At 61.5% G+C, this 55,437-nt stretch carries 55 protein-coding genes (2 of these 55 running past the window's edge); 22 read left to right on the forward strand and 33 right to left on the reverse strand.

Going from position 1 to position 55,437, the window contains the following annotated elements; all coding sequences use genetic code 11:
* The 3 genes in view from yidD to rpmH are tightly spaced (at most 16 nt apart) and all read right to left on the reverse strand, a layout consistent with a single transcriptional unit that may run on beyond the window.
* A protein-coding gene (gene yidD / locus F3J45_RS14685) for a membrane protein insertion efficiency factor YidD (RefSeq protein ID WP_079230263.1) crosses the window boundary here: on the reverse strand, positions 1-200 show its 5' portion. It extends 46 nt beyond the left edge of the window; only the first 200 of its 246 coding nucleotides appear in the window; its start codon is at positions 198-200; its stop codon lies off the left edge, out of view.
* Positions 193-594, reverse strand: coding sequence for a ribonuclease P protein component (gene rnpA, locus F3J45_RS14690; protein WP_370526378.1), 402 nt, complete (start codon positions 592-594; stop codon positions 193-195). Before rnpA ends, yidD begins: the two co-directional genes overlap by 8 nt.
* A gap of 16 nt (positions 595-610) precedes the next feature.
* The gene (gene rpmH, locus F3J45_RS14695; protein WP_003253163.1) at positions 611-745 is read right to left on the reverse strand and encodes a 50S ribosomal protein L34; all 135 of its coding nucleotides are present in this window, start codon (positions 743-745) and stop codon (positions 611-613) included.
* A 584-nt stretch (positions 746-1,329) separates the two neighbouring features.
* On the opposite strand from rpmH, the gene dnaA reads away from it, so the two are divergent.
* Genes dnaA through gyrB form a run of 4 tightly spaced genes read left to right on the forward strand, consistent with a single transcriptional unit; the run spans position 1,330 to position 7,556 of the window.
* The gene (gene dnaA / locus F3J45_RS14700) at positions 1,330-2,868 is read left to right on the forward strand and encodes a chromosomal replication initiator protein DnaA (protein WP_167063677.1); all 1,539 of its coding nucleotides are present in this window, start codon (positions 1,330-1,332) and stop codon (positions 2,866-2,868) included.
* Positions 2,869-2,908: 40 nt separating this feature from the next.
* Positions 2,909-4,012, forward strand: a complete 1,104-nt coding sequence (gene dnaN / locus F3J45_RS14705) for a DNA polymerase III subunit beta (protein ID WP_167063680.1) — start codon at positions 2,909-2,911, stop codon at positions 4,010-4,012.
* A gap of 15 nt (positions 4,013-4,027) precedes the next feature.
* Entirely contained in the window at positions 4,028-5,131 is a 1,104-nt protein-coding gene (gene recF, locus F3J45_RS14710) for a DNA replication/repair protein RecF (protein ID WP_167063683.1), read from the forward strand.
* A 4-nt stretch (positions 5,132-5,135) separates the two neighbouring features.
* Positions 5,136-7,556 (forward strand): DNA topoisomerase (ATP-hydrolyzing) subunit B, encoded by a 2,421-nt coding sequence (gyrB, locus tag F3J45_RS14715; protein WP_167063686.1) that lies wholly within the window; start codon positions 5,136-5,138, stop codon positions 7,554-7,556.
* Positions 7,557-7,680: 124 nt separating this feature from the next.
* Here the strand turns inward: gyrB and F3J45_RS14720 are convergent, their stop codons facing one another.
* From F3J45_RS14720 to F3J45_RS14770, 11 genes are all read right to left on the reverse strand, one after another.
* On the reverse strand, positions 7,681-8,109 hold the full coding sequence (locus F3J45_RS14720) for a hypothetical protein (protein WP_167063689.1): 429 nt from the start codon (positions 8,107-8,109) through the stop codon (positions 7,681-7,683).
* An 81-nt stretch (positions 8,110-8,190) separates the two neighbouring features.
* Positions 8,191-9,831 carry an NAD(P)/FAD-dependent oxidoreductase gene (locus F3J45_RS14725; protein WP_167063692.1) on the reverse strand — a complete coding sequence of 547 codons (1,641 nt, stop codon included), beginning with the start codon at positions 9,829-9,831 and terminating at the stop codon, positions 8,191-8,193.
* Positions 9,832-9,852: 21 nt separating this feature from the next.
* Positions 9,853-10,224 (reverse strand): ferredoxin FdxA, encoded by a 372-nt coding sequence (fdxA, locus tag F3J45_RS14730; RefSeq protein WP_167063695.1) that lies wholly within the window; start codon positions 10,222-10,224, stop codon positions 9,853-9,855.
* Positions 10,225-10,265: 41 nt separating this feature from the next.
* Complete coding sequence (locus tag F3J45_RS14735) at positions 10,266-11,771, reverse strand: NAD(P)/FAD-dependent oxidoreductase (RefSeq protein ID WP_167063697.1); 1,506 nt, start codon at positions 11,769-11,771, stop codon at positions 10,266-10,268.
* 43 nt (positions 11,772-11,814) lie between these two features.
* Positions 11,815-12,570 carry an SDR family NAD(P)-dependent oxidoreductase gene (locus F3J45_RS14740; protein WP_167063700.1) on the reverse strand — a complete coding sequence of 252 codons (756 nt, stop codon included), beginning with the start codon at positions 12,568-12,570 and terminating at the stop codon, positions 11,815-11,817.
* 31 nt (positions 12,571-12,601) lie between these two features.
* On the reverse strand, positions 12,602-13,441 hold the full coding sequence (locus F3J45_RS14745) for an alpha/beta hydrolase (RefSeq protein ID WP_167063703.1): 840 nt from the start codon (positions 13,439-13,441) through the stop codon (positions 12,602-12,604).
* On the reverse strand, positions 13,438-14,961 hold the full coding sequence (locus tag F3J45_RS14750) for an NAD(P)/FAD-dependent oxidoreductase (protein WP_167063707.1): 1,524 nt from the start codon (positions 14,959-14,961) through the stop codon (positions 13,438-13,440). The genes F3J45_RS14745 and F3J45_RS14750 overlap by 4 nt, the downstream gene beginning before the upstream one ends.
* Positions 14,958-15,857, reverse strand: coding sequence for a diiron oxygenase (locus F3J45_RS14755; RefSeq protein WP_167063710.1), 900 nt, complete (start codon positions 15,855-15,857; stop codon positions 14,958-14,960). The genes F3J45_RS14750 and F3J45_RS14755 overlap by 4 nt, the downstream gene beginning before the upstream one ends.
* Before the next feature lie 34 nt (positions 15,858-15,891).
* Positions 15,892-16,158 carry an acyl carrier protein gene (locus F3J45_RS14760; RefSeq protein WP_167063713.1) on the reverse strand — a complete coding sequence of 89 codons (267 nt, stop codon included), beginning with the start codon at positions 16,156-16,158 and terminating at the stop codon, positions 15,892-15,894.
* Complete coding sequence (locus F3J45_RS14765) at positions 16,145-16,960, reverse strand: MaoC family dehydratase (protein WP_167063716.1); 816 nt, start codon at positions 16,958-16,960, stop codon at positions 16,145-16,147. The genes F3J45_RS14760 and F3J45_RS14765 overlap by 14 nt, the downstream gene beginning before the upstream one ends.
* A 2-nt stretch (positions 16,961-16,962) precedes the next feature.
* Positions 16,963-18,231, reverse strand: a complete 1,269-nt coding sequence (locus F3J45_RS14770; protein ID WP_167063720.1) for a beta-ketoacyl-[acyl-carrier-protein] synthase family protein — start codon at positions 18,229-18,231, stop codon at positions 16,963-16,965.
* Positions 18,232-18,542: 311 nt separating this feature from the next.
* Between F3J45_RS14770 and F3J45_RS14775 the strand changes: the two genes are divergently transcribed.
* The gene (locus F3J45_RS14775) at positions 18,543-19,292 is read left to right on the forward strand and encodes an acyl-homoserine-lactone synthase (RefSeq protein ID WP_205300525.1); all 750 of its coding nucleotides are present in this window, start codon (positions 18,543-18,545) and stop codon (positions 19,290-19,292) included.
* Here F3J45_RS14775 and F3J45_RS14780 read toward each other — a convergent pair whose 3' ends face one another.
* The 3 genes from F3J45_RS14780 to F3J45_RS14790 form a co-directional block, all read right to left on the reverse strand.
* Positions 19,293-20,009, reverse strand: coding sequence for a LuxR family transcriptional regulator (locus F3J45_RS14780; protein WP_167063723.1), 717 nt, complete (start codon positions 20,007-20,009; stop codon positions 19,293-19,295). It abuts the gene before it with no gap.
* A 348-nt stretch (positions 20,010-20,357) separates the two neighbouring features.
* Complete coding sequence (locus F3J45_RS14785) at positions 20,358-20,756, reverse strand: RcnB family protein (protein WP_167063726.1); 399 nt, start codon at positions 20,754-20,756, stop codon at positions 20,358-20,360.
* A 173-nt stretch (positions 20,757-20,929) separates the two neighbouring features.
* Entirely contained in the window at positions 20,930-22,225 is a 1,296-nt protein-coding gene (locus F3J45_RS14790) for a sigma-54-dependent Fis family transcriptional regulator (RefSeq protein ID WP_167063729.1), read from the reverse strand.
* A 202-nt stretch (positions 22,226-22,427) separates the two neighbouring features.
* On the opposite strand from F3J45_RS14790, the gene F3J45_RS14795 reads away from it, so the two are divergent.
* From F3J45_RS14795 to F3J45_RS14805, 3 genes are read left to right on the forward strand one after another with little or no spacing between them, the layout of a single operon-like run.
* Positions 22,428-23,306 (forward strand): MBL fold metallo-hydrolase, encoded by an 879-nt coding sequence (locus F3J45_RS14795; RefSeq protein ID WP_370526382.1) that lies wholly within the window; start codon positions 22,428-22,430, stop codon positions 23,304-23,306.
* A gap of 40 nt (positions 23,307-23,346) precedes the next feature.
* A complete protein-coding gene (locus F3J45_RS14800; protein WP_167063732.1) occupies positions 23,347-24,603 on the forward strand; it encodes an FAD/NAD(P)-binding oxidoreductase in 1,257 nt (418 codons plus the stop codon).
* The gene (locus F3J45_RS14805; protein ID WP_167063735.1) at positions 24,600-25,418 is read left to right on the forward strand and encodes a sulfite exporter TauE/SafE family protein; all 819 of its coding nucleotides are present in this window, start codon (positions 24,600-24,602) and stop codon (positions 25,416-25,418) included. The genes F3J45_RS14800 and F3J45_RS14805 overlap by 4 nt, the downstream gene beginning before the upstream one ends.
* Here the strand turns inward: F3J45_RS14805 and F3J45_RS14810 are convergent.
* Positions 25,407-26,294: a LysR family transcriptional regulator gene (locus F3J45_RS14810; protein WP_167063738.1), complete on the reverse strand. Its 888-nt coding sequence runs from the start codon at positions 26,292-26,294 to the stop codon at positions 25,407-25,409. The two genes, F3J45_RS14805 and F3J45_RS14810, sit on opposite strands and share 12 nt — an antisense overlap.
* Positions 26,295-26,489: 195 nt before the next feature.
* Between F3J45_RS14810 and F3J45_RS14815 the strand changes: the two genes are divergently transcribed.
* Both F3J45_RS14815 and F3J45_RS14820 read left to right on the forward strand, forming a co-directional pair.
* A complete protein-coding gene (locus tag F3J45_RS14815; protein WP_167063741.1) occupies positions 26,490-28,136 on the forward strand; it encodes a GMC family oxidoreductase in 1,647 nt (548 codons plus the stop codon).
* A 97-nt stretch (positions 28,137-28,233) separates the two neighbouring features.
* Positions 28,234-29,853: an MFS transporter gene (locus F3J45_RS14820; RefSeq protein ID WP_167063744.1), complete on the forward strand. Its 1,620-nt coding sequence runs from the start codon at positions 28,234-28,236 to the stop codon at positions 29,851-29,853.
* A gap of 213 nt (positions 29,854-30,066) precedes the next feature.
* Here F3J45_RS14820 and F3J45_RS14825 read toward each other — a convergent pair whose 3' ends face one another.
* From F3J45_RS14825 to glyQ, 4 genes are all read right to left on the reverse strand, one after another.
* On the reverse strand, positions 30,067-30,837 hold the full coding sequence (locus tag F3J45_RS14825) for a 1-acyl-sn-glycerol-3-phosphate acyltransferase (RefSeq protein WP_167063746.1): 771 nt from the start codon (positions 30,835-30,837) through the stop codon (positions 30,067-30,069).
* Positions 30,838-30,901: 64 nt separating this feature from the next.
* Positions 30,902-31,429, reverse strand: coding sequence for a D-glycero-beta-D-manno-heptose 1,7-bisphosphate 7-phosphatase (gene gmhB, locus F3J45_RS14830; RefSeq protein ID WP_167063748.1), 528 nt, complete (start codon positions 31,427-31,429; stop codon positions 30,902-30,904).
* Between the two features lie 3 nt (positions 31,430-31,432).
* Positions 31,433-33,484, reverse strand: a complete 2,052-nt coding sequence (gene glyS, locus F3J45_RS14835) for a glycine--tRNA ligase subunit beta (protein WP_167063750.1) — start codon at positions 33,482-33,484, stop codon at positions 31,433-31,435.
* Positions 33,481-34,407 (reverse strand): glycine--tRNA ligase subunit alpha, encoded by a 927-nt coding sequence (gene glyQ / locus F3J45_RS14840; RefSeq protein WP_370526384.1) that lies wholly within the window; start codon positions 34,405-34,407, stop codon positions 33,481-33,483. Before glyQ ends, glyS begins: the two co-directional genes overlap by 4 nt.
* A gap of 104 nt (positions 34,408-34,511) precedes the next feature.
* On the opposite strand from glyQ, the gene F3J45_RS14845 reads away from it, so the two are divergent.
* Complete coding sequence (locus F3J45_RS14845) at positions 34,512-35,063, forward strand: DNA-3-methyladenine glycosylase I (protein WP_167063752.1); 552 nt, start codon at positions 34,512-34,514, stop codon at positions 35,061-35,063.
* A 41-nt stretch (positions 35,064-35,104) separates the two neighbouring features.
* A complete protein-coding gene (locus F3J45_RS14850; protein ID WP_027917130.1) occupies positions 35,105-35,992 on the forward strand; it encodes a lysophospholipid acyltransferase in 888 nt (295 codons plus the stop codon).
* 173 nt (positions 35,993-36,165) lie between these two features.
* Here F3J45_RS14850 and F3J45_RS14855 read toward each other — a convergent pair whose 3' ends face one another.
* Genes F3J45_RS14855 through def form a run of 5 tightly spaced genes read right to left on the reverse strand, consistent with a single transcriptional unit; the run spans position 36,166 to position 40,696 of the window.
* Positions 36,166-36,480 carry a tetratricopeptide repeat protein gene (locus tag F3J45_RS14855; protein ID WP_110638922.1) on the reverse strand — a complete coding sequence of 105 codons (315 nt, stop codon included), beginning with the start codon at positions 36,478-36,480 and terminating at the stop codon, positions 36,166-36,168.
* Positions 36,481-36,492: 12 nt separating this feature from the next.
* Positions 36,493-37,866 (reverse strand): Trk system potassium transporter TrkA, encoded by a 1,374-nt coding sequence (gene trkA, locus F3J45_RS14860; protein ID WP_167063753.1) that lies wholly within the window; start codon positions 37,864-37,866, stop codon positions 36,493-36,495.
* Positions 37,867-37,889: 23 nt separating this feature from the next.
* Complete coding sequence (rsmB, locus tag F3J45_RS14865) at positions 37,890-39,200, reverse strand: 16S rRNA (cytosine(967)-C(5))-methyltransferase RsmB (protein WP_167063755.1); 1,311 nt, start codon at positions 39,198-39,200, stop codon at positions 37,890-37,892.
* The gene (gene fmt / locus F3J45_RS14870; RefSeq protein WP_167063757.1) at positions 39,197-40,129 is read right to left on the reverse strand and encodes a methionyl-tRNA formyltransferase; all 933 of its coding nucleotides are present in this window, start codon (positions 40,127-40,129) and stop codon (positions 39,197-39,199) included. The genes rsmB and fmt overlap by 4 nt, the downstream gene beginning before the upstream one ends.
* A 60-nt stretch (positions 40,130-40,189) precedes the next feature.
* Positions 40,190-40,696: a peptide deformylase gene (def, locus tag F3J45_RS14875; RefSeq protein ID WP_003260000.1), complete on the reverse strand. Its 507-nt coding sequence runs from the start codon at positions 40,694-40,696 to the stop codon at positions 40,190-40,192.
* Between the two features lie 207 nt (positions 40,697-40,903).
* On the opposite strand from def, the gene dprA reads away from it, so the two are divergent.
* The 4 genes from dprA to F3J45_RS14895 all read left to right on the forward strand — a co-directional run bounded on the left by dprA (position 40,904) and on the right by F3J45_RS14895 (position 44,688).
* On the forward strand, positions 40,904-42,001 hold the full coding sequence (gene dprA, locus F3J45_RS14880) for a DNA-processing protein DprA (protein ID WP_167063759.1): 1,098 nt from the start codon (positions 40,904-40,906) through the stop codon (positions 41,999-42,001).
* Between the two features lie 43 nt (positions 42,002-42,044).
* Entirely contained in the window at positions 42,045-42,602 is a 558-nt protein-coding gene (locus F3J45_RS14885) for an L-threonylcarbamoyladenylate synthase (RefSeq protein WP_167063762.1), read from the forward strand.
* Between the two features lie 875 nt (positions 42,603-43,477).
* Positions 43,478-43,774, forward strand: coding sequence for a hypothetical protein (locus F3J45_RS14890; protein WP_167063765.1), 297 nt, complete (start codon positions 43,478-43,480; stop codon positions 43,772-43,774).
* 614 nt (positions 43,775-44,388) lie between these two features.
* Positions 44,389-44,688 carry a hypothetical protein gene (locus F3J45_RS14895; protein ID WP_167063768.1) on the forward strand — a complete coding sequence of 100 codons (300 nt, stop codon included), beginning with the start codon at positions 44,389-44,391 and terminating at the stop codon, positions 44,686-44,688.
* 114 nt (positions 44,689-44,802) lie between these two features.
* Here the strand turns inward: F3J45_RS14895 and F3J45_RS14900 are convergent, their stop codons facing one another.
* Positions 44,803-45,780, reverse strand: a complete 978-nt coding sequence (locus tag F3J45_RS14900; RefSeq protein WP_167063771.1) for an NADPH:quinone reductase — start codon at positions 45,778-45,780, stop codon at positions 44,803-44,805.
* A gap of 135 nt (positions 45,781-45,915) precedes the next feature.
* Between F3J45_RS14900 and hemF the strand changes: the two genes are divergently transcribed.
* Together hemF and aroE are read left to right on the forward strand one after the other, a co-directional pair.
* Positions 45,916-46,827 (forward strand): oxygen-dependent coproporphyrinogen oxidase, encoded by a 912-nt coding sequence (gene hemF, locus F3J45_RS14905; protein ID WP_167063775.1) that lies wholly within the window; start codon positions 45,916-45,918, stop codon positions 46,825-46,827.
* Between the two features lie 25 nt (positions 46,828-46,852).
* Positions 46,853-47,677 (forward strand): shikimate dehydrogenase, encoded by an 825-nt coding sequence (aroE, locus tag F3J45_RS14910; protein ID WP_167063778.1) that lies wholly within the window; start codon positions 46,853-46,855, stop codon positions 47,675-47,677.
* A gap of 170 nt (positions 47,678-47,847) precedes the next feature.
* Here the strand turns inward: aroE and choX are convergent, their stop codons facing one another.
* Both choX and betC read right to left on the reverse strand, forming a co-directional pair.
* On the reverse strand, positions 47,848-48,777 hold the full coding sequence (choX, locus tag F3J45_RS14915) for a choline ABC transporter substrate-binding protein (protein WP_167063781.1): 930 nt from the start codon (positions 48,775-48,777) through the stop codon (positions 47,848-47,850).
* Between the two features lie 14 nt (positions 48,778-48,791).
* Complete coding sequence (betC, locus tag F3J45_RS14920; protein WP_167063784.1) at positions 48,792-50,309, reverse strand: choline-sulfatase; 1,518 nt, start codon at positions 50,307-50,309, stop codon at positions 48,792-48,794.
* Between the two features lie 108 nt (positions 50,310-50,417).
* Here betC and F3J45_RS14925 point away from each other — a divergent pair, with 108 nt between their 5' ends.
* Both F3J45_RS14925 and F3J45_RS14930 read left to right on the forward strand, forming a co-directional pair.
* Positions 50,418-51,317, forward strand: coding sequence for a LysR family transcriptional regulator (locus F3J45_RS14925; protein WP_167063787.1), 900 nt, complete (start codon positions 50,418-50,420; stop codon positions 51,315-51,317).
* A gap of 50 nt (positions 51,318-51,367) precedes the next feature.
* Positions 51,368-51,700 (forward strand): DOPA 4,5-dioxygenase family protein, encoded by a 333-nt coding sequence (locus F3J45_RS14930; protein WP_167063790.1) that lies wholly within the window; start codon positions 51,368-51,370, stop codon positions 51,698-51,700.
* Between the two features lie 123 nt (positions 51,701-51,823).
* Here the strand turns inward: F3J45_RS14930 and trpA are convergent, their stop codons facing one another.
* Positions 51,824-52,633 carry a tryptophan synthase subunit alpha gene (trpA, locus tag F3J45_RS14935; protein ID WP_167063793.1) on the reverse strand — a complete coding sequence of 270 codons (810 nt, stop codon included), beginning with the start codon at positions 52,631-52,633 and terminating at the stop codon, positions 51,824-51,826.
* Positions 52,630-53,853 carry a tryptophan synthase subunit beta gene (gene trpB, locus F3J45_RS14940; RefSeq protein WP_167063796.1) on the reverse strand — a complete coding sequence of 408 codons (1,224 nt, stop codon included), beginning with the start codon at positions 53,851-53,853 and terminating at the stop codon, positions 52,630-52,632. Before trpB ends, trpA begins: the two co-directional genes overlap by 4 nt.
* Before the next feature lie 110 nt (positions 53,854-53,963).
* Here trpB and F3J45_RS14945 point away from each other — a divergent pair, with 110 nt between their 5' ends.
* Positions 53,964-54,860: a LysR family transcriptional regulator gene (locus F3J45_RS14945; protein WP_167063799.1), complete on the forward strand. Its 897-nt coding sequence runs from the start codon at positions 53,964-53,966 to the stop codon at positions 54,858-54,860.
* Here the strand turns inward: F3J45_RS14945 and F3J45_RS14950 are convergent.
* On the reverse strand, positions 54,857-55,180 hold the full coding sequence (locus F3J45_RS14950) for a YqjD family protein (RefSeq protein ID WP_167063802.1): 324 nt from the start codon (positions 55,178-55,180) through the stop codon (positions 54,857-54,859). The genes F3J45_RS14945 and F3J45_RS14950 overlap by 4 nt on opposite strands.
* Before the next feature lie 149 nt (positions 55,181-55,329).
* Between F3J45_RS14950 and F3J45_RS14955 the strand changes: the two genes are divergently transcribed.
* Positions 55,330-55,437 carry the 5' portion of a dodecin gene (locus tag F3J45_RS14955; RefSeq protein WP_003253076.1) on the forward strand. Its footprint extends 108 nt past the window's final position, so the window shows 108 of its 216 coding nt (coding positions 1-108); the start codon lies at positions 55,330-55,332; its stop codon lies beyond the right edge, outside the window.

Here is a 55,437-nt window from a genome sequence, read left to right on the forward strand (position 1 = left end):
GGATCGAAACCGCCGTCGTTCCACGGATGACAACGCCCCAGGCGACGAACGGCTAGCCACCCACCACGCAAGAGGCCATGGTTTTCTATGGCTTCGAGTGCGTAACAGGAGCAACTGGGGTAGAAACGACAGTGATTGGCCATCAGGGGACTGATGGCGTAACGGTAAAACTGGATCGGAACGAGTGCCAGTTTACGCATCTTGACTGTGTACCCCTGCGGAATCGGCGTTTGCCGCTGGAGCTGGCCGACTGCGCGCCAGGCGTTTCCAGAGCTTGCCAAAGTGTTGGTGCAATTCCGGGTTTTCTATCTCACCCAATCCCTTGCGCGCGACGATCACTATGTCCAGCCCGGCCAGCATTTGCTGGTTGAGACGGAAGGAATCGCGCATCAAGCGCTTGAGGCGATTGCGTTGAACGGCGAGCTTGACGCTCTTCTTGCCGATCACCAGGCCGAGGCGCGGGTGATCCAGGCCGTTCTCGCGAGCAAGGATCAGCAGGTTTTTCCCTGGAACCTTGCCGGTTGGGGAGTCGAAGACCGCTTTGAAGTGCCGGGGTATAAGCAGTCGCTTTTCCCGACTGAAGTCCTGACTCACCACCTGTGCCGAAAAATCAAATGGCCAGACGCTTACGGCCTTTGGCACGACGACGCGACAGAACAGCGCGGCCGTTCTTGGTAGCCATACGGGCACGGAAGCCGTGGGTGCGAGCGCGCTTGATGGTGCTTGGTTGGAAAGTACGTTTCATGGCGTGTTACCTGGGTTGGTCGACAACGGGCCGGAGTGGCCCCCTTTTTAAGAGATCGGCGATTCTAGAGAAAGCAAGCCCATAGGTCAATTTCCAACCAGTCATTCCTTATAGAAGGTCATGCCGGAGTCGGCTAGGCAGGCTGGGTTGATCGCACAGGCAAACGGACGACAAAATGAAAAAAAAGAAGAGACATATAAAAAGCTTTTCTGAAGAACTTATAAATCTTAGGTGGATAACCTTCTGTGGATAACCTTCTACAGGCCTTAAAATTCGTGGTGTACAGAGATTCACAACCTTGTCGGTAACAGGTGCGGTGCTTGTGCCGGACGTGCGGAAAGCCTGTGGATAGAAAAGATCGTTATCCACAGGTAAGTTATCAACAGGGCTGACCTCAGGGTTGTGCATAGCCCTCATGCCCGGTTATCCACAGAGCTTATTCACAGTGGTTGTGAGACGTTTTGGTCGCTAAATGGCTGTTTTGTCATGGCTCAGAATGTTTCCACATGTGGATAACTGATCGCTCGACCGGTACAATGGCGGTTTGTTTTTGCCTCATCCGGCTTTCAACTCAGGGGATATCCGTGTCAGTGGAACTTTGGCAGCAGTGCGTGGAGCTTCTGCGCGATGAACTGCCTGCCCAGCAATTCAACACCTGGATCCGTCCGCTACAGGTCGAAGCCGAAGGCGACGAGTTGCGCGTCTATGCGCCTAACCGTTTTGTGCTCGATTGGGTGAATGAAAAGTACCTCGGCCGTCTGCTCGAACTGTTGGGTGAAAACGGCAGCGGCATTGCACCTGCCCTTTCCTTATTAATAGGCAGCCGTCGCAGCTCTGCCCCACGTGCCGCACCCAATGCACCGGTCAGTGCCGCAGTGGCCGCGTCGATTGCGCAAAGCCAGAACCAGCAGGCTGCCGCGCCCGTGGTGGCGACCATCGCCGAACCTGTGCTGGCGCCAGTGGCCGCTCCTGCCCAGGTCAATGACATCGGCGAGTCGGCTTCGCGCGACAGCTTCGACGGCATGGGTGATGGCGCCTCGGCACCGGCTACCAGCAACCGCACCGAGCAGCGCACGGTGCAGGTCGAGGGTGCGCTCAAGCACACCAGCTACCTGAACCGCACCTTCACCTTCGAAACCTTTGTCGAAGGTAAGTCGAACCAGTTGGCACGTGCTGCGGCCTGGCAAGTTGCCGACAACCCCAAGCACGGTTACAACCCGCTGTTCCTTTATGGCGGCGTGGGCCTGGGGAAAACTCACTTGATGCATGCTGTGGGTAACCACCTGCTGAAGAAGAACCCGAATGCCAAGGTGGTCTACCTGCATTCCGAGCGCTTCGTCGCGGACATGGTCAAGGCGCTGCAGCTCAATGCCATCAACGAATTCAAGCGCTTCTACCGCTCGGTCGATGCGTTGCTGATCGACGACATTCAGTTCTTCGCCCGCAAGGAGCGTTCCCAGGAAGAGTTTTTCCACACCTTCAATGCCCTGCTTGAGGGCGGCCAGCAGGTGATTCTCACCAGCGACCGCTACCCGAAGGAAATCGAAGGCCTGGAAGAGCGCCTGAAGTCGCGCTTTGGCTGGGGCCTGACGGTGGCCGTGGAGCCTCCGGAGCTGGAAACCCGCGTGGCGATCCTGATGAAGAAGGCCGACCAGGCCAAGGTCGAGCTGCCGCACGATGCGGCGTTCTTCATTGCCCAGCGTATTCGTTCCAACGTTCGTGAGTTGGAGGGCGCGCTGAAGCGGGTGATCGCGCACTCGCACTTCATGGGCCGGGACATCACCATCGAGCTGATTCGCGAATCGCTCAAGGACCTGCTGGCGCTTCAGGACAAGCTGGTAAGTGTGGATAACATCCAGCGCACCGTGGCCGAATACTACAAGATCAAGATCGCCGATCTGTTGTCCAAGCGCCGTTCGCGCTCGGTGGCGCGCCCGCGCCAGGTGGCCATGGCGTTGTCGAAAGAGCTGACCAACCACAGCTTGCCGGAGATCGGCGACATGTTTGGCGGCCGCGACCACACCACCGTGCTGCACGCCTGCCGCAAGATCAACGAATTGAAGGAATCCGACGCGGATATCCGCGAGGACTACAAGAACCTGCTGCGGACGCTGACGACGTGATGGTCGTTAGCGCAGCTCATTGAAGGCAAGGGACTAGACCATGCATTTCACCATTCAACGCGAAGCCCTGTTGAAACCTCTGCAACTGGTCGCCGGTGTCGTCGAGCGCCGTCAGACCTTGCCGGTGCTGTCCAACGTCCTGCTGGTCGTGCAAGGCCAGCAGCTGTCGTTGACCGGCACCGACCTGGAAGTCGAACTGGTTGGCCGCGTGCAACTGGAAGAATCCGCCGAGCCGGGCGAGATCACCGTGCCCGCGCGCAAGCTGATGGACATCTGCAAAAGCCTGCCGAACGACGCCCTGATCGACATCAAGGTCGACGAGCAGAAACTGCTGGTCAAGGCTGGCCGTAGCCGCTTCACCCTGTCGACCCTGCCGGCCAACGATTTCCCCACCGTGGAAGAAGGCCCAGGCTCGCTGACCTGCAACCTGGAACAGAGCAAGCTGCGCCGCCTGATCGAGCGCACCAGCTTCGCCATGGCCCAGCAGGACGTGCGCTACTACCTCAACGGCATGCTGCTGGAAGTGTCGCGCAACACCCTGCGCGCCGTGTCCACCGACGGCCATCGCCTGGCGCTGTGCTCCATGACGGCCGCCATCGAGCAAGACGACCGCCACCAGGTGATCGTGCCACGTAAAGGTATCCTTGAGCTGGCACGCCTGCTCACCGACCCTGAAGGCATGGTCAGCATCGTTCTGGGCCAGCACCATATTCGTGCGACCACCGGTGAGTTCACCTTCACCTCCAAGCTGGTCGACGGCAAGTTCCCGGACTACGAGCGCGTGCTGCCAAAAGGCGGCGACAAGCTGGTGGTCGGTGACCGCCAGGCGCTGCGCGAAGCCTTCAGCCGTACCGCGATTCTGTCCAACGAGAAGTACCGCGGCATTCGCCTGCAGCTGGCCGCAGGCCAACTGAAAATTCAGGCCAACAACCCCGAGCAGGAAGAAGCGGAAGAAGAAATCAGCGTGGACTACGACGGTAGCTCGCTGGAGATCGGCTTCAACGTCAGCTACCTGCTGGACGTGCTGGGCGTGATGACTACCGAGCAAGTTCGTCTGATTCTGTCTGATTCCAACAGCAGTGCCCTGCTGCAGGAAGCTGGCAATGACGATTCTTCCTACGTTGTCATGCCGATGCGCCTGTAACCCGTAGCAGGCGAAATGTCCCTTCGACGTATCATGGTCACCGCGGTGCGCAACCTGCACCCGGTGGCCCTCACACCGTCCCCCCGCATCAATATCCTTTACGGCGCCAACGGCAGCGGCAAAACCAGCGTGCTGGAAGCCGTGCACCTGCTCGGCCTGGCCCGGTCGTTCCGCAGCACGCGACTGAACCCGGTCATCCAGTACGAGCAAGCGGCGTGCACCGTGTTTGGCGAAGTGCAGCTGGCCGAAGGTGGCACCAGCAACCTGGGTGTATCCAGGGAGCGGGCGGGCGAATTCACTATTCGAATCGACGGGCAAAACGCCAAGAGCGCTGCTCAACTGGCTGAATTGTTGCCGTTGCAATTAATCAACCCGGACAGCTTCCGCCTGTTGGAGGGTGCGCCGAAGATTCGCCGGCAGTTTCTCGATTGGGGGGTGTTCCACGTGGAACCCCGGTTCCTGCCTGCTTGGCAGCGCCTGCAGAAGGCGCTGCGGCAGCGGAACTCGTGGTTGCGGCATGGTACACTTGACCCAGCTTCGCAAGCCGCCTGGGACCGGGAGTTATGCCTGGCCAGTGCGGAGATAGATGAATACCGTCGCAATTACATCAAGGCCTTGAAGCCCGTCTTCGAGCGAACCCTGAGCGAACTGGTCGAGCTGGACGGGTTGACCCTGAGCTACTACCGAGGCTGGGACAAGGACCGGGAACTGCAAGAAGTGCTCGCCTCCTCTCTCCTTCGCGATCAGCAGATGGGCCATACCCAGGCCGGTCCGCAGCGTGCTGATCTGCGTCTTCGTCTGGCTGCCAACAACGCAGCCGACATCCTGTCGCGTGGTCAGCAAAAGCTGGTGGTGTGTGCACTGCGCATTGCCCAGGGCCACCTCGTCAGCCAGGCTCGCCGCGGCCACTGTATTTATCTCGTAGACGACTTGCCGTCCGAGCTGGACGACCAGCATCGCCGCGCGCTATGCCGCTTGCTTGAAGAATTACGCTGCCAGGTGTTCATCACCTGTGTAGATCACGAATTACTGAGGGAAGGCTGGCAGACGGAAACGCCAGTTGCCTTGTTCCACGTGGAACAGGGCCGTATCACCCAGACCCACGACCATCGGGAGTGAAGGCATGAGCGAAAATCAAACGTACGACTCCTCCAGCATCAAGGTGCTGAAAGGTTTGGATGCCGTGCGCAAGCGTCCCGGCATGTACATTGGCGACACCGATGATGGTAGCGGCCTGCACCACATGGTCTTCGAGGTGGTCGACAACTCGATCGACGAAGCCCTCGCCGGTCACTGCGATGACATCACCGTCATCATCCACACGGACGAATCCATCAGTGTGCGCGACAACGGTCGCGGCATTCCGGTCGACGTGCATAAAGAAGAAGGCGTTTCCGCAGCCGAGGTCATCATGACCGTGCTGCACGCCGGCGGTAAGTTCGACGACAACTCCTATAAGGTTTCCGGCGGCCTGCACGGTGTGGGTGTGTCGGTAGTGAACGCCCTGTCCGAGAAGCTGGTACTGACAGTTCGTCGCAGCGGCAAGATCTGGGAACAGACCTACGTTCACGGTGTTCCACAAGCGCCGATGGCGATTGTGGGTGACAGCGAAACCACCGGTACCCACATCCACTTCAAGCCGTCGGCTGAAACCTTCAAGAACATCCACTTCAGCTGGGACATCCTGGCCAAGCGGATTCGTGAACTGTCGTTCCTCAACTCGGGCGTCGGTATCCTGCTGAAGGATGAGCGCTCGGGCAAGGAAGAGTTCTTCAAGTACGAAGGTGGCTTGAAGGCGTTCGTTGAATACCTCAACACCAACAAGACCCCGGTCAACTCGCAGGTCTTCCACTTCAACGTTCAGCGTGACGATGGCGTGGGTGTCGAGATTGCCCTGCAGTGGAACGACAGCTTCAACGAAAACCTGCTGTGCTTCACCAACAACATTCCACAGCGTGACGGCGGTACTCACCTGGTCGGTTTCCGTTCTTCGCTCACCCGTAGCCTGAACAGCTACATCGAGCAGGAAGGCCTGGCCAAGAAGAACAAGGTCGCCACCACCGGTGACGACGCCCGGGAAGGCCTGACCGCGATTATTTCGGTGAAGGTTCCAGACCCCAAGTTCAGCTCGCAGACCAAGGACAAGTTGGTTTCCTCGGAGGTGAAAACCGCCGTGGAACAGGAGATGAACAAGTACTTCGCCGACTTCCTACTGGAAAACCCGAACGAAGCCAAGGCCGTTGTCGGCAAGATGATCGACGCAGCCCGTGCCCGTGAAGCGGCGCGTAAAGCCCGTGAGATGACCCGTCGCAAGGGCGCGCTGGACATCGCCGGTTTGCCGGGCAAGTTGGCGGACTGCCAGGAGAAGGACCCTGCCCTCTCCGAACTGTACCTGGTGGAGGGTGACTCCGCAGGTGGTTCGGCCAAGCAAGGCCGTAACCGTCGCACCCAGGCGATCCTGCCGCTCAAGGGCAAGATCCTCAACGTCGAGAAAGCACGCTTCGACAAGATGATCTCGTCCCAGGAAGTGGGCACGCTGATCACCGCGCTGGGCTGTGGTATTGGCCGCGAAGAGTACAACATCGACAAGCTGCGTTATCACAACATCATCATCATGACCGATGCTGACGTCGACGGTTCGCACATCCGTACCCTGCTGCTGACCTTCTTCTTCCGTCAGTTGCCGGAGCTGGTCGAGCGTGGCTACATCTACATTGCCCAGCCACCGCTGTACAAGGTGAAGAAAGGCAAGCAGGAGCAGTACATCAAGGACGACGAGGCCATGGAAGAATACATGACCCAGTCGGCCCTCGAAGACGCCAGCCTGCACCTGGACGAATCGGCGCCAGCCGTTTCCGGCGTACAGCTGGAAACCCTGGTGAATGAATTCCGCGCCGTGATGAAAACCCTCAAGCGCCTTTCGCGCTTGTACCCGGAAGACATCACCGAGCACTTCATCTACTTGCCGGAAGTCACCCTGGAACAACTGGGCGATCACGCAGCGATGCAAGCCTGGTTGGCCAAGTTCCAGGCACGCCTGAGCAACAGCCAGAAGTCGGGCCTGGTGTACCAGGCTGCCCTGCGCGAGGACAAAGAGCGCAACGTTTGGCTGCCGGAAGTGGAAGTCACCTCCCACGGCCTGGCCAGCTACGTCACCTTCAACCGCGACTTCTTCGGCAGCAACGACTACCGTTCGGTGGTCACCTTGGGGGCCAAGTTGTCCACCCTGCTGGGTGAAGGTGCCTACGTGCAGCGTGGTGAGCGCCGCAAGGCGATCAGCGAGTTCAAGGAAGCCCTGGACTGGCTGATGAACGAAAGCACCAAGCGCCATACCATTCAGCGATACAAAGGTCTGGGCGAGATGAACCCGGAGCAGCTGTGGGAAACCACCATGGACCCAACCGTCCGCCGCATGCTCAAGGTCACCATCGAAGACGCGATTGCCGCCGACCAGATCTTCAACACCCTGATGGGCGACGCGGTGGAACCACGCCGCGATTTCATCGAAAGCAATGCGCTGTCGGTGTCGAACCTGGATTTCTGATACCCGATCCCGGCCCCATAAAAAAGCCCGCGCAAGCGGGCTTTTTTGTATGGAGTGATCAGTAATCAGGCATAGGCGCATCACCTTCCTACCAATGTTTCACGTGGAACCTCAACAGGTAGGATCAAAGCAACTGCCACATCTGCACAAGACCTACCAGATGAACAATGCCATACAACAGGCATATCGCCGAGCTGACCATGATGAAGCGACCGCTGCGTCCAGTGCCAGCCAACGCAAAAGGACCCAAGGCGCCGCGTAGCAAGTAGATCAACGTGATGATGCATAGGACTGGGCGGAGCAAAGGAAGGCGATCTATCAGTCCCGCACCTGATAAGGCATAGCTCGCCCACCCTGCCAGAACCAAGGCGATACCAGCCGTTATCATCCCGGGGTACCATCGCCCCGCTTGAGCTGCACGGACGAAACGCTCACCTGCGCCGAAGAGTCGATACCAAGATGGCCCCACCAGGATGACACCCACGTGCATCAACGAGGCTAAAAGGCTAAGTCCGGCAGCCAACAGCAATGCGGTATTGTAGTCATTTGACACGCCATCTCTCCTTGATGAAAGTAGCTACCACCTCTCGTGGCAAACACCTGTTGCATCATAGCCTAAGGTGCTTTCTTGCTATCAGATGCTCGTTTGGGCCTCTGCGCGTGTTCCGACATCCATGATCTGGTAGCGTAACTTGCGCCCATCGACCGCCGCAGCGGCCTCGACACCACCGGTCATCGCGCCAAAAATCCCGTGACCGGTGCGGGTGGACGCACCACATAAATAAAGATTTCGAATCTCGGTTTTCGTACCTGGTCGGTTGTGCAGGAAATACTCAGGCGTGAAGGCGAGGCCATAGGATGTGCCACCGTGTGAACCGATGAATCGAGTAACGGAGAATGGCGTCGAAACCTCCTGATAGACGATGTGTCCGGACATTCCAGGTATAACGCGTTCGGCCAGCGCTATCAGTTGCTGCGCATACCATTCTTTCTTTGCCAAGTAGGCAGGGTTGTTCCGGTAACTGCCATCTGAAAGCTCGGCCTGGGTGACACCCCAACTTTCTGGGGTGGAGGGCACCGCCGACATGAGTTGCAGGTTGTAGATGCCCGGCGGGGCAATGGCCGGGTTATCGGGGTCCTTCATCGTGGCATTACCGATGAACAGGTGTGGCTCATCCGGGAACTGACCGGCGAACACCTCACGGTAGGCCCGCTCATAATCACAACCAGGATAGATACGGTAATTGGTGTTCTTCAGGCCCATTGCCTTGAGGTCCATGTCGATCCCCAGGTAAACCACACCCATGGCGGGCGACATCTCGAAGCGCTCGGCTTGGGTGATGGTTTTCGACTTGAGCTGGTACGCCCCGATCAAGTCCAGCAGTGTGTGCTTGATGTCCGCATTGCAGATCACCGCCCTTGCCCTGACGGTACGCTTACCTAAATGCTTGTTGCTGAACTCGACACCTACTGCGCGCCCCTTCTCGATCAATATGCGCTCGACTTTTGACCGCAGAAGAATTTTGCCGCCGTTGCGCTCCACCACTGCGCCGAGCTTGTCGGAAAAAAGCTGACCGCCTCCTGATGGGTAATAAGACCCCTGCAAGAAGTGGTTGACCACCGCAGCATGCCCGGCCATGGTGGCCCGGCTGGGCGGTTGATGATAAACGCCGAGTTGGCCGGTCAACACGGCGCGCAGTCTTTCATCCTGTGTACAGGTGTCGAGGAACTCGGCAACGGTTGACTTCGAATGACGCATTAGCATCCAGGAACGGGGTAGCACCCAGAGCGCACTGAGCGGTCGGGAGTGAATACCCATGAAGTCCCAGACTTGCTGCAGCATCTTGAAATAGCGGTTGATGCCGGATTTTTCCTTGGGGAATGCTTCGATGAGCCGCTCGCGGAAGCGTTCATAGCCACGTGGCACGGCAAACTGAAAGTCAGGGAAGCAGAGCGTTTCGAACCCTTCAGGGTCCTGCTCGATAAAGTTGATCTCACCATCATCGATGCCGGCACCACGCAGGATACGCGGAATCAGCCCTTCCTTACCGCAATCGCCGATGTAGTGTAGGCCTACGTCAAACTCGTAATCCTTACCTTTGCGATGGAAGACAGTGGCACAGCCTCCCATCTCGTAGTGCATATCCAGCACCAGCACTTGCTTGCCACGGTTGGCGAGGGTTGCGGCAGCGGTCAGACCACCAATACCGGCACCCACGACGATTACATCGAAGGTGTCGCTTTCCAGCGTTTTGAATCGGTCATAGCTTTGCATGGACGTTTCCCAGGTGCGCGTTTAAGCGTGCTGCAGATGGTGGTCGCGGGATGGATCGACCGCTTCGGCTTCTCGTACAAGGTGTACAAGCTTGTTTGGCTGATCGCTCCATTTCTGGTAATCGAGCAGAGGAGGAATGCGCTGGAGGATCACTGGCCAGTGCTGCGCAAGCTCAGCGTTGAGCGCCAGGAAGTGCCGATTGCTATCGTCGAGCTGGTTCTCTGGCTGAATCGCCCCTTCCGGGCATTCCGGCAGGCATAGGCCACAGTCGACGCATTCCTGGGGATTGATGACGATGAAGTTTGGCCCCAGATGGAAAGCGTCTGCAGGGCAGATGTCTACACAGCTGGTGTGGCGGCACTGGATGCAGTTGTCAGTCACTACATAAGTCATGATATGTCTCTCGAGGTGTCCTTTGACGGGAGCATCACTGCTTAGAAATAGCGGTCAACCAACACGCGGGCCGACAGCATCGTTCCAATGAATCCCGCGCCAGGGAACGTCCATGCGCCTACCTGGTAAAGCCCTTTGACGGGATACTTCTGTGGAAAACGATTGAACAGTCCAGATTGCTGAGTTGTTTGCTCAAACCCGTAAATGGCGCCCTCCGGGTTCTGGGTGAACTTGGTCATTGTGCGCGGGGAACCTGCCTCACAGACTTCGATGTGCTTACGCAGCTCAGGAATGACGCGCTCGGCATTGGCAATCAACATTTCCGTGAGCTCGGCTTTCTTGCGGCGATACGCCAGTTTGTCCAGTGAATGCCAGATGTCGGGCCCCGTGAGGGTGAACAGACCGAGGCTGGACTTGCCTGGCGGGACCATGGAGGCGTCGACATTGGAGAAGTAATTGATCGACCAACTGGTATTGTCCTGATGCAGCTCACCGGCCTTGATATGTTCGAATTGCGCGCGTTGCGTTTTTTCAGGGGAGAAAAAGTGGATGTACTCCTCGGGGCCTACTCCCAGATCACTCAGTGGGCAGTCCAGCCCCAGGTAAACCTGAAAACCCGATACTGACAGCTTGAGGTCGTTTAACCGGGCAAGGTATTTTTTGGGGAAATGTTCTGTTCCTGCCAGGCCAACCACCGCATGGGGCGATATGTTGGCCACCACATTGCGCGCCTTGACCTGACCTGACTTGCGCGTGACGACGCCTGTCACCCTCCCCCGCTCGACCATGATCCTCTGGACACTCGACTCAAGCTCAACGCGACCCCCGTGCTGCTCGATGACCTCCACCAATGCTGAGGACAGCGCTTGGGAGCCGCCTTTGATCGAGTAACCGCCGTTCTCCAGGTAGTCGATGAAGGGATACGAGAAATAACCGAACGCCAAGTCTTTTGCCGGAAGGCCGTAATAGCTCCACTGTGCCGAGAGAACTTCTTTCAGGCGTTCATTGCTCGTGAACCGGGAGAAATACTTATCCACCGTTTCATGGCCATAGCGAAGAACCCGTGGATATGCCATCGGCGTGGCGACCAATCTCATCCAGAAAGGCTTGGCTGAGTACAGAAAGCCGCACAGGTCTTTGTAGTTACGCCTGGATTCGGTGAACAGACGATCGATGTTTGCGACTTCCTGAGGGAAACAGCGATACAGCGCCTGTTTATAAGCTTCCAGGTCGCGATGGCCAACCGTGATATCGATGTCGGGTGATCGATAGCGGTAAAGCGTCGGGTGGTGAAGAAACTCGACTTTGTCCGCGACGCCGCACGCCTCGATCACCTTGAAAGAGTGGGCACCGCGCACAACGCCGTCGAATGAATGTAGTGAGACATCGAAGTTGAAATCTTTGCGTCGAAAATTAGTCGCATAGCCGCCGGGGATATTGTGCTTTTCAACCACCAGCACTTTTTTTCCACGCTGTGCCATCAGGCTGGCACTGGAGAGCGCGCCCAGGCCTGAACCCACAAAAACAGTATCGTATGAATGACTCATGAATGCTCCGGGTACCGCGATTTTGCTGTTTGAACGGTGCGGTTCAGGCCGTCAGGCCACCGTCGATCAAGAATGTTTGACCAGTGATGTAGTCGGCTTGGGACGACAACAGAAAGCTGGCCAATGCGGCGACTTCACGCACTTCACCAAAGCGTTTGAGCGGAATGTTGTCGGTGATCGACTTACGCACGGAATCGGGTATCTGGTCGATCATGTCGGTTGCGATGTACCCAGGAGCTATGGCATTGACATTGACCTTGAAGCGAGCCAGCTCCAACGCCATGGTCTTGGTGATACCGATCATTGCGGCCTTGGTTGCGCAATAACCCAGTTGCCCTTTGTTGCCTTTGACACCGCTGACGGAAGACATGTGCAGGATTTTTCCCTGTCGCTCACCGGCCATGGCCGGTGCCAGGGACTTGCTGAAATAAACCGCTGAGTCGAGGTTGGTAGCAACCACATCGCGGTAGCGTTCGATATCGAGGTTGAACAACAGTTGGTCGCCGGTCACCCCCATGTTGTTGATCAGGCCAAAGGGGCCACCGAGATCATTGATCAATCGTTCGCACAATGAACTGACCGACTGGTAATCCCGTCCGTCGCAGGCATGGCCATGGGCCCGCCCGCCGTTGGCGATTACTTCCTGTTCAAGCTGACGAGCGGCATCAGCAGAGGATTGATAGGTAAAGGCGACTTCATAACCCTCGCGGGATAAGTGCTGCACCAAGGCGCGGCCGATACCGCGAGTGCCACCCGTTATGAGAATCCATTTTCCGTTTTCGATCTGTTGGGCATCCATGATCCATAGTCCTTAGCCAGAGCGCCCGCAATCAGGCCGATTCGAGGCGTTTTTGTGATTCTGCATGGGCGAAGAAAGCGAAAATTTCCTGGAAGTACCGATCCCGGTGTTTCTTGTGGTTCTCCAGGTGACGGCATTGTTCGAAACTGACCATGTGCAGGGATTTGCAATCCACGCTCAGCTTTTGAACGCTCGAATCGGGAATAAAACGGTCGTTGAGCCCATAGAAGTAGGCGATTGGCAGGTGGTTCACGTCTTTGAGCGAATGATCTATCGCGCAGGTTCCGGTCGGTACAGCCAGACGGCTGCTGCTGATCCAGCGCATGGCCAGGCGTAACGGCCCACGGGTGAAGTAGCTACGAACAGACACAGGCACGCTGTCCAGTACTGCCGAGGTGAAGTGGGAAGCGTCACGTGCCAACGCGTGCGACAGGTGATAGCCACCAAACGAGCATCCGACGAGATGGATTGGCAAATCTGGGTATTCGCGTGCGATCTTTCGTGCAATCGCCAGGACGTCATCGGCAAACGCATGACCGCCAATGGTGCTGCGACCGAAACCTTTGAAGTTGAATGTGACCACGTGGTAGCCCTGATCCAGGAATGACTGATCGAGGCTGTTTTCAAAGAAGTAATGCATGCCATATTTCAAGAACGGGTGACACAACAGTACAACCCCTTTGGCCTTGGCAGTGTTGGACAGCAGGACTGCCCCTTCCAGCTTGCTGCCGTCGATGGCTGTTTCGACGAAGCCTGCGGCTCGACCGGGTACCTCGCGTTTCCAGCCTTGTACCTGCCTGAACATCACGCGAATGAACAGCTTGGAAACAGCCACTCCAAACTTTCCGGTGGCTTGCTCATTTCTACTCATGCCCGTCTCCATTGTCTGGATTTCATCTCTGCGTACCCGAAGGCGGCTTCATAACTGGGGCCCGCTACCCAAGCGCTGAGAAACTGAACCCCTTGGACGGGAAAACCGTGATGAAACACATGGCCCTTGAGATCGGTACCGACCATCGCTCCGTAGCCCGAGCCTGCGGTATTGTTGGTGAAGCGCACATAGGTATGAGGCGTAGCCACTTCCGTATGCAGGATATGACCGCGCATTCCGGGAACCTGAACCAGCAAGCGCTCGATGAGCACGTCGCGTGCGCGCTGCTTTTTCGCACGATATTGCGCCGTCCGCCTGGTCGGCCAATGCTCGATCGAGTCGAGCACGTTGATACACACCACTCTGCCGGCTGCTGGTGCGAGAGCGTGATAGTTGGTGACTTCTATGGGAGACATTGCCCAGAAAGCGTGCTCGCTCAGTTCAGGCGGATAACCCCTGAGATCGGCGTCGATACGCAATTCAGCTGCTGTAGCCGGGGCCGCGGCAAACAACATCGACTCGCTGTGTCGCAAGCCAAGCTGTTCGGGGGGAAGGTCGGTAATCAGGTACACCGTGGTAGTCGAGCGCGCGGGCTTCAATGCGACCAGCTTTTCCCGGGTGGCTGTCAGCTCTATATCCGCTTGGAACAAATGATCGACGGCGTAATGCGGTGATGTGTTGATGAACACCTGTGGCGCTTGGAAATCGCCGGCTGCGGTGCGCACGCCCGTTACATTACCTTGCTGGTCGGTGGTGATTTGCTCCACGGCCGTGCTCAGCATGATCGAGCCTCCAGCCCGTTCAACCTGTTGCGCCAGCAGGTTGGACAAATGTTGCGAGGAACCAGGGACATAGGCGTTGCCGCGGTGGAGCGTTGCATACACCACATGCAGGTAATACAGGTAACCGAGGTCCTCGGAATAACCGCCCACATAAATGCCAGGGGCCGCGAGGATCTCGATCAGGTATGGATCGTCGAACAGTTCATGCAGGGCTTCGCGCACCGTCTTGTGTTTGAGGTTGCGATGCGCCCAGCGTAGTTGCGCTATGTCAGGCTCGAAGCTGCCATCGAGCATCTGGAACTGGTAGTAGCCATTGCGCCCATAGGTACGAACCTGTGTGAAGAACGTCGTCAGGGGTTGCGCTTGATGGGGGAACCGCTCGATCAGCTGCCGTTCAGCATGCTCGGCATCATTGGCCAACGGCAACGCCGTGCCGTCCTGGTAGGCGCAGAAATAGTCGTCGGGGTAGACGAGGTTCAGTTCCTCCTCGAGCCCCAGCTCCCGCAGGATCCTGATAAGGTTGCCACCCTCAGCCATACCGCTCAGCTTGTGCAGGCTGCAGTCGAATACCGCCGATTGCTTGGGCCGGCTGAAGGTCGAGGCATAACCCCCCACGACGATATGCTTGTCGATCATCAGAACCCGTGCGCCAGGATCTCGCTTCACCAGCATGGCCGCACAGGCCAGGCTGGTGATCCCGGTGCCAACGAATATGGCATCCCAGGTTGGTGAGGTCATTGCCGCAACCCCAGCTTGTCGATCCAGGCGTAGATTTCTGCAAAGCGCGCGTCGTTCAGCTTGGCATTGTGAGGTGAGCGCCAGACTTCTTCGATTTTGACTTTATCATCGGCCGCAATCGGGAACTCGAAAGAGGTGTGCGAGGCAATTTCCGGATTGTAGGTGAACATGTCGATCAGAGCGGGAATGATCTTCCGGCTCATGGCCTTCACTTGAGCGATCGATTCCGCGCTGGCCGTTTCGAAATAGGACTCGCTGATCCAGCGACCAAAGGCGATATGCCGCGCCTCGTCGTAGTGATGCTCGCGAAACAACGTGCGCGTCATGGGCTCGATCTCAGGGCCTTGGGAGGTGTGCATGGCGCCCATTTCTGCAACCCACTCGATCAACAACGTAAACAGCACCCCTACAGCCGGCTCCATTTTCGGCAGGGTTTGGGTCAGCAGCTCATAGAGCCCGACTGGCGGGTTCCAGATCTGTAGGCCGGCTTTGGCCATGAAGCGCTTGAAGGTCAGGGTGTGGACGATCTCTTCCTTGGAAAAGATCATCAAGTACTCCTGCAAATCCTGCGAAATACGGTCATGGAATTGGGTAACGTAGCCCATGTACAACGGCGGGATTGTCTGTTCCAGCCAAATGAACATAGAGATGTCCCGGCCTGTTTCGAGCCAGGCCAGTTCCAGCTTCTGTGCGTCGGTCAGGCCTTCGCAATAGCGTGTCCCGTTTATCCAGATATGATCGGGGTCTTTGGGATAAACGCTGCGATCGACGTCCTGGTCCCACGGCAATACGGTAGCGTGGTCCATCGTCTTATGATGCGACACCTCGCTCAGCTTGCGGACCTTCGACTCCCTTGCCTGGGAAATAGCGAGCACACAATTGTTTGGTGTGGACATTTCCTGCTTCTCTCCATGAAGTGGGCCAGATGGCTCATGCCTCGACAGCTGTCGATTCCTTGAGCTCGACGACGAATTCACAGAGCTGGCGCAGGGTGGCGATCTTGCGCGTAACGAACGAATCGGGGTTGATGGCTACGCCGATCTTTTTCTGTACTACAACCTGCATCTCGACGAAGTCCAAGCTGTCGAACTCCATTGATTCGATGTTTGTGTCGAGGGTCACATCGCTTTCATCGACGTCCTTCAGGTCCAGGATGAGGTCGCGGACGATTGTGAATACGCTGTCAATGCTGGTCATTGTCTTTCTCCAGTGGGTTGTGAACGGCTTTGATCATTAGGCCTAGGGTGATGGTCATCACATGGTGGGCGCCGACGATGACGCCCAGGTCGAGCGTGCCGACGGCTTTGCCCGGGGTTTCAATCAAAAGGATGTTGTCGATTTCGCAGCGGATATCGCTTTGCATGCTGCCCAATGAACGCAGCGTCGCGTTGAAAATGATCTGGTGGCTGGTCTGCACGACCAGGTGATCGGTGATGTCTTCGATGCGCTCAGGTGTCTGGCGCTGGGCGAACTGCCCGGACAGTCGCTCGAAGATCACGCCCAGATGGTTGCTAATGAAGTGGGAAAAGATCAGTGCATCCAGTGCGACCCAGTCATCCAGTCCCCTGCCCAAACCCTCGCGAAAGAGGCTTAGCCAACTTGCGACGTGCTCACGATCAAGCGCAAAAGCTGGGTTTTTCGATGCCCAGACCGGTGCCGGAACCTGGGATACATGGCCTGAAACGTGCTCGCTTTCACCGCTGCCTGAGTGCAGTTTGAATGCAGTGCTGGCGGTGCGGGGCCGGGTTGAAAGTGCGACCTGGGCGTTGCGCAGTACGGGCGCCTTGAGCAGCGCCTTGAACTGTATCCAGTCCCCATCGGGGCCATCGGCAGAGCGCCCCATGCGATGTTTGATTGGCAGCAGCGCCAGCATGCCGTGTACTACAACATCTGCTGCCTCCATGCGCCGTGCGGCTTGCAGGTCGAAGTGGATAGGATTGCGGTCACCGGAAAGGGCTGCCCATGCCTCGATCTGCTCAGGCCCGAATTGCCATTGCATGATCAATGGACCTTGCGCAGCATGATTCCGGCGTTGGCGCCACCGAATCCAAAGCTCAAGTTCAGCACGTTATCCAGGGTCTGCCCGTGCAAGTGATTGTTGGGTACGAAATTCAGGTTGCACTCGGGGTCCGCCTCATCCAGGTGGATGGTGGCTGGGATGGTCCCACGGGACATGGCCTTGAGGCAGAAAATCGCTTCCATCGAACCTGCAGCACCGATGAGGTGGCCGGTGTATGACTTGGTGCTGGACATCGGGATTGTTTTGGCGGCTTCGCCCAGCGCCAGCTGGATGGAGCGGGCTTCGTTGACATCGTTCAGTGGCGTGGAGGTGCCGTGCAAGTTGATGTAGTTGATTTGCGGGGCATCGACGTTGGCTTGCCTGCACACTTCCTGAATCACGCGCACGCGAGCCTGCATGTCTTCAGCCGGGGCGGTCATGTCGAAGGCGTCCGAGTAGTTGGCGTAACCGGTGATCTCGCCGAGGATATTTGCACCACGGGCCTTGGCCAACTCATAGTCCTCAAGGCACAGTACCGCCGCACCTTCGGAAAGTATGAAGCCGCTGCGACCTTTGCTGAATGGGCAGCACGCCAGACGCGGATTCTCTTGTTCCTTGCTCAAGGCCTGGATCACGTCGATCGACCAGACGTTGAACTGCTCTTTCAATGATTCGCTTCCCCCGGCGATCATCATGCGTGCTCGGCCGGCGCGAATCGCTTCATAGGCTTCACCAATTGCGATCGTGCCGGTTGCACAGGCCGCAACCGGGCTGTTCTGAATGCCCCGCATGTTCCAATTCATGGTGATACCTGCGGTAGCGGCATTACACATGGACATGACGGTGGCAAACGAGGTGGAAATCCCTTGCTCGCGGTACTCGTTGTTGTTCATGTTCGCCGTGTCGAGACCGCCCCATCCGGTGCCCAGAACGACACCGCGATCGAAGGGGGAGACGACGTCGTCCAGCGGTGTGTCGCCGTAGGCCATGTGCAGTGCTTCATGGGCAGCGACCAGGCTGTACTTGGCGAATAGCGGCAGCATCTTGGAAATTTTCTTCGAAAACGGGCGCATCGCCTCGCGACCGAAATCATCGATGAAACCGAAAAAGCGTGCATGGATGGTCGGGTCATCAAAGTGGTGCAGACGGTAGCCGATCTGGTAATCCATCATCGCGTCCCAGATGGCATTGGCATTGTGGCCGAGCGAGCAGATCGCACCATACCCGGTAACGACGACGCGGCGAGGTGCTGAAGAGACAGGCTTTTCCATTGTCTTCCCTGTTGATGAGCTGGCGTGAGTGTCCCTGCATAACCAAGCGCGGCGCGGAGTGCAGGCTGAAAGTTACATGGGCACAACGTGCAGTGTTGATGCACTGCCCGCCGTGGCGGGGCGCCGGAAATCGACATGCCTCGTTGGCAATACAGGTCTGCCCTGCACGGCTAATTAAGTTTGCCTGACGCTTCGATAAGGACAACTGTCTCTAGGTACAGGTCGTTATCTGTAATTGATTTTTCATGTGTTGTTGAACTTAGGTACAGGTTACGTGGCGCGATACATTGGTAGAGTACTGGCGCGTTTTGTTGGATGCGGATGCCAGCACGGTCAGTATTGAAATAATGTTAAAACTTCGCCGTACCTCAAGTAAGGATGAGCAGCGCAAGATGAAAACTATTGAGTTTCACAACGTTGACTTTCGCGCAGACCCACACCCCTGGGTCGCGGAACTGTACGGACTGCGTAAACATGTTTTCTGCGACCGCCTCAATTGGCGGGTCAGCGTGCGCGATGGTATTGAACTGGATGAATTCGATAGCGAGAACACCACGTACTTGATTGGTACGTGCGAGGGCATCCCGTTGGCAGGGCTGCGGCTGATTAACACGCTAAACCCCTACATGGTCGAGGGGCCGTTTCGTGACTTCTTCAGCTGCGCGCCACCGAAACACGCACTGATCGCTGAGTCCAGCCGCTTTTTTGTAGACAAGACCCGCTCACGTACGCTGGGGCTGGCGCATTTGCCGCTGACTGAAATGTTGCTTTTCAGCATGCTCGATCATGCTGAGCGCAGCGGCCTGGAGTCGATCGTGACGGTTGTCAGCGATGCCATGGCGCGCATTGTTCGCCATGCCGGCTGGCATTATCAGATTCTCGACAGCGGCGAAGCGTCGCCGGGCGAGACCGTTCATTTGCTGAATATGCAGATCACCGGTGCCAACCGCCAACGGCTGCTGGACACGATCCAGCGCAAGCAGCCGTTGGCGTCACTGCAGGGCGGGCGGTGGCCGTTGAGCTTGCAACTGGCGGATATGCCAGCCCGCCAGATCGCCTGATCAGATAATGCCCTGGCGCTTGGCTTCGTAAACGGCCTGCTTGGCATTGGCAACCTGTAACTTACCGGCAATGTTCGACATGTGGAATTTCACCGTACGCTCTGAGATTCCACAGTCAGTGGCAATCTCACGGTAGCTCTTGCCGCGCACCACCAGTTGCAGAACACCCAGTTCGCGGACCGAGAGCGACCCCAACGTCCCTGGCAGAAATAGCTGATCGTTGGAGCGTGAAGTCATCAGCCAGTCATGGAAGTCAATCAACAACATTTGCAAGATGCCCTGCTTGTTGGCCAGACGACGGTCGAAGTCCGCTTGCTGTCCTGCGTCACACAAGCTCAAGGCACAGAACATTCCACAGGCGTCCCGCAGGGTGAATGTCACCCCCGAGCAGATCTGGTAGCGGGTAGCGCGCTGGAAAAAGTCCAGGCCTTCCGGTGTACTGCAGGCAAGGGCGTCTTGCCAGGAGAAAGGTGTAATTTTTTTGAGCCCGTGATTGATGATGGGATCAATCAGATGGCTGTTCGAGGATTTATAGTCTTTGACCCATCGGGATGGATAGTTGGAAATAATGATCGGTTCTATGTTCCGGTTAGTGACCGAAGCGTAATAGGCATATCTCAAATTATCCAGATCACTCAATTGAGTTTGTAGCTCGGTGTGTAAGTGTGTAATCGGTTGTGTGGGCGTGAGGATAATTGGCTTTGATCGACTGTCCATGTCGGGGCTCTACTATTTCAGGCGTCGGAAACACGGCGTGGGAGTGTCACTGCGCAGGTTATTATTATGGTTAAGTTAGCGAGGGCCGTGAGTGTTTTAGGGGGTCACGCCCGGCGCTGATAGTCAAAGATGACTTGGGTAAAGTCAAGCGGTGACATGAATTGGCATGCCTACAGTTTAGACACGTTAATTGCTGTTTTTATTACAACCGTCGGGTCAATGGGAATGGGCGTGATTGTTCGATTGTATTCAAACGGCTCTGCGTCAAGGGATACAGGCGAGTTGAATGCGACAAGGGCGCTGCACAAAGTGTGAGCGCCCCGCCCTGATCGATAGACGCAAACGGGATCAGTAGCCCGAAAGCACACTCACCACCACGCCCGTGGCAATCGCAACCAGCACATAGTCACCATTCACATACAACCAACGATGATCCCGTGGCGGTGCATACAGGTGCCGTGCACGCCAGTCGGTCACCCAATAGCGGTCTGCGCGGTAGCGGGGTTCGACCACGTAGCCACGGCGCCATTGCTGATGGGGCATCGGCATGCCCGCTTCCGGGCGGAAGTTCGGGTTGTGGTAGGCCGGGTAACGGCCATTGTCGTGGCGGTCATGACGCTCGGGTTGCCATCCTTGATGGGATGGGCCACGGCCATCGTCATAGCGATCCGGACCTGGTTGAGCGAAGCTGGCCAAGGGTGTGCTGAGCACAAGCGCGGCGCAGAGTACGGTCAGGGTTTTCTTCATGGGGGTGATCCTCTGCTTGTTAACGCCCGGCGGGTACTGCTGGGTGCCTGGTGCGGTTAACTGATCAGACCACGAATTTTCCCGATTAATGTAAGGGCAGAGGTAAAGGTCAGGTAAAGACTGGCACCTGCTTCGCGGCGTTTCGATGCCTGGGCAATTCCACGTACAGGTTTTCAGTTCAGGCCGAGCGCTTTGAGGCGGCGGTACAGCGTGCGCTCGCTCAGGCCGAGGTGGCGGGCCAGCTCGCTGCGCGAGCCCTGAAACTGCTCCATAGCCAGGGCGAGGCCACCGAGGTCGTTGCGCCCTCGCCCTCTGGTTGTAGCGGGCAACGGTTGGCCTACGTCGTCGGGAAGATGTTCCGGGCGGATCAACCCGTCATCGGCAAACAGCCGCGCCCGCTCCAGGATATTGCGCAACTCACGAATGTTGCCTGGGAAGGTGTGCAGGCGAAGCTGGGTGAGTGCCGCCTCGGTCAAACTGACTGCCGGCGGGCCGGCCATGCGCTGCAGGAGGCTTTCAGCGAGCAGCGGCAAATCTTCCACCCGTTCACGCAATGCCGGCAAGCGAATCGGGAAGCCGCTGATGCGGTAGTACAGGTCTTCACGGAACGTCCCCTCTGCCACCATCTGTTTCAGCGGTTTGTGGGTGGCCGACACCAGCCGGAAATCTGCATGCACGGTGCGCAGGCTGCCCACCGGGCGGAAGCTGCCGGACTCGATCAGGCGCAGCAGTTTGACCTGCATTGCCAATGGCACCTCACCGATCTCGTCGAGGAACAGCGTGCCGCCATGGGCCGCTTCAGCCAGCCCAACCTTACGCTGGTTGGCACCGGTGAAGGCGCCCTTCTCGTAGCCGAACAACTCGCTTTCGAACAGCGACTCGGTCAAGCCGGTGCAGTCGACCACGACCAACGGGCCGTTCGCCCGCGGGCTGCCCAGGTGGATGGCGCGAGCGAATAGCTCCTTGCCAGTGCCCGACTCTCCCTGGAGCAGCACAGGAATCTGCGCCGGCGCGGCGCGTTGCAGGCTGGCCAATGCCGTCTTGAACGCTGGCGCGCGACCAACCAGGCCTTGCTGCTGGGGTTGAGCCGACGCCAGCGCGATGCTGGTCAGGCGCTCGACAAAAGCCACCACCCTGCCCTGCTCGTCAAGAATCGGCCGCAGCTCCACATCCACATGCTCGGGCCCACGCGGTGTGTGGTGAATGTGCAGCACCCGCTCGGGCTCCTTGCTGGCCCAGGCTTTGCGCATTGGGCAGTGCTCCCCGGCTTGGTCGCAGGGCACTGCGTAGTGATGGGAAACCCGGTGGCACTTTTCTCCAAGCGGGGCCTGCTCGTCGTGGCCGAACTGCCGGCGATAGGCAGCGTTGGCAGCGAGGATGTTGTAGTCGGTGTCCAACACGATGGTTGGCAGGGCATCGTGCTCAAGGTAGGAAACCAGGGCTAGGATGAGGGGATGGGCTTCAGGCATGACGGTACCGATGAGATGGCCTGGCGCAGGGTAACAAGGACTGCCAAACACTGCCATTGGCTGACAGTCGACTGCCACATGTGCTGCCAAAGCCACTGACGGCGACCAGCCGCAGCCCGGCTTCATTGGCCCAGGCCATGAAAACCGCCTGGCATGCATCTTGATAACACTTCTGGTGGATCAATTGGAGAACGTGATGATCATCGGCAACAACCTTCACGTGGACGCCTTCTACGACCAGGCGACCTCGACCATCAGTTACCTGTTGCTGGACCGTGAAACCCTGCACTGCGCGTTGATCGACAGCGTGCTGGATTACGATCCCAAATCCGGGCGAACCTGTACCACGTCGGCAGACCGCCTGATCGAGCGCGTAAACGAGCTGAACGCCAACGTGCAGTGGGTACTGGAAACCCATGTGCACGCCGACCACCTCTCGGCAGCGGCGTACCTCAAGGCACAACTTGGTGGCCACACGGCCATCGGCGCGCATATTACCCAGGTGCAGAAAACCTTTGGCGCGCTGTTCAACGCCGAGCCTGGCTTTGCCCGTGACGGCAGCCAGTTCGACGTGCTGTTCGAGGATGAGGAAGGCTTTCGCATCGGCAACCTGCACGCCCGTGCCCTGCACACCCCAGGCCATACACCGGCGTGCATGAGCTTCATGATTGCCGATGGCGGCGAAACCGCAGTGTTTGTCGGTGACACCCTGTTCATGCCGGACTACGGTACCGCCCGTTGCGATTTCCCCGGTGCCGATGCCCGTACCTTGTACCGCTCGATTCGCCGCCTGCTGGCCTTCCCCGACCAGACCCGGCTGTTCATGTGCCATGACTACCTGCCCGGTGGGCGTGAGATGCAATTCATGACCACGGTTGCCGAGCAACGCGCGAGCAATATCCACATTCACCACGGCGTCGATGAGGACAGCTTCGTGGCGATGCGCGAGGCACGCGACAAGACCCTCGACATGCCCGTGCTGATCCTGCCCTCGGTGCAGGTCAACATGCGCAGCGGCCATTTCCCCGAACCTGAAGAGAACGGCGTGAGCTACCTGAAGATCCCGCTGAACACGCTCTGACCGCCCTGCCCTATAACCAGAATTTCCAGGATTGACTGCCATGCCTGCCAATACCGACCACCACCAGGTGGTCATCGTCGGTGCCGGTGCCGCCGGTATCGCCACTGCCTCCAGCCTGATCGCCCGCGACCCAACGCTGGACGTTGCCCTGATCGACCCAAGCGATGTGCACTACTATCAGCCCGGCTGGACGATGGTCGGAGCGGGCGTGTTCGAAGCGCCAAGCACCGCTCGCACCTTGGCATCGGTCATTCCACCAGGCGTGTGCTGGATCAAGGCACGGGTCCAGGGGTTCGATCCTGCGGCGCAGCAGGTCACCCTCGAAGGCGGCCGTACCCTTGGTTACCAACAATTGGTGGTCTGCCCTGGGCTCAAGCTCGACTGGGATGCCATCGACGGGCTTAGCGATACCCTCGGCCGCAACGGCGTCACTTCCAACTACCGCTTCGACCTGGCGCCCTACACCTGGGAACTGGTGCAGGCACTCAAGCAGGGCCGTGCCCTGTTCACCCAACCACCCATGCCCATCAAGTGCGCCGGTGCGCCGCAGAAGGCGTTGTATCTGTCCTGCGACCATTGGCTGCGTAATGGCCAGCTGGGTGATGTGAAAGCCAGCTTCTTCAATGCCGGCGCCGTGCTGTTCGGGGTCCCAGACTACGTGCCGGCACTGATGGCCTACATCGACAAATATGGTGTCGACCTCAACTACAGCCAACGCCTGGTCGCGGTAGATGGCCCCAACCGGCGCGCCACCTTCGTGCGTACGCTGGCCGATGGCAGCAGTGAGACCCGTAACGAAGCCTTCGACATGCTGCACGTCGTTCCGCCACAGGTGGCCCCAGACTTCATTCGCACCAGCCCCCTGGCCGATGCCGCCGGCTGGGTCGATGTCGACCCGCATACCTTGCGCCACCGCAGGTTCGCCAATATCCATGCCCTGGGTGATGTCGCCAGCACCAGCAACGCCAAAACCGCTGCAGCGGCGCGCAAGCAGGCGCCGGTGGTTGCCAATAATGTGCTGGTCGCCCTAGGCCGCTTGCCGACCCTGGCCCAGTACGACGGCTATGGTTCCTGCCCGCTGACCGTCGAGCGCGGCAAGATCGTGCTTGCCGAGTTCACCTACGGTGGCAAGCTGGCGCCGAGTTTTCCGCGCTGGCTGCTCGATGGCTGCAAGCCCACCCGCCTGGCCTGGCTGCTCAAGGCCAAGGTACTGCCGCCGCTGTACTGGCAGGCCATGCTCAAAGGGCGTGAGTGGCTGGCGCGGCCACAGCCTTTGTTCACCGAGGCCGAGCAGTGATCGAACATCAACTGCTGGGCGCTGGCCTGGGCGCGATCATTGGCGCAGTGCTGGCATTGACCGGCGCCGGCGGCGGCATTCTTGCGGTGCCGTTGTTGGTGTTCGGCCTTGGCCTGACGATGGTGGAAGCGGCGCCGATCGGCTTGCTTGCCGTTGGCATGGCTGCAGCGGTGGGCGCGTTGCTGGGGCTGCGCGAAGGGCTGGTGCGCTACCGCGCCGCGCTGTTCATTGCCTTGATTGGGATAGCCGCCGCGCCGTTCGGCCTGATGCTTGCCCATCGCTTGCCCAATACGCCGCTGGCGCTGGTGTTCGCCGGGGTGCTGGTGTACGCCTGCCTGCGCATCTGGCGCAAGGCGGCCAAGGAACTGCGCGGCGAAGCGAACGATGCGCACCGCTTCATTGAACCCTGCGTGCTGAACCCCTTGCAAGGCCGCTTGCGCTGGACCCTCCCCTGCGCCAGGGCGCTGGCGTTCACCGGGGTTATGTCGGGGTTGTTGTCGGGGCTGCTGGGCGTAGGCGGCGGTTTCGTCATCATCCCTGCCCTGAACCGCTACACCAACTTGCGCATGAAAAGCATCGTCTCCACCTCCCTGGCCGTTATCGCACTGGTGTCCACCGGCAGTGTTGTCAGCGCCAGCCTGGCCGGGGTCATGCACTGGCGGATCGGCGCGCCCTTCGCCGTCGGTGCGGTTGCCGGGCTGCTGCTGGCCCGGCCATTGGCGGCGAAGATTGCCGGGCCACGGCTGCAGCAACTGTTCGCCGTCGCCGGCTGGCTGGCGGCGGTGCTACTGGCCGGCAAGGCGCTACTCGGCTAGCAGCGCGTCCTGCTCTGCTGCGCACAGCGCCAGCAGGTAGTCCCACACTACCCGCAAGCGCACCGACTTGTGCAGTTCACGACGGGTGCAGATCCAGTAGCTGCGCTGGATGGTTTCGCTGGGCAGCACACGCACCAGGGTAGGGTCGTGACGGGCCATGTAGTTGGGCAGCACGGCGATACCCAGGCCGGCGCGGGCGGCGGCCTGCTGGGCGATCACGCTGGTGCTGCGAAACACCACGTTGGGCGCCCGGCAGAAGCTGTTGAGAAACAGCAGTTCCTGGCTGAACAGCAGGTCGTCCACGTAGCCTATCCAGCTATGCCGGGCCAGGTCTTCGCGGTTGCGCAGCGGCGCTGCGCGGTCCAGGTAGCTTTGGCTGACGTACAGCGCCAGGCGGTAGTCGGTAAGCTTGCGGGTAATCAGCAGGTCGGCATTGGGGCGCTCCAGGTGAATGCTGATCTCGGCCTCGCGGTTGAGGATGCTGACAAAGCGCGGCACGGCCACCAACTCCACCTCAAGGCCTGGGTAGCGGGCAAACAGCTCGTTCATGCGTGGGGTGAAGAACATGATGCCGATGCCTTCGGTGACCCCCAGGCGGATTTTGCCCAGAGGGGTGATGGCTTGGGTGATTTCCTCCTGGGCCAGCAAGGCGACGTTTTCCATGGCTTCGGCATGCTTGAGCAGGGCCTGGCCCGAAGGCGTCAGTTCATAGCCCTGGGCATGCTGCACGAACAGTGGAGTGCCCAGGCTTTTCTCGATGCTTTCGATATGCCGGGCGACGGTGCTGTGGGTGGTGTTGAGGCGCTTGGCTGCCGTGAGCAGGCGGCCGCTGCGCTGCAATTCCAGGAAAAACCGCAGATCGTTCCAGTCGAACATGCTGATCCTTTTGGCTGTTCTTACCGGCCCTATCGCGGGCAAGCCCGTGGGAGCTGGCTTGCCCGCGAAGAGGCCGGTACAGGCTTCCCGCTGTGCTAAAACGCACAACGGCTGCGCGAAATCACGTGTTTGCATGACGAAATTACGCACTAAGATGAACCGGGACAAGAATAATAATCAGGCGCGAGGTTGCACATGCCATCAGCCGATCCTGTCTTCGACTACGTGGTCGTGGGTGCCGGTCCCGCCGGTTGCCTGCTGGCCAATCGCTTGTCCGCCGACCCTGCCTGCCGCGTCCTGCTGCTGGAGGCCGGTGGCCGCGACAACTACCCGTGGATTCACATTCCGGTCGGTTACCTCTACTGCATCGGCAACCCCCGCACCGACTGGTGCTTCAAGACCGAAGCGCAACCTGGCCTTGGCGGCCGTGCCCTGGGGTATCCACGGGGCAAGGTGCTGGGCGGCTGTTCTTCCATCAACGGCATGATCTACATGCGTGGCCAGGCCGCCGACTACGACCAATGGGCCGCCCAAGGTAACGACGGCTGGGCCTGGAATGATGTGCTGCCACTGTTCAAGGCCAGCGAAAACCACTTCGCCGGCGCCAGCGCGCACCACGGCGGCGCCGGTGAATGGCGGGTCGAGCGCCAGCGCTACAGCTGGCCGATCCTCGATGCCTTCCGCGACGCTGCCGAGCAAAGCGGGATTGGCAAGGTCGACGACTTCAACACCGGCGACAACCAGGGCTGTGGATACTTTCAGGTCAACCAGCGCAGCGGCGTGCGCTGGAATGCTTCCAAAGCCTTCCTGCGGCCAATCAAGGGCCGCCCGAACCTCACCGTGCTGACCGGCGTGCAGGTCGACCAGGTGCTGCTCAACAACACCCGCGCCCGGGCGGTGAAGGCCTGGTGGCAAGGCGCCTGGCATGAATTCGGCGCACGCCGTGAAATCATCCTCTGCGCGGGCGCCGTGGGTTCGCCCGGTATCCTGCAGCGCTCCGGCATCGGCCCGCGCAAGTTGCTCGAAAGCCTGGGCATCGGTGTGCGTCACGACATGCCCGGGGTGGGCGGCAACCTGCAGGACCACCTGCAACTGCGCCTGATCTATCAGATTCGCAACACCCGCACCCTCAACCAGATGGCCAACAGCCTGTGGGGCAAGCTGGGCATGGGCCTGCGCTACGCCTACGACCGTAGCGGCCCGCTGGCCATGGCGCCGAGCCAGTTGGGCGCCTTCGTGCGCTCAAGCCCGGAGCAGGCGACGCCGAACTTGCAGTACCACGTGCAGCCCCTGTCGCTGGAACGCTTCGGTGAGCCATTGCATCAGTTCCCGGCCTTCACCGCCTCGGTGTGCAACCTGCGCCCGGCCAGCCGCGGGCGCATCGACATCCGCAGCGCGGACATGAATAGCGCGCCACTGATCGACCCCAACTACCTGAGCGACCCCCAGGACCTGCGCGTTGCCGCCGACGCCATTCGCCTTACCCGGCGGATTGTCCAGGCCCCTGCCCTCGCCGCCTTTGCCCCCCAGGAGTACCTGCCAGGCCCGGCGCTGCAAACCGAACAGGACCTGTTCGACGCAGCCGGCAAGATCGGCACCACCATCTTCCACCCGGTGGGCACCTGCCGCATGGGCAATACGCCGATGGACGTTGTGGATAACCAGCTGCGCGTGCACGGAATTCCCGGCCTGCGCGTGGCCGATGCCTCGATCATGCCGCAGATCACCTCCGGCAATACCTGTTCCCCCACCCTGATGATCGCCGAAAAGGCGGCGCAGCTGATCCTCAAAGGAGCCCCGGCCCAGACCTCCCTCAACGAAGACGCAGTACCGACCCCCTGACCGGGGAGCGTGCAACACCGGCGGCTCGCGGTCAGAAGCTGCCGACAGTGGAACAACAAGAATAATCACTGTGGCCTGCGGGCCGAGGACAGCAACGATGTCGGATTACATCCAAGAGCAGGGTGCGACGGCCAGCAGCGCCAGCCGTCGTGAAGAACGCAAGATCATTTTCGCGTCATCCCTCGGGACGGTGTTCGAGTGGTATGACTTTTTTCTCTATGGCGCCCTGGCTGCAGTCATCAGCAAGCAGTTCTTCGCCGGGGTGAATGACACCACCGCCTTCATCTTCGCCCTCATGGCCTTTGCTGCGGGCTTCCTGGTGCGGCCGTTCGGTGCCTTGGTGTTTGGCCGCCTGGGCGACATGATCGGGCGCAAGTACACCTTCCTGGTGACCATCGTGCTGATGGGCCTGTCGACCTTCGCCGTGGGCCTGCTGCCCACCTACGCCAGCATCGGCATCGCTGCACCGATCATCCTGGTGATCCTGCGCATGCTCCAGGGGCTGGCGCTGGGCGGGGAATACGGCGGTGCGGCCACCTACGTTGCCGAACATGCGCCGCCCGGCAAGCGCGGTTTCCACACCGGTTTCATCCAGTCCACCGCCACCCTTGGCCTGCTGTTGTCGTTGCTGGTGGTGCTGGGCAGCCGCTACATCAGCGGCGACCAGTTCGAAACCTGGGGCTGGCGCCTGCCGTTCCTGCTGTCGATCATCCTGCTGGCGATTTCTACCTGGATTCGCATGAGCATGCACGAGTCGCCGGCCTTCGTGAAAATGAAGGCCCAGGGCAAGGTCAGCAAGTCGCCGATCCGTGAGTCGTTCACCTCCTGGCCCAACCTCAAGGTGGTGCTCACCGCCTTGTTCAGCATCAATGCCGGGCAAGCGGTAACCTTCTACACGGCGCAGTTCTACGTGCTGTTCTTCCTCACCCAGATGCTGAAAATGGACCCGGCCCAGGCCAACACCCTGCTGATTATCAGCGTGGTGATCGGCGCGCCGTTCTTCGTGTTCTTCGGCTGGCTGTCGGACCGTATCGGCCGCAAGCCGATCCTGATGCTTGGCCTGCTGCTGGCCACGGTGCTGTACTTCCCGATGTTCAAGGCCCTGAGCCATTACGCCAACCCACAGATCGACGCCGCCAGCCGCCAGGCACCCATCGTGGTCACCGCCGACCCGCAAGGCTGTACCTTCCAGTTCGACCCCGTGGGCAAGGCGCGCTTCGACAGCCCGTGCGACAAGGTCAAGACCTTCCTGGTCAAGCAGGGCCTGCCCTACAGCTCGGTAAGCGTGGCCGGTAGCGGTGTGGTGGTGAACATTGGCGACAAAACCATCAATGGCTTCGACGAAGCGGCCATGCGCGCCGCCGTGGAACAGGCCGGCTACCCGGCCAAGGCGGACCCGGCGCAGGTCAACCAGGTGATGGTGGTGGTGTTGATCGTGGCCATGATCCTGATTGCGACCATGACCTACGGGCCGTTGGCGGCGGTGATGGTGGAGTTGTTCCCAACCCGCATCCGCTACACCTCCATGTCGCTGCCCTACCATATCGGCAACGGTTGGTTCGGTGGTTTCCTGCCGACCGTGTCGTTCGCCTTGGTGGTGTACACCGGGGATATCTTCTATGGGCTGTGGTACCCGGTGCTGGTGACCGGCATCAGCCTGGTGGTGGGCATTTTCTGCCTGAAAGAAACCAAGGATGTAGATATCGACAAGGTCTAAGCAGACGTAGACATCCCTGTAGGAGCGAGCAAAGCTCGCGATACCCTGCAAACAAAAAAACCGGCTGTAAAAGCCGGTTTTCTTATGCCCTGAAAAAACTTATGCACGATTTTAAGAAAAATGTCATACACAGAAATAAACAGCTAATTCATGCACTTAGCGTCGACTTCAAGCATTCCTCGAAAAAACTGCTCACAAGTTATCCACAGATATTCAGGCGGTCTGTTCCTGCGGTTTTTCACCCACCGGCGGCAGCGACCCCAGGGCCCGCTGCGTGGCTTCGTTCCACGCTGCAGCACGGTCGTTGAGCTCGGCAATGGCCCGTGGCCCGGTGCCCTCGGCATACATCGGCTTGCCGATCACCACCTCGATGGTGCCCGAACGCTTGCCCCAGCCCGTCTTGGGCCAGAACTTGCCGGCGTTGTGGGCAATCGGCAGTACCGGCAACCCGGCGTTCACGGCCAGCGCCGTGCCACCACGGGAGAACTTGCCCACCGTACCGAACGGCACCCGCGTGCCCTCCGGGAAGATCAGCACCCAGGTTTTCTGCTTGAGCAGTTCGTCACCCTTGCTGGCCACCTGACGCAGCGCTTCCTTGGGGTTGTCGCGGTTGATCGCGATAGGCCGCAGCATGGCCATGGCCCAGCCAAAGAACGGCACGTACAGCAGTTCGCGCTTGAGCACCTGGCTCAGCGGCGAAAAATACTGCGACAGGAAGAACGTCTCCCAGGTGCTCTGGTGGTTGGACAGGATCACGCACGGCTCATCTGGCACGTTTTCGGCGCCGGTCACCTTGTAGTCGATGCCGAGAATGGTGCGGGTCAGGAACACCGCGCAGCGGCACCAGTAGACGTTGATGAACTTGTAGCGCTTGGGGAACGGCAGGAAAGGCGCGACGAAGAAGCTCAGCGAGCACCACAGCAGCGAACTGGTGCCCAGCAGCAGGTAAAAAAGAAAGATTCTGATCGCCTGCAGGATCGACATAGTGGCTAATACCGTTGCGGGGCGTGCCCGCCTAGGAAAAATGCGCCCGGGGGCGCATTAATGTTTAAATTATTTCTCTGGCGATGGCTGCCAGATCGTCGAAAATCAGTGTAGTTTCCGGAACACCTTTTGCCAGGGTCCGCTCACCCTTGCCGGTTTTCACCAGCACGGGTTGTGCACCGACGGCCAGGGCGGCGGCCAGGTCACCTGCGCTGTCGCCGACGAACCAGACGCCTTCAAGGGCCACCTGGTAGTGCGCGGCAATCGCCCGCAGCATGCCGGGCTTGGGCTTGCGGCAATCGCAGCCTTCATCCGGCCCGTGCGGGCAATACACGATATGGCCCACCTCGCCGCCCTGCTCGGCCACCAACGCGCGCAGGCGCGCGTGCATGGCCTCGAGGGTTTCCAGCGAGTAGTAGCCACGGGCGATGCCGGACTGGTTGGTGGCCACGGCCACCGTCCAGCCCGCCTTGCTCAACTGCGCGATCGCTTCGACCGAGCCCGGAATGGGAACCCACTCGTCCAGCGTCTTGATGTAGGCGTCGGAGTCGTAGTTGATCACCCCGTCACGGTCGAGAATCAGCAGTTTCAAGGCTTACCCCAGCAGCGAAATGTCGGCCACGCCCAGGAACAGGCCGCGCAGGCGGCTGAGCAGGGCATAACGGTTGGCACGGACCTTGGCGTCTTCGGCGTTCACCATCACCGCCTCGAAGAAGGCGTCGACCGGGTCACGCAGGGCCGCCAGGCGGGCCAGCGATTCGCTGTACTGGCGAGCGGCAGCCATCGGTTGCACGGCCTGGTCGGCCTGCTGGATGGCCGAGTACAGGGAGAACTCGTTGGCGTTGTCGAAATACTTCGGCTCGACCTGTTCGGCGATCGCGCCTTCGGCCTTGCTCAGCAGGTTCGACACGCGCTTGTTCACCGCCGCCAGGGCTTCGGCTTCCGGCAGCTTGCGGAACGCCTGCACCGCTTGCACGCGCTGGTCGAAGTCCAAGGCCGAGGCCGGCTTCAGGGCACGCACCGACAGGTAGGTGGCCACGTCGATGCCTTCGTCTTCGTAGCGTGCACGCAGGCGGTCGAAGATGAACTCCAGCACCTGCTCGGCCAGGCCTGCGGCCTTGACCTTGGCACCGAACTGCTTAACCGCGAACTCGACCGCACCGGTCAGGTCCAGGTCCAGCTGCTTCTCGATCAGGATACGCAGCACGCCCAGGGCGGCACGGCGCAGGGCGTACGGGTCTTTGCTGCCGGTAGGCAGCATGCCGATGCCGAAGATGCCGACCAGGGTGTCGAGCTTGTCGGCGATGGCCACGGCAGCACCGGTAACGGTCTGCGGCAGCTCGGCGCCAGCACCGCGCGGCATGTACTGCTCGTTCAGCGCCAGGGCCACGTCTTGCGGCTCGCCGTCGTTGAGCGCGTAGTAGTAACCGGCAACGCCCTGCATTTCAGGGAATTCGCCCACCATCTCGGTGGCCAGGTCGCACTTGGACAGCAGGCCGGCGCGGCCAGCGCGCTGGGCGTCGCCGCCAATCAGCGGGGCAATGAAGGCGGCCAGTTTGGAAACGCGCTCGGCCTTGTCGTAGACAGTGCCCAGCTGGGCCTGGAACACCACGTTCTTCAGGCGCTCGTTGAAGGTTTCCAGCGGCTGCTTCTTGTCCTGCTTGAAGAAGAACTCGGCGTCGGTCAGGCGTGGGCGCACGACCTTCTCGTTACCCTGCACGATCTGCTTGGGGTCACGGCTCTCGACGTTGGCCACGGTGATGAAGCGCGGCAGCAGCTTGCCTTCGCTGTCCAGCAGGCAGAAGTACTTCTGGTTGTCCTGCATGGTGGTGATCAGGGCTTCCTGCGGCACTTCCAGGAAACGCTCCTCGAACGAGCACACCAGCGGCACTGGCCACTCGACCAGGGCGGTCACTTCGTCCAGCAGCGCCGGTGGCACGATGGCCGTGCCTTCCTGCTGCATGGCCAGCTCTGCGGTACGCTTGCTGATCAGTTCGCGGCGCTCGGCGAAGTCGGCCAGCACGTAGGCTTTGCGCAGGTCTTCGACATAGTTGGCCGGGGTGGTGATCACCACGTTTTCCGGGTAATGGAAGCGGTGGCCACGGGATTCACGGCCAGCCTTCTGCGACAGGATGGTGCAGTCGACCACCTGGTCGCCCAGCAGCATCACCAGCCACTGGGTTGGGCGCACGAATTCTTCACGGCTGGCGGCCCAGCGCATGCGCTTGGGAATCGGCAGGTCGTTCAGCGAGTCTTCGACGATGGTCGGCAGCAGGCTGGCGGTGGACTTGCCCGGAATGTGCTGGGAAAAGCGCAGCTTAGGGCCGCTCTGGTCGATTTCAGCCAGCTCTACACCGCACTTCTTGGCGAAGCCCAGGGCAGCCTGGGTCGGCTCGCCGTCCTTGAAAGCCGCCTGCAGGGGTGGGCCGTCGATGTTGATGCTGCGGTCGGGCTGCTGCACGTCGAGCTGGCGGATCAGCACGGCCAGGCGGCGCGGGGCGGCGTACACCTGCTTGCCGGTGTAGTTCAAGCCAGCGGCCTGCAGGCCCTTCTCGATACCGGCCAGGAAGGCGTCGCCGAGGCTCGCCAGGGCCTTGGGTGGCAGCTCTTCGGTGCCCAGTTCTACCAGGAAATCTTGAGCACTCATTGTGCAGCCTCCAGCTTCGCCAACACTTCGTCACGCAGTTCAGGGGTAGCCATCGGGAAGCCCAGGCGTGCGCGGGCTTGCAGATAGCTTTGCGCCACGTCCCGGGCCAGGGTACGGACACGCAGGATGTAGCGCTGGCGCTCGGTTACCGAGATGGCGCGGCGGGCGTCCAGCAGGTTGAAGGTGTGCGAGGCCTTCAGGACCATTTCGTAGGTCGGCAGCGGCAGCTCCAGCTTGATCAGGCGGTTGGCTTCGCTTTCGTAGAAATCGAACAGTTCGAACAGTTTCTCGACGTTGGCGTGTTCGAAGTTGTAGGTCGACTGCTCCACCTCGTTCTGGTGGAACACGTCGCCATAGGTCACCTTGCCGAACGGGCCGTCGGCCCACACCAGATCGTACACCGAGTCGACGCCCTGGATGTACATGGCCAGGCGCTCCAGGCCGTAGGTGATTTCACCGGTGACCGGGTAGCACTCGATGCCGCCTACCTGCTGGAAGTAGGTGAACTGGGTGACTTCCATGCCGTTGAGCCAGATTTCCCAGCCCAGGCCCCAGGCGCCCAGGGTCGGCGATTCCCAGTTGTCTTCGACGAAGCGAATGTCGTGTACCAGCGGGTCCAGGCCGATGGCTTTCAGCGAGCCGAGGTACAGCTCCTGGAAGTTGGCAGGGTTCGGCTTGAGTACCACCTGGAACTGGTAGTAGTGCTGCAGGCGGTTGGGGTTCTCGCCATACCGCCCGTCGGCAGGGCGACGGCTGGGCTGCACGTAGGCGGCGTTCCAGGTTTCTGGGCCCACGGCGCGCAGGAATGTAGCGGTGTGGAAAGTGCCGGCGCCTACTTCCATATCGTAGGGCTGAAGCACCACACAACCTTGAGCTGCCCAGTAGTTTTGCAGGGCGAGGATCAGGTCTTGGAAGGTACGCACGGCTGGCGTAGGCTGGCTCACGAAATTCACCTGTATCTGGGGATGCGGATGTAAAGAGCGGGAGTATAACCTGATTCGCCTCGCCCTCTACTCATTGGAGCCTTATGCCACGCTGCTTTTGGTGTACCGACGATCCGTTGTACCAGGCCTACCACGACCAGGAATGGGGAACGCCACAGCGCGACCCGGCGTTGCTCTTCGAGATGCTTTTGCTCGAAGGGTTCCAGGCGGGGCTGTCATGGATCACCGTATTGCGTAAACGCGAGCGCTACCGCGAGGTGATGCATGGCTTCGACCCGGTGAAACTGGCGCAGATGAGCGATGAGCGCATCGAGGAGCTGATGCTGGACGCCGGCATCATCCGCAACCGCCTCAAGCTCAAGGCCGCGCGGCGCAACGCGCAGGCCTGGCTGGCTGTGGATAACCCTGCCCAGTGGCTGTGGTCGTTCGTCGGCGGTGAGCCGAAGATCAACCACTTCCAGGGCCGCGGCGAGGTGCCGGCGGTGACCGAAGAAGCCACCGCCATGAGCAAGGCGCTGCGCAAGGCCGGCTTCACCTTCGTCGGCCCCACCATCTGCTACGCCTTCATGCAGGCCACCGGCATGGTCATGGACCACACCACCGATTGCGATCGCTACGCCGCCTTGCAGCGCTGAGGGGTTACAATGCCCGCCTTGCTGAAATAAGGAATTCGCCTGTGGAAAAGTTCAAGGGCGCCCTGATGGTCGGGGTGCTGCGCCTGTTTGCCAAGCTGCCCTGGGGCGCTGTGCAGCGCGTTGGCGCCGGTATCGGCTGGCTGATGTGGAAAGTGCCCAACGGCTCGCGCAATGTGGTGCGCATCAACCTGGCCAAGTGCTTCCCGGAGATGGACCCGGCCGAGCGCGAACAGCTGGTGGGCCGTGCGTTGAAAGATATCGGCAAATCGTTCGTCGAGAGTGCCTGTGCGTGGATCTGGCCGCCCCAGCGTTCGCTGGACCTGGTCAAGGAAGTGCACGGCCTGGAAGTGCTCGAGCAGGCCCTGGCCTCGGGCAAGGGCGTGGTCGGCATCACCAGCCACCTGGGCAACTGGGAGGTGTTGAACCACTTCTATTGCAACCAGTGCAAGCCGATCATCTTCTACCGCCCGCCGAAGTTGAAGGCAGTGGATGACCTGCTGCGTGAGCAGCGGGTGCAGATGGGCAACCGTGTGGCGCCGTCGACCAAGGAAGGCATCCTGAGCGTCATCAAGGAAGTGCGCCGTGGTGGCCAGGTGGGCATTCCGGCCGACCCGGAGCCGGCGGAATCGGCTGGGGTGTTCGTGCCGTTTCTCGGCACCCAGGCGCTGACCAGCAAGTTCGTGCCGAACATGCTGGCCGGGGGCAAGGCGGTGGGGGTGTTCCTGCATGCCCTGAGGCTGCCGGACGGGTCGGGCTTCAAGGTGTTCCTGGAGGCGGCGCCGGAAGAGATGTACAGCACCGACGTGAACGTATCGGCGGCGGCCATGAGCAAGGTGGTCGAGCGCTATGTGCGTGAGTACCCGAGCCAGTACATGTGGAGCATGAAGCGCTTCAAGAAGCGCCCGGCCGGCGAGCCGCGCTGGTATTGAGACCAATACCGCCTGTGTTGGCAGGGACTTTGTAGGAGCGAGCGTTGCTCGCGATGGGGCGCGTAGCGGCCCCAGGTTCTCAGCTTCGCAGCCAATATTGCCGGGGCTGCTTTGCAGCCCATCGCGAGCTAGGCTCGCTCCTACAGGGATTGATGTGACCCACAGGGATTGCGTTAGCTTGAGGTTTTGTTGAGCTTCTTGAGGAACACGGTCATCTCTTTCTCGGCCTGCTTGTCGCCATGGGCCTGGGCCGCCACGATCCCGTCCTCCCAGGCCTTGCGCGCCGCCGCCAAATCACCGACTAATTGGTAGGCCTTCCCCAATAGCTTCCACGCCGCCGAGTACTTCGGGTCCTGCTCGACGCAGCGTGCCAGGTGCACCGCAGCCTCTGCGCCATTGCCCTCGTCCAGCCAGGCCTTGCCCAGGCCAAACCGCAGCAACGGGTTATCCACACCCTTGGCCAGCATCTTTTCCAGCGATTCGCGCATGCCCTCTTCCCCTTAGAAGAAACTCAAGCCAACGTGGAACAGCTTCTCCACATCCCGAATATGCTTTTTATCCACAACGAACAGAATCACATGGTCACCCGACTCGATCACCGTGTCGTCGTGGGCGATCAGCACTTCCTCGTCGCGGATGATCGCACCGATGGTGGTGCCTGGCGGCAGGGCGATGTTTTCCACAGCCTTGCCCACCACCTTGCTCGACTTCGCATCGCCATGCGCCACCGCCTCGATGGCCTCGGCCGCCCCGCGGCGCAGTGAGTGCACGCTGACGATATCGCCACGGCGCACGTGCGCCAGCAAGGTGCCGATGGTGGCCAGCTGCGGGCTGATGGCGATGTCGATGTCGCCGCCCTGCACCAGGTCGACGTAGGCCGGGTTGTTGATGATGGTCATCACCTTGCGCGCACCCAGGCGCTTGGCCAGCAGCGACGACATGATGTTGGCCTCGTCGTCGTTGGTCAGGGCTAGGAAGATGTCGGCATCAGCGATGTTCTCTTCGAGCATCAGGTCCTTGTCCGAGGCGCTGCCCTGCAGCACCACGGTGCTTTCCAGGGTGTCGGAAAGGTGCCGGCAACGCGCCGGGCTCATCTCGATGATCTTCACCTGGTAGCGGCTTTCGATGGCCTCTGCCAGGCGTTCGCCAATCTGCCCGCCCCCGGCGATCACCACGCGCTTGTTGGTTTCGTCGATGCGCCGCAGCTCGCCCATCACCGCGCGGATGTCTTTCTTGGCGGCAATGAAGAACACCTCGTCGTCGGCCTCGATCACCGTGTCGCCGCGTGGGGTGATTGGCCGGTCGCGGCGGAAGATCGCGGCCACGCGGGTGTCGACGTTGGGCATGTGGGCGCGGATCTGGCGCAGTTGCTGGCCCACCAGCGGGCCGCCGTAGTAGGCCTTCACCGCCACCAGCTGGGCCTTGCCCTCGGCGAAGTCGATCACCTGCAGGGAACCTGGGTGTTCGATCAGGCGCTTGATGTAGTTGGTCACCACCTGCTCGGGGCTGATTAGCACATCGACCGGGATATGGTCGTTGTCGAACAGCTCCTCGCGGGTCAGGTAGGCCGACTCGCGCACCCGGGCGATCTTGGTCGGGGTGTGGAACAGTGTGTAGGCCACCTGGCAGGCGACCATGTTGGTTTCGTCGCTGTTGGTCACTGCCACCAGCATGTCGGCGTCGTCGGCACCGGCCTGGCGCAGCACCGTGGGCAGCGAGCCGCGGCCCTGCACGGTGCGGATGTCCAAACGGTCGCCCAGGTCGCGCAGGCGGTCGCCATCGGTGTCGACCACGGTGATGTCGTTGGCCTCGCTGGCCAGGTGCTCCGCCAGCGTACCGCCCACCTGCCCTGCACCGAGGATGATGATCTTCATCCGCTACTCCCTACCCTGTGTGCTTACCCGCGCGAGGCGGCGATCTTGATCAGCTTGGCATAGTAGAAACCGTCGTGGCCGCCTTCCTGGGCCAGCAACTGGCGGCCGTGGGGCTGGCGCAGGCCGGCTTCGGTGGCCAGGTCCAGCTCGCGGGCGCCTGGGGTGCGGGCGAGGAAGGCATCGATCACTTCGGTGTTTTCGGTCGGCAGGCTGGAGCAGGTGGCGTACAGCAGCATGCCGCCCACTTCCAGGGTTGGCCACAGGGCATCGAGCAGTTCGCCTTGCAGCGTGGCCAGGGCCGGAATGTCCTCGGCCTGGCGGGTCAGCTTGATGTCTGGGTGGCGGCGGATCACGCCGGTGGCCGAGCACGGCGCATCCAGCAGAATGCGCTGGAACGGCTTGCCGTCCCACCAGCTGGCGGTGTCGCGGGCGTCGCAGGCAATCAGCTCGGCGTCCAGTTGCAGGCGGTCGAGGTTTTCGCGCACGCGGGTCAGGCGCTTGGCTTCCAGGTCGATGGCCGTCATGTGGGCCAGGCCGGGTTCGGCTTCGAGCAGGTGGCAAGTTTTGCCGCCAGGGGCGCAGCAGGCGTCGAGCACGCGCTGGCCGGGGGCCAGTTCGAGCAGGTCGGCGGACAGTTGTGCAGCTTCGTCCTGCACGCTCACCCAACCTTCGGCAAAGCCTGGCAGGCCGCGCACGTCGCAGGCCTGGGCGAGGACGATGCCGTCACGGCTGTACTGGCAGGCGCTGGCGGCAATGCCGGCGCCTGCCAGCAGCGCCAGGTAGCCGTCGCGGCTGTGGTGGCGGCGGTTGACCCGCAGGATCATCGGCGGGTGCGCGTTGTTGGCCGCGCAGATGGCCTCCCACTGCTCTGGCCAGAAGGCCTTGAGCGACTTCTGCAGCCAGCGTGGGTGGGCGGTGCGCACCACTGGGTCGCGCTCCATGCCGGCCAGCAGTGCCTCGCCCTCGCGTTGGGCCCGGCGCAGCACGGCATTGAGCAGGCCCTTGGCCCATGGCTTTTTCAGCTTGTCGGCGCAGCCAACGGTTTCACCGAGGGCGGCGTGGGCCGGAATGCGGGTGTAGAACAGCTGGTACAGGCCGACCAGCAGCAGTGCCTGCACATCGGCATCGGCGGCCTTGAACGGCTTTTGCAGCAGCTGCGCAGCCAGCAGGTCCAGGCGGGGTTGCCAGCGTGCGGTGCCGAATGCCAGGTCCTGGGTCAGGCCGCGGTCGCGTTCATCGACCTTGTCCAGCTGGGCCGGCAGCGAGCTGTTGAGCGAGGCCTTGCCGCTGAGCACAGCGGCAAGGGCACGGGCGGCGGCGAGGCGTGGGTTCATTGGCCCAGCACCTTGCCGGCGGCGAATTTCTCGCGGCGGCTGTTGAACAGGTCGCTGAAGTTCAGCGCCTTGCCACCGGGCAGTTGCAGGCGGGTCAGGCTCAGCGCCTGGTCAGCGCAGGCGACCACCAGGCCGTCCTTGCTGGCGGACAGGATCTCGCCCGGTGCGCCCTGGCCTGTGGCCAGCTTGGCGGCCAGCACCTTCACGGTTTCGCCGTCGAGGGTGCTGTGGCACACCGGCCACGGGTTGAAGGCGCGGACAAGGCGCTCAAGCTCAATGGCCGGGCGGCTCCAGTCGATGCGCGCTTCGTCCTTGTTCAGCTTGTGTGCATAGGTGGCCAGGGCATCGTCCTGCACTTCACCGTGCAGCGTACCGTCGGCCAGGCCGGCAATTGCCTGGATGACGGCAGGCGGGCCCATTTCGGCGAGGCGGTCGTGCAGGCTGCCGCCGGTATCCTCGGCGCTGATCGGGGTGGCCACCTTGAGCAGCATCGGGCCGGTATCCAGGCCCGCTTCCATGCGCATCACGGTGACGCCGCTCTCGGCATCGCCCGCTTCCACGGCGCGCTGGATCGGCGCTGCACCGCGCCAACGCGGCAGCAGGGAAGCGTGGCTGTTGATGCAGCCCAGGCGTGGGATGTCGAGTACCACTTGCGGCAGGATCAGGCCGTAGGCCACCACCACCATCAGGTCTGGCTTGAGCGCGGCCAGTTCGGCCTGCGCATCAGGGTTGCGCAGGGTCGGCGGCTGGAACACAGGGATGTCATGGGCCACGGCCAATTGCTTGACCGGGCTCGGCATGAGCTTCTGGCCACGGCCGGCGGGACGGTCGGGCTGGGTGTAGACGGCCACGATCTCGTACGGGCTGTCGAGCAGGGCCTTGAGGTGTTCGGCGGCAAACTCGGGAGTGCCTGCAAAGACGATGCGCATGGAGTTCTCGCTTCAAAAAAGAAAAAGGCTTGCCGGAGCAAGCCTTCTGGAAGGTAGGGATCAGGCTTGCTGGCGGTGCTGCTTTTCCAGCTTCTTCTTGATCCGGTCGCGCTTGAGTTGCGACAGGTAGTCGACGAACAGCTTGCCGTTGAGGTGATCGAACTCGTGCTGCACGCACACCGCCAGCAGGCCTTCGCATTCCAGCTCGTACGGCTTGCCGTCGCGGTCCTGGGCCTTGACCCGAACACGCAGCGGGCGGTCGACGTTTTCGTAGAAGCCCGGCACCGACAGGCAGCCTTCCTGGTACTGGCCCATGTCGTGGGTCAGTTCCTCGACGGTGGGGTTGATGAAGACGCGCGGTTCGCTGCGGTCTTCGCTGAGGTCCATCACCACCACCTGTTGGTGCACGTTGACCTGGGTAGCGGCCAGGCCGATGCCGGGGGCTTCGTACATGGTTTCAAACATGTCGTCGATCAGCTGACGCAGGGCGTCGTCGAACACCGTCACCGGTTTGGCGATGGTGCGCAGGCGCGGGTCGGGGAATTCGAGAATGTTCAAGATGGCCATAAGGTCAGGCAGTCACTGTGCGGTCGGTTGAAAACTGAGCACACATAATAAAGGGAAACGCGGATTTCAGCACCTGTGAAAGCTCGTCTAGGGTCTCTATAGGCCTCATAGCCAGCCATTCATGGACAGCTTTTCAAAGTGTTACTCACAAACTTATCCACAGGATGTGCCACGTAGATGGCCCTGTTTCGATCAAGGATGATCCCGATGTCGATTAACCATTCGTCGCCTTGCCACCCGGCTGAACTGGAGGCACGCCTGCGCCTGCACCGCTTGCCCGAGACGGGTTTAAGGCGTTTTCGCAGCTTGCTTGAAGCCTTCGGCAGTGCCTCTTCGGCGCTTAGCGCGCCGGGTTCGGCATGGCGTTCGCTGGGTATTCCACAGGCCACCATCGATGCCCGGCGCAGTGCTGAGATACGTGATGGTGCCCTGGCCGCAATGGCCTGGATAGAGCGTCCGGGCCAGCATTTACTGATGTGGGACGGCCCTGGTTACCCGGCGTTGCTGGCGGAAATCGACGACCCGCCGCCGCTGCTTTTCGTCGCTGGCGACCCGGCACTGCTCGACCGCCCGCAACTGGCCATCGTTGGCAGCCGGCGTGCAACGCCCCCGGCGCTGGACACGGCCCGGGCATTCTCCCGCTGCCTGGCCCAGGCCGGTTTCACCATCACCAGTGGCCTTGCGCTGGGTATCGATGGCGCCGCTCATCGGGCTGCGCTGGAGGTTGGCGGGGGTACGATTGGTGTGCTCGGCAGTGGCTTGCAAAAACTTTATCCACAGCGCCACCGCGAGCTTGCCCAGGCGATGATCGACAGCGGTGGCGCGCTGGTTTCCGAGTACCCGCTGGATGCCGGGCCGCTGCCGGGCAACTTCCCCCGGCGTAACCGCATCATCAGTGGGTTGTCGCTGGGCGTGCTGGTGGTCGAGGCCAGCCTTGCCAGTGGCTCGTTGATCACCGCCCGCCTGGCTGCCGAGCAGGGCCGCGAGGTGTATGCCATTCCGGGGTCGATTCACCACACGGCGGCCAAGGGTTGCCACCAGTTGATTCGCGATGGGGCGTTGCTGGTGGAAAATGTGCAGCAGATCATCGACAGCCTGCGTGGCTGGCAGCACCTGCCGCCGGCGGTGGTGGAAAAGCCTGTGCATCCTTTGCTTGCCCTGCTGCATGCCGCGCCACAGACTAGCGAGAACCTGGCCCACTTCAGCGACCGGCCGCTGGCCGAGGTGCTGGCGCAGCTCACTGAGCTTGAGCTTGAAGGCCGGGTCAGCAATGTGGCTGGGCGTTGGTTTGCCCGCGCCGGCTAAGTACACTGCGCGCAAGCAAGGTTTATAGGCGGAGAGACAAATCATGGTGAGCAGTTTTCGTGTGCAACAAGCCGCACGTGAGATCCGGGCGGGCGCGGTAATCGCCTACCCGACGGAAGCGGTCTGGGGCCTGGGCTGCGACCCATGGAACGAGGACGCGGTGTATCGCCTGCTGGCGCTCAAGTCGCGGCCTGTGGATAAGGGGCTGATCCTGATTGCCGACAACATCCGCCAGTTCGACTTTCTGTTCGAGGATTTCCCCGAGGACTGGATCGACCGCATGGGCAGCACCTGGCCTGGGCCGAACACCTGGCTGGTGCCGCACCAGGACCTGTTGCCCGAGTGGGTGACCGGCCAGCACGACACCGTGGCGCTGCGGGTCAGTGACCATCCGCAGGTGCGTGAGTTGTGCGCGCTGGTGGGGCCGTTGATTTCCACCTCGTGCAACCCTGGCGGCCGCCCGGCGGCGAAGACCCGGTTGCGGGTGGAGCAGTATTTTCATGGGCAGCTGGATTTGGTGCTGGGTGGGGCGTTGGGGGGGCGGAAGAATCCGAGTGTGATTCGGAACCTGGCCACGGGTGAGGTTGTTCGGCCGGGGTGAGGCCGTTGTGGCTCGGCGCAAATTTCAAGCCATGCGCCAAGGGGCCGCGCGCGGTGGCCACATGAACATTGGCCCGAAACAGACGTAGGAGCGAGCGCAGCTCGCGAAGCGCCGCGCGGGCGGCGCTCGATCTCATAGGCGCTGCACTTGTAATGGCGAGCACGCAAGACCATGACAAACGCCATGAGACAAGCCCAAAAAATAAAGGCCGCTAAAGCGGCCAAAAGGTAAGGAAGCACTCGCCCGGATAACTTGAAACTCAACCGGCGCACCAGTACGACCTCAGGCAGAAACGCTACGCTTTCGAACCTATAGGGTCAAGCGATGCGCCGCGCGGGCGGCGCTCGATTTCACTGGCGCTGAAAACCTCAAGGCATGTGCGGTACCTTGTGGGAAATAACCCAGCCCTCGCGGGCTGCGGTGTCGCGCAGGGAACATTGCCCGCAAACGCGCCGCTACCCTTTGTAGGAGCGGGCTTGCCCCGCGAACACCGGCGCAGCCGGTGCCATGCACCGCGGTGCTTGCTTCGCGGGTCAAGCCCGCTCCTACAGACGCCAAACCCGCACGGATTTTTCTGAATATGTCTCGCATGGCTGTGCGGATTGAGGATTGAGAAATATCCTACAACCCGCGTCCCTTGCCATCACCTTCTCAGCGGGAATCCTTGCCTCTAGGCTTCAGACCGTCGCCGAATAACTTGGCGATCGGGTGTGGTAACCCGAACCGGAGAGTTCCTGGCAGTCTATGGCGGCTGTACGCGGGAGGCTTCGTGCCTGCCGGGTTATGGGAACTCTCTCCGGTTTACCACCCCGCGTACAGCTGCCACCTAATCGTGTGGTAACGAATAGGTGGGGCATAGAAGCGAGAGTTATCCCATGAAAAAGATAGTTCCTGATCCACCCCTTCCCAACACTGCCACCCGCGCCTTCGGCCGTTGCGACGCCGGCCATGAAGCGCTGTTCAGCGTAAACCCCAACATCTGCGCCGCCGATGCGCTGGTTCATATCGCGCTGTACCTGCGCTGCGCCTACGAAACCGGCTACAAGACCCTCGATTACCTGAGCGAGGAAGGCCGTGGGATGTATTGGTCCAGCCTGCATGCGGTCGAGATGGCCGAAGGGTTGGTTGAGGCGATTCTGGATGGCATTGAATCTGTGCCTGTTAAGCAGTAGGCGGTGTGGGGGCTGAGAGGTGCCTGCCTTGATGCTTTCAGCGCCTGTGAAATCGAGCGCCGCCCGCGCGGCGCTTCGCGAGCTTTGCTCGCTCCTACGTTTGTTTCGGGCCAGTTATGCCTGTGGCAGGCGTACGCGACCGCCTTGTTGATACGACACGATATCGCGCCAGGCGCCAAGGCGTTCGCGCGCAATTCCCCAGAACTCACTGGCCCGAAACAAACGTAGGAGCGAGCGCAGCTCGCGAAGCGCCGCGCGGGCGGCGCTCGGTCGCATAGGCGACACATACCTTTCGGCGAACACCCGCAGGTTTTTCTGATTGTTGCCAAACAGCCTGTCCAACCTGCGTATTAGGGAAATATCCTACAGCCAGCGTCCCCTGCCATCACCTTCTCAGTGGGAATCCTTGCCTCTAGGCTTCAGACCGTCGCCGAATAACTTGGCGATCGGGTGTGGTAGCCCGGATGCATTTTTTCCATGACAGTCTATGGCGGCTGTGCGTGGGAGGCTTTCGAGCCTGCCTGGATTGGAAAATGCCCGGGTCTACCACCTCGCGTACAGTCGCCACCCTTCACGTGGTAGTGAAGGGTGGTGGCTTTGAGGAGCATTTTCCAATGATCAAGAAAATCGTCCCGGATCCACCCCTTCCCAACACTGCCCCCCGCGCCTTCGGCCGCTGCGACGCCGGCCATGAAGCGCTGTTCAGCGTAAACCCCAACATCTGCGCCGCCGATGCGCTGGTTCATATCGCGCTGTACCTGCGCTGCGCCTACGAAACCGGCTACAAGACCCTCGATTACCTGAGCGAGGAAGGCCGTGGGATGTATTGGTCCAGCCTGCATGCGGTCGAGATGGCCGAGGGGTTGGTTGAGGCGATTCTGGATGGCATTGAATCGGCGCCTGTTAAGCAGTAGGCGGTGTGGGGGCTGAGAGGTGCCTGCCTTGATGCTTTCTGCGCCTGTGAGATCGAGCGCCGCCCGCGCGGCGCTCGATTTCACAGGCGCTGCAAACCTCAAGGCAGGCGCTTATTACGGCAACAACACCGTAGACCCCACCGTCCTGCGCGCCGACAACTCTGTCTGCGCCTTGGCCGCCTCACTCAACGGATACCGCTGCTGGATATCCACAACCAATTGCCCACTGCCAATCATGGCAAACAGGTCATCGGCCATGGCCTGGGTGTTCTCGGCATTATTGGCATACGTCGCCAAGGTCGGCCGCGTGACGTACAACGACCCCTTCTGCGACAGAATCCCCAGGTTCACCCCGCTCACCGCCCCCGAAGCATTGCCAAAGCTCACCATCAACCCCCGTGGCCGCAGGCAATCCAGCGAGGTCAGCCAGGTGTCGGCGCCCACACCGTCATACACCACCGGGCATTTCTTGCCATCGGTCAGCTCCAGCACCCGCTTGGCCACGTCTTCGCGGCTGTAATCGATGGTCGCCCAGGCCCCCAGCGCCTTCGCCCGCTCGGCCTTCTCGGCAGAACTCACCGTGCCGATCAGCTTGGCCCCCAACGCCTTGGCCCACTGGCATGCCAGCGAGCCAACACCCCCCGCCGCAGCATGGAACAGGATCACGTCGCCCGGTTGCACGGCGTAGGTCTGCTTCAGCAGGTACTGCACGGTCAGGCCCTTGAGCATCACCGCCGCGGCCTGCTCGAAGCTGATGTGCTCGGGCAGCTTGACCAGGTTGGCCTCCGGCAGCGTGTGCACCTCGCTGTAGGCACCCAGCGGGCCGGTGCCGTAGGCCACGCGGTCGCCGACCTTCAGGCGGCTGACGCCCTCACCCACGGCCTCGACCACGCCAGCGGCCTCGGTGCCCAACCCCGAAGGCAGGGACGGCGGCGCATACAGCCCGCCGCGGAAATAGGTGTCGATGAAGTTCAGGCCGATCGCATGGTTGCGCACGCGCACCTGCTGCGGGCCCGGCGGGGCGGGGTCGAATTCCACAAGCTGCAGCACCTCTGGGCCGCCATGCTGGCTGAACTGGATACGCTTGGCCATCTCGCACTCCTGTTGTCGGGATCGGGAAAAGGCCTTCTATCGGACGCCTTTGCTTGATCGCCGTCAACTGCGGCGCGCGCGCCGGCGGTGGTATGCTAGCCGGCGAATTCTTCCCTGCCCGTTCCTGGTGACCCGATGACTAGCCGCACCGAGGCCGTGAAAGCCTACCTGCTCGACCTGCAAGACCGCATCTGCTCTGCCCTCGAAGCCGAAGACGGCGGTGCCCGCTTCGTCGAGGACGCCTGGGTGCGCGAAGCCGGTGGCGGGGGCCGCACGCGGGTGATCGGTGATGGCCAGCTGATCGAGAAAGGCGGGGTCAACTTCTCCCACGTGTTCGGCGCCGGCCTGCCGCCGTCGGCCAGCGCCCATCGCCCGGAACTGGCAGGCCGAGGCTTCGAAGCCCTGGGCGTGTCGCTGGTGATTCACCCGCACAACCCCCATGTGCCCACGTCCCACGCCAACGTGCGCTTCTTCATCGCTGAAAAAGAAGGCGAAGAGGCGGTGTGGTGGTTCGGCGGCGGCTTCGACCTCACGCCGTATTACGCCCACGAAGAAGACTGCATCCACTGGCACCGCGTGGCCGAACAGGCCTGCGCGCCGTTCGGTGCCGACGTGTACCCGCGGTACAAGGCCTGGTGCGACCGTTACTTCCACCTCAAGCACCGTGGCGAGCCACGCGGCATCGGCGGCCTGTTCTTCGACGACCTGAACGAATGGGACTTCGACACCTGCTTCGCCTTCCTGCGTGCCATCGGTGACGCTTACGTCGAGGCCTACCTGCCGATCGTCCAGCGCCGCAAGCACACCCCCTTCACCCCGCAGCAGCGCGAATTCCAGGAATACCGCCGCGGCCGCTACGTGGAGTTCAACCTGGTGTACGACCGTGGCACCCTGTTCGGCCTGCAATCGGGGGGCCGCACCGAGTCGATCCTCATGTCGCTGCCACCGCAGGTGCGTTGGGGCTACGACTGGAAGGCCGAACCCGGTAGCGAGGAAGCGCGCCTGACCGAATACTTCCTGCAGGACCGCGACTGGCTCGGCCAGTGAGCCTGTGGATAAACAAGGAACCGTCATGGACCAGTACGTTGTTTTCGGTAACCCCATCGGCCACAGCAAGTCGCCGCTGATTCACCGCCTGTTCGCCGAGCAAACCGGCCAGCACCTGGAATACGCCACCTTGCTGGCGCCTGTGGATGAATTCAGCGACTGCGCGCGCGGCTTCTTCAAGCAAGGCAGCGGTGGCAACGTCACCGTGCCGTTCAAGGAAGAGGCCTATCGCCTGTGCGACAGCCTGACCCCACGTGCCCAACGCGCTGGCGCGGTGAACACGCTGAGCAAGCTGGCCGATGGCAGCCTGCTGGGTGACAACACCGACGGCGCCGGCCTGGTGCGCGACCTGACGGTGAATGCCGGGGTAGTGCTGGCTGGCAAGCGCATTCTGCTGCTGGGTGCCGGTGGCGCCGTGCGTGGCGTGCTGGAGCCGATTCTGGCGCACAAGCCGCAGTCGCTGGTGATCGCCAACCGCACGGTGGAAAAGGCCGAGCAGCTGGCGCGGGAGTTCGATGAACTGGGCCCGGTGGTGGCCAGCGGGTTTGCCTGGCTGCGTGAGCCGGTGGACGTGATCATCAATGCCACGTCGGCGAGCCTGGCCGGTGAGCTGCCGCCGATTGCCGAGAGCTTGGTCGAGGCCGGGCGCACCGTGTGCTACGACATGATGTATGGCAAGGAGCCGACGCCGTTTTGCCAGTGGGCGGAAAAGCTGGGGGCGGCCAAGGTGCTGGATGGGCTGGGGATGCTGGCCGAACAGGCGGCCGAGGCGTTCTTCCTGTGGCGTGGCGTGCGGCCGGATACCGCGCCGGTGCTGGCCGAGCTGCGCCGGCAGTTGGCGCGGGGCTGACCTCCCCAGGCATTACCCAATACCTGTAGGAGCGGGCTTGCCCGCGAACACCGGCGAAGCCGGTGCCATCCACCGCGTCGCCTGCTTCGCGGGCAAGCCCGCTCCCACAGGGGATTGCAGCCCGCAGGGCTGATTGATCTCCTACAGGGGGATATCCACAGGGGCGGGGATCAGAGCTTGGCTTTGACGGCCTCCAGGGCATCGCCGCCGGCTTTGGTGGTTACCCCGGCAAGCCAACCTTCCAGCAACTCTGGGTGCTGTTTCACCCACGCCTTGGCCGCTTGATCGAAGCTCACCTTCTTATCCACAACCTGGGCCATGATGGTGTTTTCCATGTCCAGGGTGAAACTCAGGTTGCCCAACAACTTGGCCGCGTTCGGGCAGGCTTGTGGATAACCCTTGCGCGTCAGCGTAAACACCTCGCCCTTGCTGCCGAACCACTGCTCCCCGCCCGTCAGGTAGTGCATTTTTAGCTTCACGTTCATCGGGTGCGGCGTCCAGCCGAGGAAAGTGATGAACTGCTGCTTCTTCACCGCCCGGTCTACCTGCGTCAGCATCGCCTGCTCGCTCGATTCCACCAGCTTCCATTGGCCAAGGTTGAACTGGTTCTTGTCGATGATTTCCTTCAGCGACAAGTTGGCCGGGGCCCCTGAGCCGATCCCGTACAACTTCTTGTCGAACTGGTCGGCGTGCTTTTGCAGGTCGGCGAAATCTTTCACCCCGGCGTTCCACACATAATCCGGCACGGCCAGGGTGAACTCGGTGCCTTCCAGGTTGCGCGACAGTTGCTGCACGTCGCCACTGGCGATGAACTTGTCGTGAAAGCCCTGCTGCGCCGGCATCCAGTTACCCAGGAAGGCATCGACCCGGCCATCCTTGAGGCCGCCGTAGATGATCGGCACCGCCAGGCTGTCGATCTTCACCTGGTAACCCAGGCTCTCCAGCAGCAAGCGGGCCACGGCGTTGGTCGAGGCGATGTCGCTCCAGCCGGGGTCGGCCATCTTCACGGTGCTGCATTGCGCGTCGTCGTCGGCGGCGTGGGCCGAGGCAGCACCCAGGCCCAGGGCCAGGGTCAACACGGCGGTGGAGAACTTCTGCATGGCGGCCTCTCTTCTCAATCCATGGGGGCGGGCTGTGGATAACGTGCCTTGCGCTCGAGGTCGTCGAGATCGATGTGGTTGCGCATGTACTGTTGGCTGGCATCCACCAGCGGTTGGTGGTCCCAGCTTTTCAGTGTGCCGATGGCCAGGGCCTCGGCCACCAGGCGGCGGCGCCGCTGGCTGGCCAGTACCTGCTGGCGCAGGCTGGGGATATCCCAGCGCTGGCGCGCTTCATCGACGAATGCCTGCAGCAGCGCCTGGTGGTCCGGGCTGCCGGCGAGGTTCTCCCGCTCGTGCGGGTCGTGGCTCAGGTCATAGAGTAGGCAGGGGTCGTCTTCGCTGTACACGAATTTATAGGCCCCACGGCGAATCATCATCAGCGGGCCGACGGTGCCTTCGGCCATGTATTCGCCGATCACCTCGTCGTGCCCGCCCTGCCCCTGCAGGTGGCCGAGCAGTGAGCGGCCGTCCAGGTGCAGGTGGTTATCCACAGCCCCGCCAGCCAGCTCCACCAGGGTTGGCAGCAGGTCGCAGGTCGACACCGAAGCCCTCACCCTGCCTGCGGCGAAGCGCTTGGGCGCGTGGATAAGCAAGGGCACCCGGGCCGACATTTCGAACCAGTGCATTTTGTACCAGAGCCCGCGCTCGCCCAGCATGTCGCCGTGGTCGCCGGAGAACACGATCAGGGTGTCGTCGGCCAGGTTGCACTCTTCCAGGGTTTGCAGCAGCTGGCCGATGTTGTCGTCGATGTAGCTGCAGGCGCCGAAATAGGCGCGGCGGGCATCGCGAATCTTGTCCACAGGCAGCGGCTTGTTCCACAGGTCGTAGACCTTGAGCAGGCGCTGGGAGTGGGGGTCGAGCGCCGATTGGCTGAGCTCGGCGCGTGGCATGGGGATATCCACAGCCTCGTAGCGGTCCCAGTAGCGCTTGGGAATGGTGTACGGGTCGTGCGGGTGGGTCATCGACACCGTGAGGCAAAACGGCCGGCCATCGTTCTCGCGCACATGGTCGTAGAGGTACTGGCGGGCCTTGAACACCACTTCCTCGTCGAAATCCAGCTGGTTGGTACGCACGCAGGGCCCGGCCTGCAGTACCGAGGACATGTTGTGGTACCAGCTGGGGCGCACATCCGGCTCATCCCAGTTCACCGCCCAGCCGTAGTCGGCGGGGTAGATGTCGCTGGTCAGGCGTTCTTCGTAACCGTGCAACTGGTCGGGGCCGCAGAAGTGCATCTTGCCCGACAACGCGGTGCGGTAGCCCAGGCGGCGCAGGTAGTGTGCATAAGTGGGCACGTCGGCGGGGAAATCGGCGGCGTTGTCGTAGGCGCCGATGCGGCTGGGCAGCTGGCCGCTGACCAGGGTGAAACGCGAGGGCGCGCACAGCGGGCTGTTGCAGTACGCCGAATCGAACACCACCGCCTGCTCGGCCAGGCGGCTCAGGTGCGGCATCTGGATGGGCGAAGGGCCGTAGATCGGCAGCAAGGGTGCGGCCATCTGGTCGGCCATGATGAACAGGATATTCGGGCGCGTCATGCTTGTATCCATCGTTGGGGGTTATGCGAACCGCTTGCCTACCAAGATGCGACTGTGGATAACATGGGTAAAGCCCATGGCGGGCAATGACTGGGATTAGCCACGCTTATGTTTGAGCACCTTGCCGAGCTTTCACTGGATACCTTGCGGGTGTTCGAGGCCGCCGCCCGCCTGCGTGGCTTCACCGCCGCAGCGTTGGCGCTGGGAACCACGCAGCCGGCGGTGAGCCAGCAGGTCAAGCGCCTGGAGGCGCAGCTGGGCACGCGCTTGTTCGACCGCATCTACCGGGGCATCGAGCTGACCGAGGCGGGCCTGGTGCTTTATGAACAGGTGCACCAGGGCCTGCAGGCCATGGACGATGGCATTGCCCAGGCAAGCGGCCGTGGCCAGCGTGAGGTACTGCAGGTGGCCACGGATTTTGCCTTTGCCGCCTTTTGGCTGATGCCCCGCTTGCAGCGCTTCCACCAGCTTTATCCACAGGTGGATGTCAGCCTGGTGACGGGTGAGCGCAGCCAGGCGATGCTGCGCCCGGATATCGACGTGGCGGTGCTGTTTGGCGACGGTCGCTTTCACCAGGGCGAAAGCCGTTGGTTGTTCGACGAAGAGGTGTTTCCGGTGTGCAGCCCACGGCTGATTCCTGGCAAACCCTTGTCAGCCGAGGCTTTGCAGCGATTGCCCCTGTTGCATTTGCGCGGCGAGCAAGCCAGCCGATGGTTTGACTGGGCAGGGGTGTTTCGCGGGTTTGGCCTGGCCAGCCCGCCGCCGCCGGGGCAGTTGCGGTTCGACAATTACACCCTGCTGATCCAGGCGGCGATTGCTGGGCAAGGGGTGGCGATTGGTTGGGGGCACCTGGTGGACGGGCTGGTGGAACAAGGGTTGCTGTGCCGGCCGCTGCAGGGGAGTTTGCGCTCGGCGCGGGGGTATTACGTGGTGCTGCCGCCGCGCAAGCGGCGCGGGGCGCTGATCGAGCGGTTCGTGGGGTGGCTGGAGCAGGAGCGCAGTCAGTAGCGCTGGGTTCGGCGTATAGTCATACGGTAGGTTCGATTTCAGGAGTTACCGTGCAAAGGATCAAGGGCTACCACGCCCACGTTTATTACGACGCATCCACCCTGGAGCAGGCCCGCGAGCTGTGTGAAGAGGCCGCGCGGTTGTTTCCGGTGACCATGGGGCGCATGCACCAGAAGCCCGTCGGGCCACACCCGGACTGGAGTTGCCAGTTGGCGTTCGAGCCGGAATTCGTTGGGGTGGTGCTGCCGTGGCTGGCGCTGTACCGCAAGGGGCTGGTGGTGTTCCTGCATCCGCTGACCGGGGATGAACTGGCGGATCACCGGGACCATGCGATCTGGATGGGGGCCGTGCGGCCTTTGAATCTTTCGATTTTTGGGGGTTAGGCTGGGATAGCCTGGGCTGGCCTCTTCGCGGGGCAAGCCCGCTCCTACAGGTAGAGCGTCGCCTTCGATGGCCACACATCACCTTGTAGGAGCGGGCTTGCCCCGCGAAGCAGGCGGCGCGGTTTACAACCGGGCGCCGCGCACGCCTTCAGCCAGTGCCGAACACAGGCTCAATACATCGCCAACGGCCTGGTCCGCAGTTTTGGCCTGGGCAATCTTGTCGACCAGCGCCGAGCCCACCACCACACCATCCGCCAGGCGGGCGATGTTTGCCGCCTGCTCCGGCGTGCGAATGCCGAAACCAACGCTGACCGGCAGGTCGGTATGCCGGCGCAGGCGGGCAATCGCCTCGCTCACGTGCTCGGTAGTCGCCGAGCCTGCGCCGGTCACACCCGCCACCGACACGTAGTAGACGAACCCGGAGCTGCGCTCCAGCACCCGCGGCAGGCGGGCGTCGTCGGTGGTTGGGGTGGTCAGGCGAATGAAGTCGATGCCCGCCGCCTGGGCCGGGGTGGCCAGTTCGGCGTCGTGCTCGGGCGGCAGGTCGACGATAATCAGGCCATCGACACCGGCAGCCTTGGCTTCGCCAACGAATTTATCCACACCGAAGCGGTGAATCGGGTTGTAGTAGCCCATCAGCACGATCGGCGTGGTGTGGTTATCCACACGGAATTCACGAACCATCTGCAGGGTCTTGGCCAGGGTCTGGCCGGCTTCCAGGGCGCGCAGGGTGGCGAGCTGGATGGCCACGCCGTCAGCCATCGGGTCGGTGAACGGCATGCCCAGCTCGATCACGTCGGCACCGGCGGCCGGCAGGCCCTTGAGGATCTGCAGCGAAGCGTCGTAGCCCGGGTCACCGGCAGTGACGAAGGTGACCAGCGCCGCGCGGCCTTCGGCTTTCAGTTCGGCGAAGCGTTGTTCAAGACGGCTCATGCCTGTTTCTCCTGGGCGGCCATGTGGTTCATCACGGTTTGCATGTCTTTGTCGCCACGGCCCGACAGGCAGATCACCATCAGGTGGTCCTTGGGCAGGTTTGGCGCGCGCTTGATCGCCTCGGCCAGGGCATGGGAGCTTTCCAGGGCCGGGATGATGCCTTCCAGGCGGCAGGTGGCGTGGAACGCATCCAGCGCCTCGTCGTCGGTGATGCTGACGTATTCCACGCGCTTCACCTCGTGCAGGTAGGCGTGCTCCGGGCCGATGCCAGGGTAGTCCAGGCCTGCGGAAATCGAGTGGGCGTCGGTGATCTGGCCGTCCTCGTCCTGCAGCAGGTAGGTACGGTTGCCGTGCAGCACACCCGGTACGCCGCCGTTCAGGCTGGCGGCGTGCTTGTCGGTGTGCACGCCGTGGCCACCGGCTTCGACGCCGATGATCTGCACGCTTGGCTCTTCGAGGAATTCATGGAACAAGCCCATGGCGTTGGAGCCACCGCCCACGCAGGCGATCAGGCTGTCCGGCAGGCGGCCTTCCTTTTCCTGCAGCTGGGCGCGGGTTTCCTTGCCGATGATCGACTGGAAATCGCGGACCATGGCCGGGTACGGGTGCGGGCCGGCCACGGTGCCGATCAGGTAGAAGGTGTCTTCAACGTTGGTGACCCAGTCGCGCAGGGCCTCGTTCATGGCGTCTTTCAGGGTGCCGGTGCCGGCGGTGACCGGTACGATCTCGGCGCCCAGCAGCTTCATGCGGAACACGTTGGCCTGCTGGCGCTCGATGTCGGTGGCGCCCATGTAGATTACGCACGGCAGGCCGAAGCGGGCAGCGACGGTGGCAGTGGCCACGCCGTGCATGCCGGCGCCAGTTTCAGCGATCAGGCGTTTCTTGCCCATGCGCTTGGCCAGCAGCACCTGGCCGATGCAGTTGTTCACCTTGTGTGCGCCGGTGTGGTTGAGTTCTTCACGCTTGAAGAAGATCTTCGCGCCGCCGCAGTGTTCGGTCAGGCGCTCGGCGAAATACAGTGGGTTGGGGCGGCCGATGTAGTCGCGCTGGAAATAGGCCAGCTCTTCGAGGAATTTCGGGTCGGCCTTGGCTGCTTCGTATTCGCGGGCCAGGTCCAGCACCAGCGGCATCAGGGTTTCGGCCACGTAGCGGCCACCGAACGCGCCGAACAGGCCGTTGGCGTCGGGGCCGGGACGGTATTGGGACTGGGACTGGGACATGGGGCGCTCCAGGGCGTAGTGAATGAGTGATGGGCTTTACTGTAACCACGGCGCGCCCGGCTGAAAACCGATAAGATTGCGCAAACTTGTCAGAAAAACTCACAGGTAACATGGCCCACGACCTCCCTCCCCTCAATGCCCTGCGGGCCTTCGAGGCCACCGCCCGGCTCAACAGCGTGAGCCAGGCAGCCGAAGCGCTTCACGTCACCCACGGGGCCGTCAGCCGGCAGCTCAAGGTGCTGGAGGAGCACTTGGGCCTGGCCCTGTTCAGCAAGGATGGGCGCGGCATCAAACTCACAGATGCCGGGGTGCGCCTGCGCGATGCCAGTGGCGAAGCGTTCGACCGCCTGCGTAGCGTCTGCGCCGAGCTGAGCCGGGATGTGAGCGAAGCGCCGTTCGTGCTGGGGTGCTCCGGCAGCCTGCTGGCGCGCTGGTTCATTCCCCGCCTGGGGCGGTTGAACGCCGACCTGCCGGCCTTGCGCCTGCACCTGTCCGCCGGCGAAGGCGACCTTGACCCGCGCCGGCCCGGGCTGGATGCGCTGCTGGTGTACGCCGAGCCGCCGTGGCCGGCAGACATGCAGGTGCATGTGCTGGCCCAGGAGCGCATTGGCCCGGTGCTGAGCCCGCACTTCAACGGCTTCGAACGCTTGCAGGGCGCGCCTGCCAAGGCATTGCTCGATGAGGCGTTGCTCCACACCACCTCGCGCCCGCAAGCCTGGCCCACCTGGGTGGCCGAGCAGGGCCTGGACCCGGCGACGTTGCACTACGGCCAGGCGTTCGAGCATTTGTATTACTTGCTGGAGGCGGCCGTGGCCGGCCTTGGGGTGGCCATCGCCCCGCAGCCGCTGGTGGCTGATGACCTGCGGGCTGGGCGGCTCAGCGCGCCGTGGGGCTTTTCACCTACCCCCGCCGCGCTGGCGCTGTGGGTGCCACGGCGCGCCGCGGATGGGCGCGCCGAGCAGCTGGCGCAGTGGCTGCGCGCGGAACTGGCGCGCCAGAGCGCTTAGTTACGCTTGCACAGCAGGTAGGCCGCCAACAGGCCGAGGGCGCCGATGGCCACGCCGGCGGTGGTGTAGGGATGTTCCTGTGCGTAGTCGCGGGTAGCGATACCGGTTTGGCGGGTGCGTTGCTTGACTTCCTGGTAGGCATCGCTGATCAGGCTGCGCGAGTGGCGCAGGGCGCTCTCGGCATTGCTGCGTATCGCCTTTACCGACTTTTGCGATTCCTCGGAAGCGTCATGCTTCAGGTTTTCCAGGCTTTTGAGCAGGCTCTCGATCTCTGCTTCCATGCTTTCCAGGGACGATTTGCGCAGCGAGTTGCGGTGCATGTTGACTCTCCTTTGCAGTATGGACTGTAACAAGTGCGACCCCCTGGCTGCGGGAAAGTGCGATCGAACTTTACCGGGCAGTTGCCGCTCGCAGGTAAACGTGGCCTGCACTGCTAGGCTCAACTGACTGTCATCCAAGGAGAGCGCTCATGACCGATCATCACACCTACAAGAAGATCGAACTGGTAGGTTCGTCCCCTACCAGCATTGAAGAAGCGATCAACAATGCCCTGGCCGAAGCGGGCAAGAGCATCAAG

Source organism: Pantoea sp. Ap-967 (genome assembly GCF_011752565.1).
In the GTDB taxonomy this organism is placed as follows: Bacteria; Pseudomonadota; Gammaproteobacteria; order Pseudomonadales; family Pseudomonadaceae; genus Aquipseudomonas.

Excerpts from the sequence above, each read along its gene's own strand:
- F3J45_RS14790 (WP_167063729.1), bottom strand. The coding sequence starts at position 22,225 with ATGCCTGAAGCCCATCCCCTCATCCTAGCCCTGGTTTCCTACCTTGAG.
- recF (WP_167063683.1), top strand. The coding sequence starts at position 4,028 with ATGTCCCTTCGACGTATCATGGTCACCGCGGTGCGCAACCTGCACCCG.
- F3J45_RS14800 (WP_167063732.1), top strand. The coding sequence starts at position 23,347 with ATGCCTGCCAATACCGACCACCACCAGGTGGTCATCGTCGGTGCCGGT.
- F3J45_RS14890 (WP_167063765.1), top strand. The coding sequence starts at position 43,478 with ATGAAAAAGATAGTTCCTGATCCACCCCTTCCCAACACTGCCACCCGC.
- fmt (WP_167063757.1), bottom strand. The coding sequence starts at position 40,129 with ATGCGCATCGTCTTTGCAGGCACTCCCGAGTTTGCCGCCGAACACCTC.
- F3J45_RS14765 (WP_167063716.1), bottom strand. The coding sequence starts at position 16,960 with ATGCAATGGCAATTCGGGCCTGAGCAGATCGAGGCATGGGCAGCCCTT.
- F3J45_RS14825 (WP_167063746.1), bottom strand. The coding sequence starts at position 30,837 with ATGTCGATCCTGCAGGCGATCAGAATCTTTCTTTTTTACCTGCTGCTG.
- rsmB (WP_167063755.1), bottom strand. The coding sequence starts at position 39,200 with ATGAACCCACGCCTCGCCGCCGCCCGTGCCCTTGCCGCTGTGCTCAGC.
- gyrB (WP_167063686.1), top strand. The coding sequence starts at position 5,136 with ATGAGCGAAAATCAAACGTACGACTCCTCCAGCATCAAGGTGCTGAAA.
- F3J45_RS14745 (WP_167063703.1), bottom strand. The coding sequence starts at position 13,441 with ATGAGTAGAAATGAGCAAGCCACCGGAAAGTTTGGAGTGGCTGTTTCC.
- F3J45_RS14845 (WP_167063752.1), top strand. The coding sequence starts at position 34,512 with ATGCCACGCTGCTTTTGGTGTACCGACGATCCGTTGTACCAGGCCTAC.
- dprA (WP_167063759.1), top strand. The coding sequence starts at position 40,904 with ATGTCGATTAACCATTCGTCGCCTTGCCACCCGGCTGAACTGGAGGCA.
- F3J45_RS14950 (WP_167063802.1), bottom strand. The coding sequence starts at position 55,180 with ATGCACCGCAACTCGCTGCGCAAATCGTCCCTGGAAAGCATGGAAGCA.
- F3J45_RS14945 (WP_167063799.1), top strand. The coding sequence starts at position 53,964 with ATGGCCCACGACCTCCCTCCCCTCAATGCCCTGCGGGCCTTCGAGGCC.
- F3J45_RS14735 (WP_167063697.1), bottom strand. The coding sequence starts at position 11,771 with ATGAGTCATTCATACGATACTGTTTTTGTGGGTTCAGGCCTGGGCGCG.
- fdxA (WP_167063695.1), bottom strand. The coding sequence starts at position 10,224 with ATGACTTATGTAGTGACTGACAACTGCATCCAGTGCCGCCACACCAGC.
- F3J45_RS14900 (WP_167063771.1), bottom strand. The coding sequence starts at position 45,780 with ATGGCCAAGCGTATCCAGTTCAGCCAGCATGGCGGCCCAGAGGTGCTG.
- F3J45_RS14740 (WP_167063700.1), bottom strand. The coding sequence starts at position 12,570 with ATGGATGCCCAACAGATCGAAAACGGAAAATGGATTCTCATAACGGGT.
- F3J45_RS14895 (WP_167063768.1), top strand. The coding sequence starts at position 44,389 with ATGATCAAGAAAATCGTCCCGGATCCACCCCTTCCCAACACTGCCCCC.
- F3J45_RS14760 (WP_167063713.1), bottom strand. The coding sequence starts at position 16,158 with ATGACCAGCATTGACAGCGTATTCACAATCGTCCGCGACCTCATCCTG.
- F3J45_RS14750 (WP_167063707.1), bottom strand. The coding sequence starts at position 14,961 with ATGACCTCACCAACCTGGGATGCCATATTCGTTGGCACCGGGATCACC.
- hemF (WP_167063775.1), top strand. The coding sequence starts at position 45,916 with ATGACTAGCCGCACCGAGGCCGTGAAAGCCTACCTGCTCGACCTGCAA.
- trpB (WP_167063796.1), bottom strand. The coding sequence starts at position 53,853 with ATGTCCCAGTCCCAGTCCCAATACCGTCCCGGCCCCGACGCCAACGGC.
- F3J45_RS14780 (WP_167063723.1), bottom strand. The coding sequence starts at position 20,009 with ATGGACAGTCGATCAAAGCCAATTATCCTCACGCCCACACAACCGATT.
- rpmH (WP_003253163.1), bottom strand. The coding sequence starts at position 745 with ATGAAACGTACTTTCCAACCAAGCACCATCAAGCGCGCTCGCACCCAC.
- choX (WP_167063781.1), bottom strand. The coding sequence starts at position 48,777 with ATGCAGAAGTTCTCCACCGCCGTGTTGACCCTGGCCCTGGGCCTGGGT.
- trkA (WP_167063753.1), bottom strand. The coding sequence starts at position 37,866 with ATGAAGATCATCATCCTCGGTGCAGGGCAGGTGGGCGGTACGCTGGCG.
- F3J45_RS14925 (WP_167063787.1), top strand. The coding sequence starts at position 50,418 with ATGTTTGAGCACCTTGCCGAGCTTTCACTGGATACCTTGCGGGTGTTC.
- glyS (WP_167063750.1), bottom strand. The coding sequence starts at position 33,484 with ATGAGTGCTCAAGATTTCCTGGTAGAACTGGGCACCGAAGAGCTGCCA.
- trpA (WP_167063793.1), bottom strand. The coding sequence starts at position 52,633 with ATGAGCCGTCTTGAACAACGCTTCGCCGAACTGAAAGCCGAAGGCCGC.
- F3J45_RS14885 (WP_167063762.1), top strand. The coding sequence starts at position 42,045 with ATGGTGAGCAGTTTTCGTGTGCAACAAGCCGCACGTGAGATCCGGGCG.
- F3J45_RS14725 (WP_167063692.1), bottom strand. The coding sequence starts at position 9,831 with ATGCAAAGCTATGACCGATTCAAAACGCTGGAAAGCGACACCTTCGAT.
- def (WP_003260000.1), bottom strand. The coding sequence starts at position 40,696 with ATGGCCATCTTGAACATTCTCGAATTCCCCGACCCGCGCCTGCGCACC.
- aroE (WP_167063778.1), top strand. The coding sequence starts at position 46,853 with ATGGACCAGTACGTTGTTTTCGGTAACCCCATCGGCCACAGCAAGTCG.
- F3J45_RS14770 (WP_167063720.1), bottom strand. The coding sequence starts at position 18,231 with ATGGAAAAGCCTGTCTCTTCAGCACCTCGCCGCGTCGTCGTTACCGGG.
- F3J45_RS14815 (WP_167063741.1), top strand. The coding sequence starts at position 26,490 with ATGCCATCAGCCGATCCTGTCTTCGACTACGTGGTCGTGGGTGCCGGT.
- betC (WP_167063784.1), bottom strand. The coding sequence starts at position 50,309 with ATGACGCGCCCGAATATCCTGTTCATCATGGCCGACCAGATGGCCGCA.
- F3J45_RS14755 (WP_167063710.1), bottom strand. The coding sequence starts at position 15,857 with ATGTCCACACCAAACAATTGTGTGCTCGCTATTTCCCAGGCAAGGGAG.
- F3J45_RS14785 (WP_167063726.1), bottom strand. The coding sequence starts at position 20,756 with ATGAAGAAAACCCTGACCGTACTCTGCGCCGCGCTTGTGCTCAGCACA.
- F3J45_RS14855 (WP_110638922.1), bottom strand. The coding sequence starts at position 36,480 with ATGCGCGAATCGCTGGAAAAGATGCTGGCCAAGGGTGTGGATAACCCG.
- F3J45_RS14820 (WP_167063744.1), top strand. The coding sequence starts at position 28,234 with ATGTCGGATTACATCCAAGAGCAGGGTGCGACGGCCAGCAGCGCCAGC.
- dnaN (WP_167063680.1), top strand. The coding sequence starts at position 2,909 with ATGCATTTCACCATTCAACGCGAAGCCCTGTTGAAACCTCTGCAACTG.
- F3J45_RS14810 (WP_167063738.1), bottom strand. The coding sequence starts at position 26,294 with ATGTTCGACTGGAACGATCTGCGGTTTTTCCTGGAATTGCAGCGCAGC.